This is a genomic window from Streptomyces lucensis JCM 4490, from assembly GCF_014650035.1.
Taxonomy (GTDB): Bacteria; Actinomycetota; Actinomycetes; order Streptomycetales; family Streptomycetaceae; genus Streptomyces; species Streptomyces lucensis.
Genome location: NZ_BMUE01000001.1, coordinates 56,002 through 113,672, shown reverse-complemented (window position 1 = coordinate 113,672; position 57,671 = coordinate 56,002). Strand labels below are relative to the sequence as shown.

Annotated in this window: 49 protein-coding genes and 1 tRNA gene (2 of these 50 only partly in view); 20 read left to right on the top strand and 30 right to left on the bottom strand. The window is 72.3% G+C overall.

The genetic code is table 11. From position 1 onward, the window contains the following. From IE177_RS00535 to rsmI, 10 genes are all read right to left on the bottom strand, one after another. On the bottom strand, positions 1–82 hold the start of the coding sequence (locus tag IE177_RS00535) for an outer membrane protein assembly factor BamB family protein (protein WP_190012662.1). It extends 1,898 nt beyond the left edge of the window; 82 of the gene's 1,980 nt are visible here — the first part of the coding sequence; its start codon is at positions 80–82; its stop codon lies beyond the left edge, outside the window. Positions 83–176: 94 nt separating this feature from the next. Continuing rightward, positions 177–2,018, bottom strand: coding sequence for an outer membrane protein assembly factor BamB family protein (locus IE177_RS00530; RefSeq protein WP_190012661.1), 1,842 nt, complete (start codon positions 2,016–2,018; stop codon positions 177–179). Positions 2,019–2,277: 259 nt separating this feature from the next. Further along, positions 2,278–4,086: an ABC-F family ATP-binding cassette domain-containing protein gene (locus tag IE177_RS00525; RefSeq protein WP_190012660.1), complete on the bottom strand. Its 1,809-nt coding sequence runs from the start codon at positions 4,084–4,086 to the stop codon at positions 2,278–2,280. Between the two features lie 47 nt (positions 4,087–4,133). Next, positions 4,134–5,390: an ankyrin repeat domain-containing protein gene (locus IE177_RS00520; RefSeq protein ID WP_190012659.1), complete on the bottom strand. Its 1,257-nt coding sequence runs from the start codon at positions 5,388–5,390 to the stop codon at positions 4,134–4,136. Positions 5,391–5,732: 342 nt separating this feature from the next. Further along, positions 5,733–6,629, bottom strand: coding sequence for a 4-(cytidine 5'-diphospho)-2-C-methyl-D-erythritol kinase (locus IE177_RS00515; protein WP_190012658.1), 897 nt, complete (start codon positions 6,627–6,629; stop codon positions 5,733–5,735). Beyond that, the gene (gene rsmA / locus IE177_RS00510) at positions 6,626–7,531 is read right to left on the bottom strand and encodes a 16S rRNA (adenine(1518)-N(6)/adenine(1519)-N(6))-dimethyltransferase RsmA (RefSeq protein ID WP_190012657.1); all 906 of its coding nucleotides are present in this window, start codon (positions 7,529–7,531) and stop codon (positions 6,626–6,628) included. The genes IE177_RS00515 and rsmA overlap by 4 nt, the downstream gene beginning before the upstream one ends. A 119-nt stretch (positions 7,532–7,650) precedes the next feature. Then, on the bottom strand, positions 7,651–9,060 hold the full coding sequence (locus tag IE177_RS00505) for a resuscitation-promoting factor (protein ID WP_190012656.1): 1,410 nt from the start codon (positions 9,058–9,060) through the stop codon (positions 7,651–7,653). A 158-nt stretch (positions 9,061–9,218) separates the two neighbouring features. Then, positions 9,219–10,121, bottom strand: a complete 903-nt coding sequence (locus IE177_RS00500; RefSeq protein ID WP_190012655.1) for a TatD family hydrolase — start codon at positions 10,119–10,121, stop codon at positions 9,219–9,221. Positions 10,122–10,189: 68 nt separating this feature from the next. Further along, entirely contained in the window at positions 10,190–10,594 is a 405-nt protein-coding gene (locus IE177_RS00495; RefSeq protein WP_190012654.1) for a hypothetical protein, read from the bottom strand. A 223-nt stretch (positions 10,595–10,817) separates the two neighbouring features. Further along, entirely contained in the window at positions 10,818–11,666 is an 849-nt protein-coding gene (gene rsmI, locus IE177_RS00490) for a 16S rRNA (cytidine(1402)-2'-O)-methyltransferase (protein WP_190012653.1), read from the bottom strand. A 105-nt stretch (positions 11,667–11,771) separates the two neighbouring features. Between rsmI and IE177_RS00485 the strand changes: the two genes are divergently transcribed. From IE177_RS00485 to IE177_RS00475, 3 genes are all read left to right on the top strand, one after another. Further along, the gene (locus IE177_RS00485; RefSeq protein ID WP_190012652.1) at positions 11,772–13,529 is read left to right on the top strand and encodes a dolichyl-phosphate-mannose--protein mannosyltransferase; all 1,758 of its coding nucleotides are present in this window, start codon (positions 11,772–11,774) and stop codon (positions 13,527–13,529) included. 156 nt (positions 13,530–13,685) lie between these two features. Beyond that, positions 13,686–15,035 carry a penicillin-binding transpeptidase domain-containing protein gene (locus IE177_RS00480; protein ID WP_229815838.1) on the top strand — a complete coding sequence of 450 codons (1,350 nt, stop codon included), beginning with the start codon at positions 13,686–13,688 and terminating at the stop codon, positions 15,033–15,035. A 97-nt stretch (positions 15,036–15,132) separates the two neighbouring features. Then, a complete protein-coding gene (locus IE177_RS00475) occupies positions 15,133–16,803 on the top strand; it encodes a penicillin-binding transpeptidase domain-containing protein (RefSeq protein ID WP_190012651.1) in 1,671 nt (556 codons plus the stop codon). Positions 16,804–16,855: 52 nt separating this feature from the next. On the opposite strand, the gene IE177_RS00470 is transcribed toward IE177_RS00475, so the two are convergent. Next, positions 16,856–17,209 carry an SsgA family sporulation/cell division regulator gene (locus IE177_RS00470; RefSeq protein ID WP_190012650.1) on the bottom strand — a complete coding sequence of 118 codons (354 nt, stop codon included), beginning with the start codon at positions 17,207–17,209 and terminating at the stop codon, positions 16,856–16,858. A gap of 149 nt (positions 17,210–17,358) precedes the next feature. On the opposite strand from IE177_RS00470, the gene IE177_RS00465 reads away from it, so the two are divergent. From IE177_RS00465 to IE177_RS00450, 4 genes are all read left to right on the top strand, one after another. Then, positions 17,359–18,411, top strand: a complete 1,053-nt coding sequence (locus tag IE177_RS00465; protein ID WP_190012649.1) for an energy-coupling factor ABC transporter permease — start codon at positions 17,359–17,361, stop codon at positions 18,409–18,411. Between the two features lies 1 nt (position 18,412). Next, positions 18,413–19,174 (top strand): cobalt ECF transporter T component CbiQ, encoded by a 762-nt coding sequence (cbiQ, locus tag IE177_RS00460; protein ID WP_190012648.1) that lies wholly within the window; start codon positions 18,413–18,415, stop codon positions 19,172–19,174. After that, positions 19,162–19,920 carry an energy-coupling factor ABC transporter ATP-binding protein gene (locus IE177_RS00455; RefSeq protein ID WP_190012647.1) on the top strand — a complete coding sequence of 253 codons (759 nt, stop codon included), beginning with the start codon at positions 19,162–19,164 and terminating at the stop codon, positions 19,918–19,920. The genes cbiQ and IE177_RS00455 overlap by 13 nt, the downstream gene beginning before the upstream one ends. Before the next feature lie 148 nt (positions 19,921–20,068). Beyond that, positions 20,069–21,229, top strand: a complete 1,161-nt coding sequence (locus IE177_RS00450; RefSeq protein WP_190012646.1) for a serine hydrolase domain-containing protein — start codon at positions 20,069–20,071, stop codon at positions 21,227–21,229. Between the two features lie 116 nt (positions 21,230–21,345). On the opposite strand, the gene IE177_RS00445 is transcribed toward IE177_RS00450, so the two are convergent. The 3 genes from IE177_RS00445 to IE177_RS00435 all read right to left on the bottom strand — a co-directional run bounded on the left by IE177_RS00445 (position 21,346) and on the right by IE177_RS00435 (position 23,193). Next, positions 21,346–21,621: a DUF1876 domain-containing protein gene (locus tag IE177_RS00445; RefSeq protein ID WP_190012645.1), complete on the bottom strand. Its 276-nt coding sequence runs from the start codon at positions 21,619–21,621 to the stop codon at positions 21,346–21,348. Between the two features lie 54 nt (positions 21,622–21,675). Continuing rightward, the gene (locus tag IE177_RS00440) at positions 21,676–22,572 is read right to left on the bottom strand and encodes an NAD(P)-dependent oxidoreductase (protein ID WP_190012644.1); all 897 of its coding nucleotides are present in this window, start codon (positions 22,570–22,572) and stop codon (positions 21,676–21,678) included. Positions 22,573–22,680: 108 nt separating this feature from the next. Beyond that, complete coding sequence (locus IE177_RS00435) at positions 22,681–23,193, bottom strand: YbaK/EbsC family protein (protein ID WP_190012643.1); 513 nt, start codon at positions 23,191–23,193, stop codon at positions 22,681–22,683. A 141-nt stretch (positions 23,194–23,334) separates the two neighbouring features. Here IE177_RS00435 and IE177_RS00430 point away from each other — a divergent pair, with 141 nt between their 5' ends. Genes IE177_RS00430 through IE177_RS00420 form a run of 3 tightly spaced genes read left to right on the top strand, consistent with a single transcriptional unit; the run spans position 23,335 to position 25,524 of the window. Continuing rightward, positions 23,335–23,880 carry a hypothetical protein gene (locus IE177_RS00430; RefSeq protein ID WP_190012642.1) on the top strand — a complete coding sequence of 182 codons (546 nt, stop codon included), beginning with the start codon at positions 23,335–23,337 and terminating at the stop codon, positions 23,878–23,880. Further along, positions 23,880–25,019, top strand: coding sequence for a hypothetical protein (locus tag IE177_RS00425; protein WP_190012641.1), 1,140 nt, complete (start codon positions 23,880–23,882; stop codon positions 25,017–25,019). The genes IE177_RS00430 and IE177_RS00425 overlap by 1 nt, the downstream gene beginning before the upstream one ends. A gap of 4 nt (positions 25,020–25,023) precedes the next feature. Continuing rightward, positions 25,024–25,524 carry a hypothetical protein gene (locus IE177_RS00420; protein WP_190012640.1) on the top strand — a complete coding sequence of 167 codons (501 nt, stop codon included), beginning with the start codon at positions 25,024–25,026 and terminating at the stop codon, positions 25,522–25,524. 80 nt (positions 25,525–25,604) lie between these two features. Here the strand turns inward: IE177_RS00420 and IE177_RS00415 are convergent, their stop codons facing one another. After that, the gene (locus IE177_RS00415; RefSeq protein ID WP_190012639.1) at positions 25,605–27,812 is read right to left on the bottom strand and encodes an MMPL family transporter; all 2,208 of its coding nucleotides are present in this window, start codon (positions 27,810–27,812) and stop codon (positions 25,605–25,607) included. A gap of 103 nt (positions 27,813–27,915) precedes the next feature. Further along, positions 27,916–28,521: a TetR/AcrR family transcriptional regulator gene (locus tag IE177_RS00410; protein WP_190012638.1), complete on the bottom strand. Its 606-nt coding sequence runs from the start codon at positions 28,519–28,521 to the stop codon at positions 27,916–27,918. 181 nt (positions 28,522–28,702) lie between these two features. Here IE177_RS00410 and IE177_RS00405 point away from each other — a divergent pair, with 181 nt between their 5' ends. Beyond that, a complete protein-coding gene (locus IE177_RS00405) occupies positions 28,703–32,152 on the top strand; it encodes a S41 family peptidase (RefSeq protein ID WP_190012637.1) in 3,450 nt (1,149 codons plus the stop codon). A gap of 208 nt (positions 32,153–32,360) precedes the next feature. Here the strand turns inward: IE177_RS00405 and IE177_RS00400 are convergent, their stop codons facing one another. The 4 genes from IE177_RS00400 to IE177_RS00385 form a co-directional block, all read right to left on the bottom strand. Then, on the bottom strand, positions 32,361–32,612 hold the full coding sequence (locus IE177_RS00400; protein WP_190012636.1) for a hypothetical protein: 252 nt from the start codon (positions 32,610–32,612) through the stop codon (positions 32,361–32,363). A gap of 86 nt (positions 32,613–32,698) precedes the next feature. Further along, entirely contained in the window at positions 32,699–33,583 is an 885-nt protein-coding gene (locus IE177_RS00395; RefSeq protein WP_190012635.1) for an SDR family oxidoreductase, read from the bottom strand. After that, a complete protein-coding gene (locus IE177_RS00390) occupies positions 33,580–34,521 on the bottom strand; it encodes an alpha/beta fold hydrolase (RefSeq protein WP_190012634.1) in 942 nt (313 codons plus the stop codon). Before IE177_RS00390 ends, IE177_RS00395 begins: the two co-directional genes overlap by 4 nt. Next, entirely contained in the window at positions 34,518–36,146 is a 1,629-nt protein-coding gene (locus tag IE177_RS00385; protein ID WP_190012633.1) for a flavin-containing monooxygenase, read from the bottom strand. The genes IE177_RS00390 and IE177_RS00385 overlap by 4 nt, the downstream gene beginning before the upstream one ends. A gap of 200 nt (positions 36,147–36,346) precedes the next feature. On the opposite strand from IE177_RS00385, the gene IE177_RS00380 reads away from it, so the two are divergent. Further along, positions 36,347–36,967 (top strand): MerR family transcriptional regulator, encoded by a 621-nt coding sequence (locus IE177_RS00380; protein WP_190013319.1) that lies wholly within the window; start codon positions 36,347–36,349, stop codon positions 36,965–36,967. A 9-nt stretch (positions 36,968–36,976) separates the two neighbouring features. Here IE177_RS00380 and IE177_RS00375 read toward each other — a convergent pair whose 3' ends face one another. Continuing rightward, positions 36,977–37,780 (bottom strand): exodeoxyribonuclease III, encoded by an 804-nt coding sequence (locus tag IE177_RS00375; RefSeq protein ID WP_190012632.1) that lies wholly within the window; start codon positions 37,778–37,780, stop codon positions 36,977–36,979. Between the two features lie 78 nt (positions 37,781–37,858). On the opposite strand from IE177_RS00375, the gene IE177_RS00370 reads away from it, so the two are divergent. Then, complete coding sequence (locus IE177_RS00370) at positions 37,859–38,335, top strand: GNAT family N-acetyltransferase (RefSeq protein ID WP_190012631.1); 477 nt, start codon at positions 37,859–37,861, stop codon at positions 38,333–38,335. Between the two features lie 49 nt (positions 38,336–38,384). Here the strand turns inward: IE177_RS00370 and IE177_RS00365 are convergent. The 7 genes from IE177_RS00365 to galU all read right to left on the bottom strand — a co-directional run bounded on the left by IE177_RS00365 (position 38,385) and on the right by galU (position 43,993). Continuing rightward, a tRNA-Ala gene (locus IE177_RS00365) sits at positions 38,385–38,458 on the bottom strand. Positions 38,459–38,550: 92 nt separating this feature from the next. Continuing rightward, positions 38,551–39,747, bottom strand: a complete 1,197-nt coding sequence (gene sepX, locus IE177_RS00360) for a divisome protein SepX/GlpR (protein WP_190012630.1) — start codon at positions 39,745–39,747, stop codon at positions 38,551–38,553. Positions 39,748–39,930: 183 nt separating this feature from the next. Next, positions 39,931–40,578: a GNAT family N-acetyltransferase gene (locus tag IE177_RS00355; protein ID WP_190012629.1), complete on the bottom strand. Its 648-nt coding sequence runs from the start codon at positions 40,576–40,578 to the stop codon at positions 39,931–39,933. A gap of 20 nt (positions 40,579–40,598) precedes the next feature. Continuing rightward, positions 40,599–41,126, bottom strand: coding sequence for a MogA/MoaB family molybdenum cofactor biosynthesis protein (locus IE177_RS00350; RefSeq protein ID WP_190012628.1), 528 nt, complete (start codon positions 41,124–41,126; stop codon positions 40,599–40,601). Beyond that, positions 41,123–41,635: a cyclic pyranopterin monophosphate synthase MoaC gene (gene moaC, locus IE177_RS00345; RefSeq protein WP_190012627.1), complete on the bottom strand. Its 513-nt coding sequence runs from the start codon at positions 41,633–41,635 to the stop codon at positions 41,123–41,125. Before moaC ends, IE177_RS00350 begins: the two co-directional genes overlap by 4 nt. 127 nt (positions 41,636–41,762) lie before the next feature. Then, the gene (gene glp / locus IE177_RS00340; RefSeq protein ID WP_190012626.1) at positions 41,763–43,085 is read right to left on the bottom strand and encodes a molybdotransferase-like divisome protein Glp; all 1,323 of its coding nucleotides are present in this window, start codon (positions 43,083–43,085) and stop codon (positions 41,763–41,765) included. Further along, positions 43,082–43,993 carry a UTP--glucose-1-phosphate uridylyltransferase GalU gene (gene galU, locus IE177_RS00335; protein WP_190012625.1) on the bottom strand — a complete coding sequence of 304 codons (912 nt, stop codon included), beginning with the start codon at positions 43,991–43,993 and terminating at the stop codon, positions 43,082–43,084. The genes glp and galU overlap by 4 nt, the downstream gene beginning before the upstream one ends. A 73-nt stretch (positions 43,994–44,066) precedes the next feature. On the opposite strand from galU, the gene IE177_RS00330 reads away from it, so the two are divergent. Beyond that, positions 44,067–44,717: a 5-formyltetrahydrofolate cyclo-ligase gene (locus IE177_RS00330; RefSeq protein ID WP_373304982.1), complete on the top strand. Its 651-nt coding sequence runs from the start codon at positions 44,067–44,069 to the stop codon at positions 44,715–44,717. Positions 44,718–44,799: 82 nt separating this feature from the next. Here IE177_RS00330 and IE177_RS00325 read toward each other — a convergent pair whose 3' ends face one another. Then, a complete protein-coding gene (locus IE177_RS00325; RefSeq protein ID WP_190012623.1) occupies positions 44,800–47,577 on the bottom strand; it encodes a penicillin acylase family protein in 2,778 nt (925 codons plus the stop codon). Between the two features lie 214 nt (positions 47,578–47,791). Between IE177_RS00325 and IE177_RS00320 the strand changes: the two genes are divergently transcribed. The 6 genes from IE177_RS00320 (at position 47,792) to IE177_RS00295 (ending at position 53,712) form a co-directional block, all read left to right on the top strand. Then, positions 47,792–49,351, top strand: coding sequence for a potassium/proton antiporter (locus tag IE177_RS00320; protein WP_190012622.1), 1,560 nt, complete (start codon positions 47,792–47,794; stop codon positions 49,349–49,351). A gap of 282 nt (positions 49,352–49,633) precedes the next feature. Then, positions 49,634–50,932, top strand: coding sequence for an MFS transporter (locus tag IE177_RS00315; protein WP_190012621.1), 1,299 nt, complete (start codon positions 49,634–49,636; stop codon positions 50,930–50,932). A gap of 67 nt (positions 50,933–50,999) precedes the next feature. Further along, positions 51,000–51,317 (top strand): FmdB family zinc ribbon protein, encoded by a 318-nt coding sequence (locus IE177_RS00310; RefSeq protein ID WP_190012620.1) that lies wholly within the window; start codon positions 51,000–51,002, stop codon positions 51,315–51,317. A 99-nt stretch (positions 51,318–51,416) separates the two neighbouring features. Then, positions 51,417–52,250 (top strand): S-methyl-5'-thioadenosine phosphorylase, encoded by an 834-nt coding sequence (locus tag IE177_RS00305; protein WP_190012619.1) that lies wholly within the window; start codon positions 51,417–51,419, stop codon positions 52,248–52,250. Positions 52,251–52,560: 310 nt separating this feature from the next. Next, positions 52,561–53,091, top strand: coding sequence for a CpaB family protein (locus IE177_RS00300; protein WP_190013318.1), 531 nt, complete (start codon positions 52,561–52,563; stop codon positions 53,089–53,091). A 189-nt stretch (positions 53,092–53,280) separates the two neighbouring features. Further along, entirely contained in the window at positions 53,281–53,712 is a 432-nt protein-coding gene (locus IE177_RS00295) for a large conductance mechanosensitive channel protein MscL (protein ID WP_373305013.1), read from the top strand. A 119-nt stretch (positions 53,713–53,831) separates the two neighbouring features. Here the strand turns inward: IE177_RS00295 and IE177_RS00290 are convergent, their stop codons facing one another. Beyond that, on the bottom strand, positions 53,832–57,671 hold the 3' portion of the coding sequence (locus IE177_RS00290) for an nSTAND1 domain-containing NTPase (protein WP_229815836.1). It continues 294 nt past the right edge of the window; the window shows 3,840 of its 4,134 coding nt (coding positions 295–4,134); its start codon lies off the right edge, out of view; it ends in the stop codon at positions 53,832–53,834.

Genomic DNA, 57,671 nt, shown 5'->3' with positions numbered 1-57,671 from the left:
GCGGCGGGGTCTGGGGGGCCGGGGGGCCGAACCCGCCCTGCTGCGGGGGCTGGTTGGGCGGCGGAGGGGGCGGCTGGGTCATGGGAGCGGATACCTCGGCAGAACTCTGAAGGCCGGACGGCGGAAGGGACGCGGGACTCGGTGCGAAGGCGAAGGCGAAGGGACGTGGGCCCGGCTCAGTCGCCGAAGGCCATCATCAGCTTCTCCTTGGAGTCGTCGTTGCCGGACAGCCGGCCGGAGGAGATGAAGAGCCGCCCGTCGACCCAGTCGACGGCACCGTCGTAGAAGGTGTTCTCCACGTCGGCGGCGCCCTGCGGGTTCTGCAGCAGCCGCGTGGTCTTGTGGGAGGAACCGGTGACCGGGATGGACACGACCTGGCCGCCCGCGTCGTACGACGGCTGCACGTAGGCGATGAGCTTGCCGCCCTCGACCTTCAGCGGGGCCATCGGCTCGTCCGCCGGGGACTTCACCCGCCACTTCGCCTTGCCGTCGGCGAGGCTGATCGCCACGATCTCGTTGGCGCTGGTGGTGGCGTCCGTGGGCAGGTAGAGCGTGTTGGCGTCGACCGCGACGCCCTGGCAGCCCTGGAGGTCCCGCTCGAGGATCGCCCAGCCGCAGCGGGGGGCGAACTTCTCGTCGACCTTGACCTCGGAACGGAACTTGCCCTTGTCGGTGAACGTGGAGATGTTCCAGGCCTTCTTGTCCCGGTTGGTCAGGTAGACCACGAGCGGGTCGACGGAGTAGGTCCGGCTCACCTCCCAGCCCTTCTTGACGGCCTGGGTCCACTTCACCTTGCCGGTGGCCGGGTCGAGTTCCTGGATCTCGTCGTGCTCGTTGCCCGTGCCGGCGCCGCAGGAGGCCACCTGGACGAGCCGGTTCGTGCCGCCCGCGTAGGCGGTCGGGAAGCAGGCGGCGCCGTACTTCTTCTTGTCGTACAGCTTCTTGCCGCTGTCGATGTCGTACGCGGTGCCGGACTGCGAACGGCTCACCAGCAGCGTCTTGCCGGTCACGGTGAGCTCGACGTTGAGCGCGCTGTCGAACAGTCCGCCGTCGGCGACCTCGCCGCTCCAGCCCTTCTCGCCGGTCTTCAGGTCGATCTGCTGCAGCTGGTTGCACTTCGCGCGGTCGCCGCCGCTGTTCATGTACGCCACGACGATCTTGCCGTCGGACGACGCGTTCGTGGTGCTCGCGCAGATCTTCTGCGGGAAGTCGATCGGCCCCCAGGCGGTGCTGCCGTCGGCGGCGCCATAGGCGAAGACCTGCTTGTACGCCGCCTTCACCGCCGTGCCGCCGCTGATCCACATGCCGGGCGCGTCGGCGCCGGAACCCGGGGCGTCCGGGGCGGGCTTGTACCAGAGCACCTTCGCGTCACCGGCCTGCCGGCCGTCGTTGAGGTGGTCCGGGTCCTCGCCGCCGCTGGACGCGCTGGGGGACGGGGAGGTGGAGTGCTTGGGGTCGTCGCTGTGCTGGGCGACGGGCTTCTTCCCGCCGCCACCGCCGTCGTCGCCACTGGTGACCGCGTACACCGTGCCGCCGATGACGAGCAGCGCGGCCGCGGCGGCGCCGATGATCAGCGCCGGCTTCTTCCTGGAGGCCGGCCTGTTGCCGTCCGGCGCGCCGGGTGCGCCCGGGTACGGCGGCTGCTGCGCGTAGCCGTAGCCGGGCTGCGGCGCCGACGCGTACGGGCCGGGCTGGGGCTGCGGCTGCTGCGGGTAACCGTAGGGGCCCGGGGCGGCGGGGGCGGTGGGAGCGCCGTAGGGGCCGGGCTGCTGCGGGTAGCCGTAGCCCGGCTGGGGCTGCGGGGGTCCGGCGGGCGGCTGCGACGGGGGCGGGGGCGGCGTCTGCGGGGCACCGAAACCACCCTGCGCCGGAGGTGTCTGCGGGGCGCCGAAGCCACCCGGCGCCGGGGGCGGCTGCGGGGCACCGAAGCCTCCGCCCTGCGGTGGCTGGTCCTGCGGCGGCTGGTCCTGCGGCGCTCCGAAACCACCCTGCGGCGGCTGGTTGGGCGGCTGAGTCATCAGCGCTCTCCCCCTCGTTCACTGATTTTTAGCCACGCCCCGAGGTTCGTGACGGACCCAAGGTCGTACTCAGACTGTTCTCAGAAGGCTCTTTCTATCACCCGGCACCGACGGTCCCCGGTTCCGGATCCGCCGCTGTTCCCAAGGGAGAACCGGCCCGTGATGCCGCCGTTACGCGCCTTCACTCCCCCTTCACGCGGCGCGCGCAACAACGGCGCGCGCCGCCTGAATCAAGCCGCGCGCGCCGGGTGCCTTCGTGTTACGCGTCCTCCGCCAGTTCCAGCCAGCGCAGCTCCAGTTCCTCGCGCTCCCCGGCGAGGTCACGCAACTGGGCGTCCAGCTCGGCCACCTTGGCGAAGTCGGTGGCGTTCTCGGCGATCTGGGCGTGCAGTCTGGACTCCTTCTCGGAGACCTTGTCCAACTGCCGCTCGATCTTCTGTAGTTCCTTCTTGGCGGCGCGCTGGTCGGCGGCGCTCTTCTCCTGGGTGACCGGCTTGGGCGCCGCGGAGGCGGCCCGGGCGGCGACCGCCTCCTCCATGTTCCGGCGCCGCTCCAGGTACTCGTCGATGCCGCGCGGCAGCATCCGCAGCGTGCCGTCGCCGAGGAGCGCGAACACCCGGTCGGTGGTGCGCTCGACGAAGAACCGGTCGTGGGAGATGACGATCATCGAGCCCGGCCAGCCGTCGAGCAGGTCCTCCAGCTGGGTCAGGGTCTCGATGTCGAGGTCGTTCGTCGGCTCGTCGAGGAAGAGGACGTTGGGCTCGTCCATGAGCAGGCGCAGGAGCTGGAGCCGCCTGCGCTCACCGCCCGACAGGTCCCCGACCGGCGTCCACTGCTTCTCCTTGCCGAAGCCGAAGGTCTCGCACAGCTGGCCGGCGGTCATCTCACGCCCCTTGCCGAGGTCCACGCGCTCGCGGACCTGCTGCACCGCCTCCAGCACCCGCAAGGCCGGGTCGAGTTCGGCCACCTCCTGGGAGAGGTAGGCGAGCTTGACGGTCCGGCCGACGGCGACGCGCCCGGCGGCGGGCTGGGCCTCCCCCTCGGTCGCGGCCGCGTCCGCCATGGCCCGCAGCAGCGAGGTCTTCCCGGCGCCGTTGACGCCGACGAGGCCGACGCGGTCGCCGGGCCCGAGCTGCCAGGTGACGTGCTCGAGCAGCACCTTGGGCCCGGCCTGCACGGTGACGTCCTCCAGGTCGAACACCGTCTTGCCCAGCCGCGAGGAGGCGAACTTCATCAGCTCGCTGCTGTCGCGGGGCGGCGGCACGTCCGCGATCAGCTCGTTGGCGGCCTCGACGCGGAAGCGGGGCTTGGAGGTGCGGGCGGGTGCGCCGCGCCGCAGCCAGGCCAGCTCCTTGCGGATCAGGTTCTGCCGCTTGGCCTCCTCGGTGGCCGCGATCCGCTCGCGTTCGGCCCGCGCGAAGACGTAGTCGGAGTAGCCGCCCTCGTACTCGTAGACGTCGCCGCGCTGCACGTCCCACATGCGGGTGCAGACCTGGTCCAGGAACCAGCGGTCGTGCGTCACGCACACCAGCGCCGAGCGGCGCGTTCTCAGGTGCTCGGCGAGCCAGGCGATGCCCTCGACGTCGAGGTGGTTGGTGGGCTCGTCGAGGACGAGCAGGTCCTGCTCCTCGATGAGCAGCTTGGCCAGCGCGATGCGGCGCCGCTCTCCGCCGGAGAGCGGCCCGATGACGGTGTCGAGCCCCTTGGGGAAGCCGGGCAGGTCCAGCCCGCCGAAGAGACCGGTCAGCACGTCCCTGACCTTGGCGTTGCCGGCCCACTCGTGGTCGGCCATGTCGCCGATGACCTCGTGGCGGACGGTGGCGGCCGGGTCGAGGGAGTCGTGCTGGGTGAGCACGCCGAGCCGCAGCCCGCCGGAGTGGGTGACGCGTCCGGTGTCGGCCTCCTCCAGTTTGGCGAGCATCCGGATGAGGGTGGTCTTGCCGTCGCCGTTGCGGCCGACGACCCCGATGCGGTCCCCTTCCGACACACCGAGCGAGACGCCGTCCAGCAGGGCACGGGTGCCGTAGACCTTGCTGACGTTCTCGACATTGACCAGGTTGACGGCCATTTCACTCCTGCCCCGGGGATGGATCGCCCGTCCAGGGTAGTCGGAGGTCAGCCTTCGCTTTCCTGCCGCTCCATGCGCCGCCGGTAGTGCCAGACCGCCGTCAGCGGCAGCCACTCGTCCACCGTGCCCGTCTCGACGGGTCCGATGTGACGCTCGGCCTCCAGACAGCGCGGGTCGTCGCGGGCGGCGAGGCCGGCGACGGCCCAGGCCCGGGTGTCCTGCCGCTCGTCCCGGGTCAGCGCGAGCAGCGCGTCCCCGATCTCCGGCTCGGGGCCGCGGTGGTGCGCCAGCCGGTGGCACGTCCGGTGGCGGACGTCGGCGTCCGGGTCCCGCAGGAGGGTGAGGACGGCGGCCAGGCTCTCCGGGCGGAGCGGGCGGACGTCGGTGTCCAGCAGGTCCGGCACCCAGCCACGGATGCGGGGGTCCGGGTGCGCGAGGTGCGACAGGCCGACGGCCTCGGCGCCCGGGCCGCCGGCCCACGTCAGCCCGTTGAGCAGGACGTCGAGCACGTCGGTGTCCCGCTCCCGGCGCGCCCAGGGGACGAGCTCGGCCGCCCGGTCCAGGTAGGGGGCGTGCCGGCCGGACGCGTCGGACACGAGCGTCATCAGCAGGACGTCGGCGCCGAACAGGCGGTTCAGCGGGTCGGGGTCGCGGCTCAGGGCGGTGGCCGCGTCCCAGGTGCCGTCGTCCAGCCGGTGGCCGAGCACGGACACCGACTCGCACCAGACCACGTGCTCCCGGTCCGGGTACGGCCGGGCGCGCGCGAGCAGCTCGTCGAAGGAGGCGCTCACTCCGAGATGCGCCTCGACGGCGGTGAGGATCGCCTGCTGTCCGTCGCACAGGGTGCTGTCGCCGAGGGCGAGCCGCTCGTACCGGCTGCCGGTCGCGTCCACGTGCCGCGTGCGCCGTATCGGATCCGGCGAACCGGTGCGGCGGCGCAGTTCGTCCTCCGCGGTCGTCCGCGCCCGGAGGCGGGCACGGTCCAGCAGTTCGTCGCGGGCGGGGCCGGGGCGGCGCACGATCTCGGGGAGGACCGCCCGCGTCAGCGGGAGCGAGCCGCTGTCGACGGCGCGCAGCAGCGGGGTGCTCCCGTCGGACAGCCTGCGCAGCGGATCGGCTCCGGCCTCCACCAGGGCCTCGGCCACCGTTTCGTCGTACGCGGAGATCGCCAGGCAGAGCACGGGTGCGCCCCCGTTCCCGTCGCACGTGTCCGGGTCGGCGCCGTCGTGCAACAGGTCGCGGACCTGCTCGGCGTCCCCTCGCCGGACGGCCACGACGAGCCGCCCGTCCTCGTCGGCCCCCATGCCCACGTCCCCCTTCGTCCCGTCGTCCCCCGTCGTGCCCGCGGACCGGGCACCGGTGACAGGTCCACCGCGGCACGAGGTTCGCGCCCGCCACGGTCCGCGCCGTCCGGCACGTGCTCCCACGTCCTTGCGCCCGCGTCGCACCGGCCCCGGCGTGGCCGCGCCCAGGTCGAGTCCGGCCGGCACGGCGGAACGGTCGCACCCGCCGCCTTCCGGCTTCTCCGGCTCCTCCGGCTTCTCCGGCTCCTCCGGCTCCTCCGGCTCCTCCGGCACAGGATCCCGTGCCCGAGCGTGCCCCGCGCTTCCCGCCCCCGGCGGGATCCGCGCCGGAGGCCGGTCCCGCTACGGCAGGACCGTCGCCCCCGGTACCGGTCCCGTCGCCGTCCGTACCGTGCGGCACGTGCCGGACGCGCGCAGGGTCTGCGCCACCTTCTCCGCCGACTCTGCGTCCCGCGCGAGGAAGGCGGTGGTGGGTCCGGAGCCGGAGACCAGCGCGGTCAGCGCGCCGCCCGCGCGCCCGGCCTCCAGTGTGTCCGCGAGTTCCGGGAAGAGGGAGAGGGCGGCCGGCTGGAGGTCGTTGGAAACGGCGGCGGCCAGCGCCTCGGCGTCCCCCGCGGCCAGCGCCTGGAGCAGTTCCCGCGAGGCCACCGGCTCGGGGATCCGTCGGCCCTCCGCGAGCCGGTCGAACTCCCGGAACACCGCCGGGGTCGACAGCCCGCGCTCGGCCATCGCGAAGACCCAGTGGAAGCCGCCGCCGGTCTCCAGGGCCGTCAGCCGCTCCCCGCGTCCCACACCGAGGGCCGCCCCGCCCACCAGGCTGAACGGCACGTCGCTGCCCAGCTCGGCGCAGACGGCGAGGAGTTCGGCCCGGGGGGCGCCCGTGGCCCACAGCGCGTCGCAGGCGAGGAGGGCGCCCGCGCCGTCCGCGCTGCCGCCCGCCATGCCCCCGGCGACGGGGATGTCCTTGGCGATGTGGATGTGCACGGCCGGTTCGATGCCCCGGCGCCGGGCGAGGGCGACGGCCGCGCGGGCGGCGAGGTTGGTGTGGTCCAGCGGGACCTGGCCGGCGTCCGGGCCCTCGCAGGTGACCCGGAGTTCCTCGGCCGGGGTCACCGTCACCTCGTCGTACAGGCCGACCGCGAGGAAGACGTTGGCGAGGTCGTGGAACCCGTCGGGGCGGGCGGCGCCGACCGCGAGCTGGACGTTGACCTTCGCGGGGACGCGGACCGTCACGCTCACTCGCCGGCCTCCTCGTCGGGGGTCGCCGGGGCCGCACCCCGTGACGGCGCGGCCTCGGCGATCCGCGCGAACTCCTCCACGGTCAGCGACTCCCCGCGCGCCTGCGGCGAGACGCCGGCCGCGACCAGGGCCGCCTCGGCCGCCGCCGCGGATCCGGCCCAGCCGGCCAGGGCCGCCCGCAGGGTCTTGCGGCGCTGCGCGAACGCCGCGTCGACGACCGCGAAGACCTCCGCCTTGGACGCCGTGGTGTTGATCGGCTCGGTCCGCCGGACCAGCGACACGAGCCCGCTGTCGACGTTCGGCGCGGGCCAGAAGACGTTGCGGCCGATGGCCCCGGCCCGCTTCACCTCGGCGTACCAGTTGGCCTTGACCGACGGCACGCCGTACACCTTTGAGCCGGGCGCGGCGGCGAGCCGGTCGGCGACCTCGGACTGCACCATCACCAGGGTCCGCTCGATGCCGGGGAAGGTGTCGAGCATGTGCAGCAGCACGGGCACGGCGACGTTGTAGGGGAGGTTCGCCACCAGGGCGGTCGGCTGCGGACCGGGCAGCTCGGCGACGTGCATCGCGTCGGAGTGGACCAGGGCGAACCGGTCGGCGCGCTCCGGCATGCGGGCCGCGATCGTGGCGGGCAGCGCGGCGGCCAGTACGTCGTCGATCTCGACCGCGGTGACCCGGTCGGCGGCCTCCAGCAGCGCGAGGGTGAGGGAGCCGAGCCCCGGGCCGACCTCGACGACCACGTCGTCGGGACGGACCCCGGCGGTGCGGACGATACGGCGGACCGTGTTGGCGTCGATCACGAAGTTCTGGCCGCGCTGCTTGGTGGGACGGACACCGAGCGCTGACGCGAGCTCACGGATGTCGGCCGGGCCGAGGAGGGCGTCGGGGGTGGGGCTGGTCACGGGACAAGGGTACGGGGGTGCGGATGCGGGGTCTGCCAGGTGCCCTGCGCGGCAGCACCCGAGAAGCGCGGGGAACCGCGCGACCGGCCACCCGTGACTACGCGACCGGCCACTCGGGACTAACGGTGCAGGCGCCCCCCGCAGTGCGGCCAGGGTCCGGTCCCCCGGCGCAGGTACAGCTGCTTCGCGCGGTAGGTCTGCTCGTCCGCCGGGGCGTCCTGCGGGCGTCCGCTGCCGCCCAGGCTGTGCCAGGTGCGGGTGTCGAACTGGTAGAGCCCGCCGTACGTCCCCGAGGAGTCGACCGCGTGCGGGCGGCCGCCGGACTCGCAGGCGGCGAGCGCCCGCCAGTTGAGGTGGTCGACGTCCCGCAGCGAGGGGGGCAGCGGCCTGCTGCCCACCCGCACCACCTCCTTGCGCGGCCGGCGCACCACTTCGGACGTCTCCCGGCGCGGTCTCTGCCGGACTCCGTTGACGGTGCGCAGGTAGTAGGTGGTCCGCCGCAGTCCGGGCCGGCCGGGTTCGGCGATGACCTCGGTGCCCTTGAAGAGGGTGGGGTCCGTGCGCCGCTCGGTCCGGAACGGGATCTGCTCCTCCCGGACCTGCCGGCTGCCGCTGACCCGCAGCACGGTCACGGTCTGTCCGTCGCGCGGGAAGCTGCCGGGCGGGACGGAGGTGGTGTCGTGGCCGCGCAGGGTGACTCCGGCCTCCTCGACCGCCTGGCGGGCGGTGGCCGCGTTGGTGCGCACGGTGCGGCTGCGGCCGTCGGCCATGATCGTGACGGCGCGCTCGGTGCGGACGTCGAGCGTGAGTCCGGCGCGTCCGATCGTTCTGGAACGCGAGGCGGAGAGGTGGGCGCCCTCCGCGCGCACGCCCATCTGGCGCAGCGCCCCGTCGACGGTGTGCGCGGTCGTCCACACCGTGCGCCGCCGGCCGTCCAGGGTGAGCCGTACGGGGCGTCCGTAACGCACGGCGACCGCGTCGCCGGTGGTGAGCGCGGTGTCGAGGGCGGGCGCGATCATGTCGTGCGCCCCCACGCGTACGCCCTCCTCGGCGAGGAGTTCACCGACGTGGTCGGCGAAGGTGTGCAGGGTGCGGGGTCTGCCGTCGACGCTCAGCTGGACCGCCTTGTCGGTGGCGACGAACGCGGTCGTGCCGCCGGCCAGGAAGGCGACGACCAGCGCCTGCGGCAGCAGACGGCGTACGGCGGACTCCGGGCGTTCGAGGAGGCGCGGCCTGCGCCGGCGGGCGCCACGGCCGCGTGCCGAGGTGGTGGCGGGGGGTTCCGGCTTCGGCGGTACCACCGGCTCGTCCACGCTCGTGTTTCCCGGCCCCGGCGGCGGCGCGGGCGCTTGCGTCTCGTACGCGGGCCGGTAGGTGTCGGCGTACGCCACACCGGCCGGCACCGTCTCGGCCTCGTGCAGGCCGGGCTCGGCGGGCGGGCACGCGCCGTCGCCCCCGCCGGGCGCCGTGCCGTGGGGGCCGTACGCCTCGAAGGTCGCCTCAAAGGTCTCGTTCTGCGGCTTGCTCACGCCGACACGCTCCAGAGGGCCACGCGGCCAGAGGGGTCCGGATCGGGCCCAGAACCTAGCGGAGTGGCGGTTACTCTCCAAAGCGGCGCGACTACGCAGGGTGGCGCTCGAACGCGCGCCCGAGCCGTGCGGGCGCTGTCGCCTCGTTCCGGTGTGGTCTACATCTCGTACCCGAAGGCGCGGGCGGTGTTGGCGCCCAGGGCCGTCGCCAGCGCGTCCTCGTCGATGCCCCGCACGGCCGCCATCGCGCGGACCGTGACCGGAACGAGGTACGGCGCGTTGGGCCGCCCGCGGTACGGCGCGGGGGTGAGGAAAGGTGCGTCGGTCTCCACGAGGACGAGTTCCAGCGGGGCGACGGCGAGCGCGTCCCGCAGGTTCTGGGCGTTCTTGAAGGTGACGTTGCCCGCGAAGGACATGTAGTAGCCCTCGCGGGCGCAGACCTGGGCCATCTCGGCGTCACCGGAGTAGCAGTGGAAGACGGTGCGCTCGGGGGCGCCCTCCTCCTTCAGGATGCGCAGGACGTCGGCGTGGGCGTCCCGGTCGTGGATGACGAGCGCCTTGCCGTGGCGCTTGGCGATCTCGATGTGGGCGCGGAAGGAGCGTTCCTGGGCGGCCTTGCCCTCGGGGCCGGTGCGGAAGTGGTCAAGGCCGGTCTCGCCGACGCCCTTCACCTGGGGCAGCGCGGCGAGCCGGTCGATCTCGGCCAGGGCCTCGTCCAGGGCCGCGTCGCCGCCGGCCGCCCGGGCGCCCTGCCGGGACCAGCCGTCGGGGTCGCCGTGGACGATGCGCGGGGCCTCGTTGGGGTGCAGGGCCACGGTGGCGTGGACGTTGTCGTACGCCGCGGCGGTCTCCGCGGCCCAGCGCGAACCCTTGATGTCGCAGCCGACCTGGACGACCGTCGTCACCCCGACCGACGCGGCCTTCTCGAGACCTTCCCCGACCGTGCCGGACTGCATGTCGAGGTGGGTGTGGGAGTCGGCGACGGGCACCTGCAGGGGTGCCGGGAGCGGCGGCGCCGCGTTCTTGTCGCCCTTGGAGCTGTGGCCGGCGTTCGAAGGCATGTCCCGATCCTACGAAAGGGGCATGCCCTCGACGGCCGGCGATGCGGTCGGGCCGGTCCCGCCCGGGCTCAGCCCACCCTGCGCTGGAAGGGGTGGAGGAGATCGGACAGGTGCCAGCGGTGCGGCTCGCCGGGGTGCGCGGTCCCGTCCGGCACCTCGACGGGGCCCGCCTGCGGCACCCGGTGGCGGTTGCCGTGCGCCGCGCCGAGCACCGACGAGACCTGCCCCGCGCGCATGATCCGCACGAGGTGGCCGTCGCAGTTCTGGCAGCTGGGCCGGCTCAGCGGCGACGGGACGACGAGGCCGTCGGCCACGTACCGCACGAACTGCTGTCCGTCGGCGTCCGTGTGGTGCTCTATCTCGTACGACTGTTCCCAGCCGTGCCCGCATCGCATGCAGGCGAACGCATACGACTCGTGAACGACGGCTGTGGCGGTGGCGCGCGGACCGGTCTGCCCGGTGGTCTCACTCATGCCGGCTCCTCTTGTCGAGGGAGGGGTGTGTCCCTTCGACCAGTGGACGCCTCCACCGGCGGATACGCAGCCGACCTGTCGAGTGTTGGAGGCGTTTTGGACGTTCCTTGCAGAAACCGCCCTCTCGCGCCCGCTCGGCTTTGCCTTCGGCGACAGCGCTTTGCCCCCTCATGGGGCGCGCGCTCAGCCGAGAACACCCCTGCTCAGAGGGCGTACACGCCGCTCACTCACCGGCGCGTTTCGCCGCGACGACGGCGTCGAAGACGACCCGCTTGGGCAGCCCCGCCTCCACCGCGACCGCCGCGATGGCCTCCTTGCGGCGCTCGCCGGCCTCCTCGCGCACCCGCACCCGGCGGACCAGCTCCCCGGCGTCGAGTTCCTCGGGCCCGGTCTCGGGGGCGCCCTCGACCACGACGGTGATCTCGCCGCGGACGCCCTCCGCCGCCCACCGCGCCAGCTCGGCCAGCGGGCCGCGCCGCACCTCCTCGTACGTCTTGGTCAGCTCGCGGCAGACCGCGGCCCGCCGCTCGGTCCCGAAGACCTCGGCCATGGCGGCGAGGGTGTCGTCGAGGCGGTGCGGGGCCTCGAAGTAGACGAGCGTGCGCCGCTCGTCCGCGACCTCCCGCAGCCGGGACAGCCGCTCGCCCGCCTTGCGCGGCAGGAAGCCCTCGAAGCAGAACCGGTCGACGGGCAGCCCGGACAGGGCGAGCGCGGTGAGCACGGCGGACGGCCCCGGCACGGCGGTGACCCGGACGTCCTTCGCCACGGCCGCGGCGACCAGCCGGTAACCCGGGTCGGAGACGGACGGCATCCCGGCGTCGGTCACCAGCAGCACGCGCGCGCCGCCGAGCAGTTCCTCGACCAGTTCCGGCGTGCGGGCGGACTCGTTGCCCTCGAAGTAGGACACCACGCGCCCCTTGGGCGTCACGCCCAGCGCCTGGGTGAGCCGGCGCAGCCGCCGGGTGTCCTCGGCGGCGATCACGTCGGCGCCGGCGAGCTCCTCGGCCAGCCGGGGAGGGGCGTCCGCGATGTCGCCGATGGGGGTGCCTGCGAGGACAAGGGTTCCAGTCACGCCCCCATCCTCCCAGGGCCCCGGGGGCCGCGGGAAAGCGACCGCTTCCCCGCCGGTACCGCACTTGCACGGGACTCGCACAGAACGGTTCCCTACGATGGCGCGGTGACCAGTACCGCGTCCTCCATGGACCTCCGGCAGGGCCAGACGCCGCACGACCAGCGGCCGTCGTGGCAGCAGCGGCTGCGGCGATTCGGATACGCACCGGCGAAGGACGTGCCGGAGGGCGACGTACGCGACCGGCTGGTTCCCCCGTACGCCGAGCCGAGCCCGCGCCTGTGGCAGGCGCTGGGCGTCCCGCCGGTGCTCGCGGGGCGGATCGCCCGCTGGTCGGGCTGGGGCGGCCCGCTGCTGGTGACGCTGCTGGCCGGCCTGACGCGGTTCTGGAACCTGGGCAGCCCGCGCGCGGTGATATTCGACGAGACGTACTACGCCAAGGACGCCTGGGCGCTCGTCCACCACGGCTTCGAGGTGAACTGGGACAAGTACGGCAAGAACGCCAACGAGCTCGTCCTGCAGACACACGGCCACCTGGCGGTCCCGACGGACCCGGCGTACGTCGTGCACCCGCCGGTGGGCAAGTACGTCATCGGCCTCGGTGAGCTGGTCTTCGGGTTCGACCCGTTCGGCTGGCGGTTCATGACGGCGCTGCTGGGGACGCTGAGCGTGCTGATGCTGTGCCGGATCGGGCGCCGGATGTTCCGCTCGACGTTCCTCGGCTGTCTGGCGGGCGCGCTGATGGCGGTGGACGGCCTGCACTTCGTGATGAGCCGGACGTCGCTGCTCGACGGCGTGCTGATGTTCTTCGTGCTGTCCGCGTTCGGCTGCCTGATCGTCGACCGGGACCGGGCGCGGGAGAAACTGGCCGCCGCGCTGCCGGCCGGCCCCGACGGCCGGGTGCGCCCGGACGCGGACACCGCCGACACCTTCCGCTTCGGCCTGCGCCCCTGGCGCTGGGCGGCCGGGGTGATGCTGGGCCTGGCCATCGGCACCAAGTGGAACGGCCTGTACGTCCTGGCCGCGTTCTGCGTGATGGCGGTGCTGTGGGATGTCGGCGCCCGCAAGGTGGCCGGCGCCCGCCACCCCTACCTAGCGGTGCTGAAGTACGACACCGGATTCGCCTTCCTGGCGACGGTCCCGGTGGCGCTCGTCGTCTACCTGGCCTCCTGGACCGGCTGGATCCTCTCCCCGGCCGACGGCAGCGGCGGCTACTACCGCAACTGGGCGGCCACCGACGGCAAGGGCGGTAACTGGACCTTCCTGCCGGACTGGCTGCGCAGCCTGTGGCACTACGAGCACGAGGTCTACAACTTCCACGTCCACCTGTCGTCACCGCACACGTACCAGTCCAACCCGTGGAGCTGGATCGTGCTGGGCCGCCCGGTGTCGTACTTCTACGAGTCCCCCTCCCCCGGCGTCGACGGCTGCCCCTCGGACGCCGGGGAGAAGTGCGCCCGCGAGGTCCTCGCGATCGGCACCCCGCTGCTGTGGTGGGCGGCCTGCTTCGCGCTCCTGTACGTGCTGTGGCGCTGGGCGTTCCGCCGCGACTGGCGGGCCGGCGCGATCGCCTGCGGAATCGCGGCCGGTTACCTCCCCTGGTTCCACTACCAGGAGCGCACGATCTTCCTCTTCTACGCGGTCGTCTTCCTGCCGTTCCTGTGCCTGGCGGTGGCCATGATGATCGGCGCGATCATCGGCCCACCCCGCTCCACCGACACCCGCCGGGTGATCGGCGCCTCGACGGCGGGCGTCCTGGTCCTGCTGATCGCGTGGAACTTCATCTACTTCTGGCCCCTGTACACGGGCCAGGCCATCCCGATCGACCAGTGGCGGTCACGGATGTGGCTGGACACCTGGGTCTAGCTGGACAGACGTACTGCGGGGCGCGGCGGAACGCCGCACCCCCGTCGCCGTTGCCGGCCGTCGGAGGCCGCAGGTGTTTGTACAACCTTCACCTACTGGCGCGCGTCTAGTTGTGCACGGCATGTACCACGCCGCACTGAACCCAGGAGCACCTCTATGTCCAGCAGAGCGCTGATGACCTTCAAGAGTCACATCGAAGGCAAGAACGCCGACGTCGCCATCTATCACGACCGGATCGAGTGGGCCAGGGGCGGCTACAAGGGCAGCCTGACCGTCGTGCGCGGCGAGACCTCGCACCGCCCGCTGGTGGACTGGCAGCCGTCCGTCGTCCATCCGCGGCTGGGCAAGGGGGACACACTCGTCACCGGCGCCTCCGCGGCTCCGCCGATCAAGGCCCTGGACCGCGACGGCCACGTGCTGACGAAGGAGGAGTACCCCTCCCTCGGCCCGGTCCTGGACGAGCTGCGCCGGCGGTACGGCGACCAGGCGGGCGGCAAGGGCGGCGTGGAGCTGGCCGTCCACCACGCGGACGCGAACGCGGACGGCACCGGACGGGCCGACACCCCCCTGCTCACCCTCGCCGAGGGCAGGCCGGGCAGGCTCCGTACGACGTTCAGCGCGAGGGCGCAGGCGGCGGCCGAGGCGGCCGTGCGCAAGTACACCGACGCCTCCGTCGTGGCCGTCAGGCCGAGCACCGGCGAGATCCTGGCCGTCGCCAACCACCGTTCCGACGGCTTCGACGCGGCCCTGAACGGCGAGCGCGCACCCGGCTCCACGATGAAGATCGTCAGCGCGGCGACCCTCATCGACAACGGCCTGACCACCGCGAACGGCGCGGCTCCCTGCCCGCCGTCCGCCGTCTCCCTGAGCCAGACGTTCCACAACCTCAAGGACCTGGAGCCGGACGAGCACGCCACCCTCTCCGACAGCTTCGCCCGCTCCTGCAACACGGCCTTCGTGAAGTTCGCCGACGAGGTGAAGCCGGACACCCTCACCAAGGAGGCCCAGGACCGGTTCGGGCTAGGACGGAACAACTGGCAGATCGGTGTGCCCTCCTTCGACGGCCGGGTGCCCGTCGCCGACGGCTCCGACAAGGCGGCCGCCCTCATCGGCCAGGGCAAGGTCCAGATGAGCCCCCTGAACATGGCCTCCGTGACGGCGACCGCGATGACCGGCACCTTCCGTCAGCCGGTGCTCGTGCCGCTCGCCCTGGACCACCGCGAACCCGCCCGCGCGCGCGGGCTGCCGGCGGGCACGGTCGCGCAGCTGCGCGGCATGATGAACCGCACCGCCCGCAGCGGCACCGCGGCCGGCGTGATGGCCGGCCTGCGCGGGGACATCGGCGCGAAGACCGGCTCCGCGGAGGTCGACGGGGAGGCGAGGTCCGACAGCTGGTTCACCGGCTACCGCGACGACACGGCGGCGGCCGCGATGGTCCAGGACGGCGGTCACGGCATCGACGCGGCCGGTCCGATTGTCGCAACCGTGCTACGGAACGCGGGCTGAGATCACCCGCGGAGGCGGGGACCTTACAGTGTTGGGGCGTCGTCGGGGAATGTGAGGGCTGCGGGGACCCTGGGGAAGGTGCGGAGGAACTGAGGCTGTGGGCAAGAGAAGGCGCGTCGCCGAGCGGCGGAGGACCCGGCCCGTCGTCCTGGGCGGGATGATCGCCGCGGTCGTCGGCGGCGCCGGCATCGGCGTCTACGCGCTGTACGGCTCCGGCGCCGCCGCCGACGAGAACTCGGCCGCGTCCGGGCATCGGACCGTGAAGACCGGGCCCCTCTCCCAGGCCGAGGTCCGCACGGCCTCGGCGCGTTTCCTCACCGCCTGGCGCAAGGGCCAGGTCTCCCGGGCGGCCGCCGCCACCGACGACCCGTCCGCGGCCGGCGCGCTGCTCACCGGCTACACCAAGGACGCCCACCTGAAGGGCGTCACGCTCACCACCGGGACGGCAGCCGGCGCCAAGGTGCCGTTCTCCGTGAAGGCGACCGTGTCGTACCGCGGCCAGAGCAAGCCGCTCACCTACGGCAGCTCGCTGACCGTCGTCCGGCGCAAGAGCGACGGCGAGCCGCTGGTCGACTGGCACTCCTCCGTGGTCCACCCGGACCTGAAGGACGGCGACACGCTCGTCACCGGCGAGTCCGGCACCCCGCCGGTGAAGGCGCTGGACCGCGACGGCGGCGAGCTGACGGCCGCCAGGTACCGCTCCCTGGGCACGGTGCTGGACGGCCTGCGCGAGAAGTACGGCAAGAAGGCGGGCGGCAAGGCGGGCGTGGAGTTGCGTGTGGTGCGCGGCAAGGCGTCGAAGGCCGCCAAGCTGTCCGACAAGACGCTCCTGGAGCTGAGCAAGGGGACTCCGGGCACGGTGCGCACGACGCTCAGCCCCGCGCTGCAGGCGGCGGCCGAGCGGCAGGTCGGCAAGCGGGCGCGCGCGTCGGTGGTGGTCCTGCGGCCGTCGACCGGGGAGATACTCGCGGTCGCCAACAGCGGCCACGGCTTCAACACCGCCTTCCAGGGCTCCATGGCGCCCGGCTCCACGATGAAGGTCATCACCTCGTCGCTGCTGATCGAGAAGGGCCTGGCGTCGGCGGACAAGACGCACCCCTGCCCCAAGACGGTCACCTACGGGGGCTGGAAGTTCCACAACGACGACGACTTCCAGATAAAGGGCGGCACGTTCAAGGCGAGCTTCGCCCGTTCCTGCAACACCGCCTTCATCAGCCAGGCGAAGAAGCTGAAGAACGGCGACCTGACCAAGCAGGCGCAGCAGGTCTTCGGCCTGTCCATGAACAACTGGGCGATCGGCGTGCCCACGTTCGACGGCTCGGTGCCGGTGCAGTCGGCGGCGCAGATGGCGGCCTCGCTGATCGGGCAGGGCGGGGTGCGCATGAACCCGCTGAACATGGCCTCCGTGGCGGCGACGGTGAAGTCGGGCACCTTCCACCAGCCGTACCTGGTGTCCCCGTCCGTCGACCACCGCACCCTGGCCACGGCGCAGCGCACCATGTCGGGTGCGACGCTGTCCCAGCTGCGTGAGCTGATGCGGTACACGGCCGCCTACGGCACGGCCGCCGAGGCGATGGCGGGGCTCGGCCCGGACTACGGCGCGAAGACCGGCTCGGCGGAGGTCGACGGGCAGAAGAAGCCGAACGGCTGGTTCACCGCCTACCGGGGCGACCTGGCCGCCGCGGGTGTGGTCCAGGCGGGCGGGCACGGCGGCGACACGGCGGGCCCGATCGTGGCGACGCTGCTGAAGCTCGGGGCCGGGGGCTGACCGGTTCCGAACCGGGGGTCCGTCCGAGCCTCGGGGCCGTGAGCCGGCCGGGTCAGGTCCGTACGGGCTCGACCGTGTACGTCCGGCGCAGGAACCTGACCAGGGCCTTCGACTCGAACTGCACGACCTCGACACCGTTGTCCGAGTGGAACTCCACGACGGCCTGGACGCGCCCGCACGGCCACACCCGCACCGCACCGCTCTCGGCCGGGGCGCGCAGGCCCCGCTCCAGCAACGCGCGTGAGAAGGTCCACTCGTGTGTACCGGGCAGACCGATCCGGACCGACCGGGGATCGCTGTCGGGGTCGTAGCGCAGGACCACGGGTATCGCGCCGGGGTCTATGGCCCCGGGGTCGTCCTCGTCCGTGACGACATGGGCGCGTGCGTACTGTTCGACTACGGACATCGGACCGCCCTCTCACGCTGGGTGACCTATGCGAAGGCCGTGCATCCGCTTCCTACCCAGAGTCGCACAGTTTCAGCCGTGCGCCCCGGCGAAAGACGAGACGCCGTCTTTCTTGCAAAGCGTTCGCAACAAGGCTCTAAACTTGAACGGTGCATGTACCTGACGGATTCATCGACGCCCCCACCTCGGCGGTCACCGGAGTGGTCGCCGCCGGCGCCCTCGCGGTGAGCCTGCGCGGCGCCCGCCGCGAACTCGACGAGCGGACGGCCCCGCTGGCCGGTCTCGTGGCGGCGTTCATCTTCGCCGTACAGATGCTCAACTTCCCCGTCGCGGCCGGAACAAGCGGCCATCTCCTCGGCGGAGCGCTCGCCGCGATCCTCGTCGGGCCCTTCACGGGTGTGCTGTGCGTGTCGGTCGTGCTGCTCATGCAGGGCGTGCTGTTCGCCGACGGCGGGCTGACCGCGCTCGGCGTGAACATCACCGACATGGCGATCGTCACCACGGTCGTCTCCTACGCCGTGTTCCGCGGGCTGCTCGCCGTGCTGCCCCGCAAGCGGCGCTCGGTCACGGTCGCCTCCTTCGTCGCCGCCCTGGTCTCGGTGCCGGCCGCGGCCGTGGCCTTCACGTTCGTCTACGCGGTCGGCGGCACCACGGACGTGGCCATCGGCAAGGTGGCGACCGCCATGATCGGCGTCCACGTGCTGATCGGCGTCGGCGAGGCGGTCATCACCGCGCTCACGGTCGGTGCCGTCATCGCCGTCCGCCCGGACCTGGTGCACGGGGCGCGCGGCCTGCGGCAGCGGCTGCGGTTGCGGGTGAACGGAGCGCTGGTGGACGCGCCCGCTCCCACGGCGCCCGTCGCGGCGCGCACCTCGCGGCGCACGCTGTGGGCGACCGGTCTCGTCGCCTCCCTCGTCCTCGCCGGCTTCGTCAGCTTCTACGCCTCCGCCGACCCGGACGGCCTGGAGAAGGTCGCGCACGACAAGGGGATCGACCGGAAGGAGGAGAAGCACGCGTCGTCCGGCTCCCCGCTCGCCGACTACGGCGTCAAGGACGTCTCCGACGCCCGGCTGTCCGGCGGTCTCGCGGGGGTGATCGGCGTCGGTGTCACCGTCGTGGCGGGCAGCACGGTGTTCTGGGCGGTGCGCCGGCGCCGCGGCGCGGACGTCTCCCCCGCCTCGACCGCGAGCACGGGCGCCTGACGTGGGGGCGGGACACGCGCACCGGCTCTACCGGCACGGGCACTCGCCCGTGCACGCCCTGCCGCCGCACACCAAGCTGGCCGCCGCGTTCCTGTTCGTGGTGGTCGTGGTGTCGACCCCGCGCGAGGCGATGTGGGCGTTCGCCGTGTACGCCGTCCTGCTCGCGTCCGTCGCGTACCACGCGCGCGTGCCCGCCGGCTTCCTGCTGAAACGGCTGCTGATCGAGGTGCCGTTCGTAGCGTTCGCGGTGCTCATGCCGTTCGTGGCGGAGGGCGAGCGGGTGCACGTCCTCGGGCTGTCGCTGAGCGAGAGCGGGCTGTGGGGCGCCTGGAACGTGCTCGCCAAGGGCACGCTCGGGGTCGCCGCCTCCGTGCTGCTCGCCGCCACCACCGAGCTGCGCGAACTGCTGCTCGGGCTGCAGCGGCTGAAGCTGCCGCCGCTGCTCGTGCAGATCGCCTCCTTCATGATCCGCTACGGCGACGTCATCACCGACGAGATGCGCCGGATGCGGATCGCCCGTGAGTCGCGCGGCTTCGAGGCCCGCGGCGTGCGCCACTGGGGCGTGCTCGCCAAGTCCGCCGGCGCGCTGTTCATCCGCTCCTACGAGCGCGGGGAGCGCGTGCACCTGGCCATGGTGAGCCGGGGGTACGCGGGCTCGATGCCGGTGATCGACGAGGTGACCGCGTCCCGGGCGCAGTGGTCGTACGCCCTCGCACTCCCCTGCGCCGCCCTCGTCGTCTGTCTGCTGGGATGGTTCCTGTGACACCTTCGCTGCACGTGGCCGGACTGGCCTTCGCCTACCCGGACGGCCACCAGGCCCTGTTCGGCGTCGACTTCTCCGTCGCGCGCGGCGAACGGGTCGCGCTGCTCGGCCCGAACGGCGCCGGGAAGACGACCCTGGTGCTGCATCTGAACGGCATCCTGGGCGGCGGCACCGGCACGGTGACCGTGGCCGGGCTGCCGGTCGGCAAGCGGCACATGGCCGAGATCCGGCAGAAGGTCGGCATCGTCTTCCAGGACCCGGACGACCAGCTGTTCATGCCGACGGTCCGGGAGGACGTGGCGTTCGGGCCGGCGGCTGCCGGGGTCAAGGGTGCCGCGCTGGAGGAGCGGGTGCGCGGCGCCCTGGAGCGGGTCGGCATGCAGGACTTCGCCGACCGGCCGCCGCACCACCTGTCCTTCGGCCAGCGCCGCCGGGTCGCCGTCGCGACCGTGCTCGCGATGGAGCCGGAGATCCTCGTGCTGGACGAGCCGTCCTCCAACCTCGACCCGGCCTCCCGGCGCGAGCTCGCCGACATCCTGCGCTCCCTGGATGTGACGGTCCTCATGGTCACCCACGACCTGCCCTACGCCCTGGAGCTGTGCCCGCGCTCGCTCGTCCTCAGCGACGGCGTGATCGCGGCCGACGGCCCCACCGGCGAGCTGCTCTGCGACGAGGAGCTGATGCGGGCGCACCGCCTGGAGCTGCCGTTCGGCTTCGACCCGAGGTCCGTGACCACGGGCGCGTGACGCGCCGGGGACCGTACCGCGGCGGCGCGCGCAGCACTCCTGATGTAACGATTCCGCCCGGCCGCCCCCACCGAGGAATCGCAGGCGCACGTGCGCCGTTGCACGCACTGTCGCAGGCGATCGGTCAAGGGAAGAGGGGACGGCGGACGTGGACGTGAACGGCACTGTGGCCGAGGGCTTCGAGCCGGTCAGGGAGGCGTTCGCAGCGAACTTCGCGCTGCTCGGCGAGCGCGGCGCCGCCGTCGCCGTGTACCGCGACGGCCACCGGGTCGTGGACCTGTGGGCCGGCGCCAGGGACATCGACGGGGACGCGCCCTGGGAGCGCGGCACCGCGCAGGTCGTGCGGTCCGCGACCAAGGGCGTCGCCGCCGCCGCGCTGCTGCTCCTGCACCAGCGCGGCGAACTGGACCTGGACGCCCCGGTCGGCGCGTACTGGCCGGAGTACAAGGCGGCCGGCAAGGAGCACACGCGCGTGAGGCACCTGCTCGCCCACCGCGCGGGCGTGCCCGTGCTGGACCGGCCGCTGACCCCGCGGGAGGCCGCCGATCCCGGCCTCGGCGCGGAGGCCGTCGCCGCGCAGGCACCGGTGTGGGAGCCGGGCACGGACCACGGCTACCACGCCCACACGTACGGCTGGCTCGTCGGCGAACTGGTCCGGCGCGTCACCGGCCGCCCGGTCGGCGAGTGGATCGCCGACGAGATCGCGGGGCCCGCCGGCGCGGACCTGTGGCTCGGCCTGCCGGCAACGGAGCACGCGCGCGTGGGGCGCGTCGGCCCCCTGGAGGCGCCGGAGGCCGTGGGCGGCCTGCGGGCCCGCCCCAAGCGCGCGGTGGCCGAGGCCTACGCCGACGAGAACTCCCTGACCCGCCGCGCGTTCGCGGCGATCACCCCGGCGGCCGACGAGAACGCGGACGCCTACCGTGCGGCCGTCCTGCCCGCGTCCAACGGCATCGCCACCGCGGACGGCCTGGCCCGCTTCTACGCCTCGCTCATCGGCGAGGTGGACGGCGGCAGGCGGCTCTTCACACCCCGGACCGCGGAACTGGCCCGCGCCGAGGAGTCCTCGGGCCCGGACCGGGTCCTGGTCGTCGGCACCCGCTTCGGCCTCGGCTACATGCTGCACGGCGGCGCGTCCCCGATGCTCTCCCCCGCCTCCTTCGGGCACCCCGGCCGGGGTGGCGCCCTGGCGTTCGCCGACCCCGGGACGGGCATCGCCTTCGGCTACGTCACCAACGGCTTCCGCAAGAGCGTGACGGCGGACCCCCGGGCCCAGGCCCTCGTACGGGCGCTGCGCACCGCGCTCGCCTAGGTCGCGTCCGCGAAGCCGCGTCGTTCGCCCGCGGGACGGGCGGCTTCGCGGACACGGCCTGGGAATCCGCGCCGGACGGCGGCGGGCACCCACCGCGCCGCGCCGCCGTCCGCACGTCACACGTGGATCGGGTGCGAGGTCCGTCCGGACACCGTGTCGATCTCCTCGTGCGCCTTGGTCAGCAGTTGCATCGCCAGCTCGTTGAGAGCGCGGGCGCCGGCGATCTCCTCGCCGACCCTGGGCTGGTTGGAGTCGACCTGGTGCCGGCTCGCGCGACCGTGCGCCCGCACCTCGGTGCCGTCTGCCAGACGCACCATGGCCACCGCGCGCGTGTGCTGATCGTCCTCCATGAACTCCAGCTCGACGTGCCATCCCACAGCGGTGTGCATCATGTGGACCACCTCCGAAAGCCGCTGCTTCCAGGGTGCGCCAGGGCACCCAGCCCGTCATGTCGGCGCCTGGCCGCCGTCCCCGAAGCTGGCGAAGTAGGCGGCGGCCATGTCCTCGTCCGCGTGACCCAGGGCGGCGGCGCGGGCGAACCGTTCGGCGGCCGCGGCGGCGACGTCGAGCCGCACTCCACTGCGTTCGCCCGCCCGGACGATGAGCCGGGCGTCCTTCTCGGCGGTGGCCACGGCGAACGACGCGGGCGACAGCTCGCCGTCGAGCACCAGCGCGGCCTTGGCCCGCAGGTACCCCATGTCGAGCGGTCCGCCCTCGATGAGCTCGAAGAACCGCCGCGGGTCGACGCCGAGGCCCTTGGCGAGGGCCAGGACCTCGCCGGTGGCGGCGGTGGCCGCGATCACCCAGCTGTTGGCGACCAGTTTGAGCCGGCTGGCGCTGCCCGCGCCGCCGTCGTCGCCGGTCCACACCGTCCGGGCGCCCACCGCGCCGAAGACCGGCTCCACCGTCCGGCGGCCCTCCTCGGGGCCCGCCGCCAGCACGGTCAGCTGACCGTCCTCGGCGGGCCGGCGGGTGCCGAGGACGGGGGCGTCGTAGAAGACCAGTCCGTGTTCGCGGGCGAACGCGGCCAGGTCGGGGACCAGTTCGGTCCCCGCCGTGGTGCACTGCGCCCACACGGTGCCGGGACGCAGGGCGGGGGCGGCCTCGCGCATCACGTCCAGGACGGTGTTGCCGTCGTAGAGCATGGTCAGGACGACGTCGGCGCCGTCCACCGCCTCGGCGGGCGTGCCGGTGACCCGGGCACCGTCGGCGGCCAGTGGCTCGGCCTTCTCGCGGGTGCGGTTCCAGACGCGCACGCCGAGTCCGGCACGGCACAGGTTGCGGGCCATGGCGGCACCCATGATGCCGGTGCCCAGGACGCTGACGGTCGGCTTGTCGGTCATTGACGGCTCCCTGTCGTCCGGTTGCTGCCTCGGGGTCCGAGACCATCGTCGTACGGCCGGCGCGGTGCCGCGCCGTTCCTCGCCCCGACGACTACCCCGCGTGCGGCGTCACGCGGTCCGCTCGCGGACGTCCACCAGGCCGGCGCCCGCGTGGGCGACGAGGTCCTTCGGCGCGATCGGGAAGACCGTGTGCGGTGTCCCGGCCGCCGCCCACACCACATCGTGCGCGAGCAGCGAGCGGTCGGCGAGGACGCGCGTGCGCGTGCGGTGCCCGAAGGGCGGTACGCCGCCGATGGCGTACCCGGTGGTCTCGCGCACGACACCGGCGTCGGCGCGGGTGACCTTCCCGGCACCCAGTTCCTCGCGCACCCGCTCCACGTCCACGCGGGAGGCGCCGTCCATCAGGACCAGCACCGGCACGCCGTCGGCGGCGAAGACCAGTGACTTGCAGATCTCGCTCAGTTCGCAGCCGATCGCGGCGGCGGCCTCCGCGGCGGTGCGGGTGGTGTCCGGGAAACGGCGGGTCCGGGCGAGCACGTCGTCGAGGCCCAGCGCGCGCAGGGCCTGCGCGAACCGGGGGTGGGCTCCGCGGTCCTCCGCGCCGGTGGCGGCTGTCGTCATGGTGTGCACGCTACGACATCGCCCGCATCGCGCTCACGGGGATTAACGCCCGCGAAGCCCGGTGTGATCTTCGGCCGTCGTCATGATTATCTTGCTGCTGCGCTCCATGACATCAGCGAGACGGGGGTCGGGGGATCTCTCATGAGCGAACACAAAGACGTACAAGGGGATGACAGGCTTCCGGAGCCGGGGCAGTCGAAACTGCCGTTGTCCCCGGACGAGATCGAACGGCACCACGTGCTCCCGGGCTGGGAGGGGCACTACACCGCTCCGTCCGCCGGCAGCACGGCCGATCCGCTGGACCGGCCGTCCCTGCAGCCCGACACGCCCGGGCTCATCAAGCCGCCGTCGCCCGGCCGGCCGGGCGACCGGCTGAAGATCGCGCCCGGCGTGCTCAAGAAGGCCGCCGGGCAGCTGGACGACATCTACGACGCGTTCTACAAGCCCGCCGCATCCCTGGAGGGCCCGGCGTCGAAGGCCGTGCGCGCCCTGGGGGTGTTCGAGTCCGCACTGGCGATCCAGCTCGCCCACCGGCAGTGGGAGCGGCAGGCCGGCACGGTGACGGCATGGCTGGCCCACATCGCCGAGAGCCTGCGGTCGAGCGACGGTACCTACACCAGAACCGACGTCGCCGTCGGGCAGACGGCGAACCAGGTGCGGATCCGCTCGGCGCTGGAGGACTACTGATGGCCGGCACCTTCTACCAGGACCTGCTGGCCGCGGACCTGTCGACGCTGGACGACCTGGCGGACCGCTGGGAGTCCATCCACAAGGACATCAAGGGGCTCGGCCAGCGTGTGCACGACGAGGCGCTCAGTCCGTTGCGCGACAAGGGCTACTGGGAGGGGGCCGCGGCCCCGTACGCCTGGAAGATGATCGACGACATCCAGCGTCAGCTGGAGGACGCCACGAAGGTGGCCGACGCGGTGCGCCGTGTCGTCGAGGACGCGGTGGTCGATCTCAAGGCCGCCCAGAAGGATCTCAAGGACGCCGTCCGGCGTGCCACGGCGCAGGGCGTCCACATCAACACGGACGGAACCCTGGCCCCCGACGTCGTCGGAGGCGCCTGCAAGGCCGAGCTCACCGACAAGGAGCAGAAGGCCATCGAGACGGCGGAGCGCGAGATCGCGCAGGCCCTCAAGCGCGGCGTCACGGCCGACCGCGACCTCGCCTACAGCCTGATGGCCGACATCGGCCTCGGCCAGTGGTTCAACGACGACCCGAAGTTCCGGGACATCGACTCGACGAAGAGGATCGGGGAGGACGAGTACAACGCGCTGAACCTCGCCATGCAGGGAAAGAACCCCTACCCGGGGCTCAGTTCGGACGACCCGTACTCCCTCGGCTGGGACTGGGTGACCGGGGACGGCGCCCGGCACCGCGAGTACCACAGCGGTGACGACATGACCGAGCTGATCCGGTCCAGTGAGAGCATGGACAAGCTCCGCGCGGACACGCTCGACAAGTTCCGCGGCGACGGCCAGCCCGAGGGCAACGTGTCGTACTCGATCTCGGAAAGCGGCAAGCTGGGCGCGCTGAAGAAGCTGGTCACCACGGATCTGCCCGCGATCGTCACCGGGGACGAGGACCATCTCGGCGAGGCGTTCACCGGCTCGTACAACCTGCACTACACGGTCAAGGGTCAGGAGCCCGACGGTTCGCTGGTCGTCGAGTACAAGCTGCACAACAACACGAGCAACGAGTCGTTCCTGCACTACGTCGGCTATTACGACTGGCTCGAGAAGTTCAATCGCGATGATGGCGTGTTCTCGTCCGTGGACCAGGAGATCGTCTGGACCGAGCGCATTCCGGCGAAGGGGAAGTGAACCCGTGTCCCGAGTCCTCCCGGCGGGCGGTCGTCCGCGCCTGGTGACGGCCGCCGCCGTGCTGGGGCTGCTGTCTCCCCTGGCCGGCTGCTCCTCCGCGGCCTCTTCCGTGGAGGCCTGCATGGGGAAGCAGGCGGTCTCCGCCACCTCCGGTGAACTGGCCGGCACCTATGTCGGGGAGGGCCACGCCAAGGGTGCGACGATCACCCTGAAGACGTCCGGCGGCAAGCCAGGCGGCACGGTCACCGTCCACGACTGGCCGACCGGGGACTGGTACCGGGGCGAACTCGGCGACACGTTCGACGGGAAGGGCACCTGGGACGTGGAGGGAGGGACCCGCTCCGGCGAGCACGCGCAGGTCCACCTCTTCATCACCGAGCCGAGGCTCTTCCTGCGCGGCTACACCCTCGACGCGCTGTCGATCGCCACGGACTCGAAGCGGACCCACCTCTACGAGGACGACGACCCGGACGTCTGCCCGGCGTTCCGCCTGCGGCTCACCTGACGCGGACGCGCGACGGCCGGTGAGGGTGCGGCCCCGTCCCCACGGGCACCCTCACCGGCCGTCACCGCAGGAGCGGTACGTCAGGCGCGTACCAGCTCCGGGTCGGCGTCGTTGCGCTCCCCTGCGGTGCGCAGGCCCTCGCCCTCGACGTCGACGTTGGGCAGCGCGCGGTCCAGCCACCTGGGCAGCCACCAGGCCCGCTTGCCGAGCAGCGCGAGCACCGCCGGCACGATGGCCATGCGCACGATGAACGCGTCGAAGAAGACGGCGACCGCGAGGCCGAAGCCGATCATCTTGATCATCGCCTCGCTGGAGCCGATGAAGCCGGAGAAGACGGCGATCATGATGACGGCGGCGGCCGTCACGACCCGGGCGCCGTGCCGGAAGCCCGTCACCACCGCCTGGCCGGGCTCCTCGCCGTGGACGTACGCCTCCCGCATCCGCGTCACGAGGAAGACCTCGTAGTCCATCGCGAGACCGAAGACGACACCCACCATGAAGATCGGCATCATCGACATGACGGGGCCGGTCTGTTCGACGTTCATCAGGCCGGACAGCCAGCCCCACTGGAAGACCGCGACCACCGCGCCGAGGGCCGCCAGCACGCTGAGCAGGAAGCCGAGGGCCGCCTTCAGCGGGACCAGGACCGAGCGGAAGACCACGATCAGCAGCAGGAAGGCCAGGCCGACGACCAGGGCGAGGTAGGGCAGCAGGGCGTCGTTCAGCTTCTGCGAGACGTCGATGTTCATCGCCGTCGAGCCGGTGACCAGGATCTCGGAGCCGGTCTCCCGCGTGATGTCCGCGCCCTTGTCACGGATGGCCTGCACCAGGTCCTCGGTCGTCGTCGAGGACGGCTTGGACTTGGGGACGACGGTGATCGTCGCGGTGTCGCCGGCCTTGTTGGGCGCGGCCGGGGTGACCGTGACGACGTCCTTCAGGCCCTTGATCTCGTCGCCGACCTCGGTGAAGGCCGCCTTGGGGTGGTCGCTGCCCTTGGCGTCGACCACGACCATCAGCGGGCCGTTGGAGCCGGGGCCGAAGCCCTCGGAGAGGAGGTCGTAGGCGCGACGCTGGGTGGTGGAGACCGGCTGCGAGCCGTCGTCGGGCAGGCCGAGTTCGAGGGAGGCGGCCGGGATCGCCGCCGCGCCGAGGCCGATCACGCCCAGCAGGAGGACGGCCACCGGACGGCGCACCACGAAGCTCGCCCAGCGGGTGCCCATGTTGGGGCGGCCCGGCTTCTTGGGCGTACGGCCACCGCCGAGCAGCTTGCTCTTCTCGCCGGCCGGCTTGACCTTGCGGCCCGCGTAGCCGAGCAGCGCCGGGATCAGGGTGAGGGCGATGAGGACCGCGATGGCGACCGTGCCCGCGGCCGCGACGCCCATCTTGGTGAGCATCGGGATGTTGACGACCGACAGGCCGACCAGGGCGATGACGACGGTCAGGCCCGCGAAGACGACCGCGGAGCCCGCCGTGCCGACGGCGCGGCCGACCGCCTCCTCGCGGTCGCGGCCCTCGGCGAGCTCGGCGCGGTAGCGGGAGACGATGAAGAGGGCGTAGTCGATGCCGACGGCGAGGCCGATCATCGAGGCCAGGGTGGAGGTGGTCGTGCCCAGGTCCAGGGTGCTGGCGAGCGCGGTGATCGTGGAGATGCCGATGCCGACGCCGATGACCGCGGTCAGCAGCGGGAACCCGGCCGCGAGCAGCGAGCCGAAGGTGATGACGAGGACGACCGCGGCGATCGCGAGACCGATGACCTCGCTGGAGCCGGTCTCGGGGGTCGCGGTCAGCGCGTCACCGCCGACCTCGACGGTGAGGCCCGCGTCCCGCGCGTCCTGCGCGGCCTCCTTCAACGCGTCGCGGGAGGAGTCCTCCAGCTCCATGCCGGAGACCTTGTACTTCACCGAGGCGTAGGCGATCGTGCCGTTCTTGCTCACGGCGTGACCGAGGTAGGGGTCGGCGACCGAGGCGACCTCGGAGTCGCGCCCCAGTTCCTTGACGGTCTTCTTGACGGTCGCCTTGTTGGCGGCGTCCGTCATCTTCTCGCCGCCGGGTGCCTTGAAGACGACCCGGGCGGTCGCGCCGTCGGCGCTCATGCCGGGGAAGCGCTGTTCCAGCAGGTCGAAGGCCTTCTGGGCCTCGGTGCCAGGGATGGAGAAGGAGGTGTTGCCGGCGGCGGGCGCGGAGGCCGCGCCCACCCCGGCGAGGGTGAGGAGCGCGACCCATATGAGGGCGACGAAGTGCCGTCGCCGAAAGGCGAGGCGTCCGAGTTTGTAGAGGAACGTGGCCACGGAGGCGTACTCCCGGTCAGGTCGTGGGATCTGGGCAGGGGCGATCAGCCCGACGACGCGAGCGGTGACGTCAGGTGGTGCGCTTGGTGGGGAAGAGAGGGGTTCAGCTGGTGGAAACGCCGAGGGCGGGGAGGACCACGGCGTCGACGTACGACAGGAGGAAGGCCTGGGTCGGCGGCTGTTCGTCGATCATCGTGCGGGCGGCGAACGCCCCGATCATCATGTGCATCACGAAGTCGATCGCGGGGTTGTCCGCACGGACCTCGCCCCGGTCGACCGCGCGCTGCAGCACACGACGGAACTCCGCCATCTCCGGCTGGATGAGGTGGTCCCGGAACGCCTCGAGCAGATCCGGGTTGGAGTGGGTCGCCATGGCCAGGCCCCGCATCAGTGCGGAGTTCTGCTCCATCTCGCAGTCGTCCGCACGCAAGGTGAGCGCGTGCAGATCGCCCTTGAGCGACCCGGTGTCGACCTCGTCGGCCGAGGAGGCCGGCTTGGTGTGCCGCACCGCCTTCGCCACCAGCTCGGCCTTGCCGCCCCACTGGCGGTAGAGCGTGGCCTTGCTGGAGCGGGTGCGGGCGGCGACGGCGTCCATGGTGAGGGCGTCGTAGCCGACCTCTCTGAGCAGGTCGAGCACGGCCTCGTACAGCTCGGCCTCGCGCTCGGGTGTGATCCGGCTGCGACGCGCCGTTGCCACGGCCTCGGTCATGCCAGTCACCTTCCTGCTCCGGAGTTCTCCGCTTCGTACGTCTACGAGAATAGCCCTCCCAGACTGCGAAACGAAACGGTTTCGTACGTGCGCTGGGTCACGCCTGTCGGGTTCCCGTAAAGAGCCGCCAACGAGTCGGCCACGAGTTGCTGGGGTCGTAGGCCCGGCGAAGCATGGGGAGGTGAGCTATCTGCGCCTTCCCCACCTCAACGGCGACCTGCTGTGCTTCGTGGCCGAGGACGACCTCTGGCTGGCCCCCCTCGACGCGCCCGGCCGGGCCTGGCGGCTCACGGCGGACCGCACGAAGGCCGGCGCGCCCCGCTTCTCGCCCGACGGCCGCTCGATCGCCTACACGTCCTGGCGCAGCCTCGTCCCCGAGATCCACCTCGTCGGCGTCGACGGCGGCCCGGCCCGGCAGCTGACGTACTGGGGCAGCGTCGACACGCAGGTGCGCGGCTGGACGCCCCCCGGCGGGGAAGGCGGCTGCGACATCCTGGCCGTCGCCTCCCACGGCGAGCCCTTCTCCTACTTCACCTGGGCCTACAAGGTGACCACGGACGGCGACCCCGGGCGCAAACTGCCCTGGGGCCCGGTCTCCGACATCCAGGTCGCCGACGTCGACGGCGCGCACAAGACCCTGCTGCTCACCGGCACCCCGCCGCACGAGCCCGCCTCCTGGAAGCGCTACCGCGGCGGTGCCACCGGCCGCCTCTGGCTGCACGGGCAACGCCTGCTGGCGGACGTCGACGGCCATCTGGCCTGTCCCATGTTCGTCGGCGGCCGGATCGCCTTCCTCTCCGACCACGAGGGCGTCGGCAACCTCTACTCCTGCGCCCACGACGGCACCGACCTGCGCCGGCACACCGACCACGACGCCTTCTACGCCCGGCACGCCTCCACCGACGGCACCCGCGTGGTCTACCAGTGCGCGGGCGACCTGTGGCTGGTGGACGACCTCTCCCCCGGCGGGACACCGCGCAGGCTCGACGTCCGGCTCGCCGGACCGGCCACCGGCCGGCGCAGGTACCAGGTGCCGGCCGCGCAGAACGTGGACGGCATCTCCGTCGACGAGACGGGCCGGGCGAGCGCGGTCGTCGTCCGCGGCAGCCTGTACTGGCTCACCCACCGCGACGGCCCGGCCCGCACGATCACCGACACGCCAGGCGTCCGGGTACGGCTGCCGGAGATGCTGGGCTCGACCGGGCAGGTCGCGTACGTGACGGACGCCGAGGGGGAGGACGCCGTCGAGATCGTCCGGCTGCCCCGCGCGACCGGAGAGCGCGCGACCCGCCGCCTGGCCTCCGGCCGCCTCGGCCGGGTCCTGGAAATGGTCTCCGACCCCCTGGGCGAACGCCTCGCCATCGCCTCGCACGACGGACGCCTGCTGCTGATCGACGTGACGGAGGGGGTGGACGGCGCGGAGGGCACGGGGCGAGCGGGGGAAGCGCCGGCGGACGTGGGCGGGGTGGAAGCGGGGGTCGCGGAGGCAGCCGAGACTACGCAGGCCACGGAGCCCGGAGCGACGACGCAGGCCGGGCAGGCCGGGGTCGGTGCGGACGCAGTGGAGGCCGAGGACGCCGCCGGGGCCGCGGCCCGGGAGGAAGCGGACGGTGACGCCGTCAGCGAGCTGGTCCGGTCCGGCAACGGGCCCGTCCGGGACCTCGCCTTCTCCCCCGACGGCTCCTGGCTCACCTGGTCCCACCCCGGCATCGGCCGCTCCCTGCGCCAGATCAAGCTGGCCCGGATCAAGGACCGGCACATCGTGGACGTGACCAACGGCCGCTTCGAGGACGAGAGCCCCGTCTTCACCCGCGACGGCCGCTACCTCGCGTTCCTCTCCTGGCGCGGCTTCGACCCGGTCTACGACGTCCACACCGGCGACCTGTCCTTCCCGCTCGGCTGCCGTCCCTACCTCGTCCCCCTCTCCTCGGCCACCCCGTCCCCCTTCGCCCTGAACCCCGAGGGCCGCCCGGCCGCCGGCGGGCTGGACCCGCTGGAGGACCAGGACACCGGCGAGACGGGCACGGTGACCGTCGAGGTGGAGGGCCTGGAGAACAGGGTCACGCCGTTCCCGGTCTTCGCCTCCAAGTACTCCTCGCTGCACCCGGTCGCGGGCGGCGGACTGGTCTGGCTGCGCTGGCCGATCTCCGGCGCGCTCGGCGAGACCTTCGCCAGCCCCGACGACACCACAGGCCGCCCGACGCTCGAGTACTTCAACATCAGCAAGGCCAAGAAGTCCGAACTCGTCGGCCACCTCGACTGGTTCGCGGTCAGCGGCGACGGCACCCGGCTGGTCGTCGTCGACGAGGGCGACCTGCGGGCAGCGCCCTCGACCGAGGCGGGCGACGGCGACACGACCGTGTGGATCGACCTGCGCCGCATCCTGCACCAGGCCGACCCGCCCGCCGAGTGGCGCCAGGCCTACGAGGAGGCCGGACGCCTCATCCGCGCCTACTTCTGGGACCCGGGCATGTGCGGCATCGACTGGGACGCGATGCTCGCCCAGTACCGGCCGCTGGTCGAACGGGTCGCCTCCCCCGACGAGTTCGCCGACCTGCTGCGCGAGGTCCTGGGCGAACTGGGCACCTCCCACGCCTACGTCACCGCCGCCCGCCGCAACGAGGGCCCGCCCCACTACCAGCGCTTCCAGGGCCTCCTCGGCGCCAACTTCGTCCACCGCGAAGGGGGCTGGACGGTCAAGCGGATCCTTCCCGGCGACTCCTCCGACTCCAAGGCCCGTTCACCGCTGGCCGGCACGGGCATCCGCGAGGGCGCCGTCCTGACCCACGTCGACGGCCGCCCGGTCGATCCGGTGACCGGCCCCTACCCCCTGCTCGCCGGTTCGGGCGGCACGACGACGGAGCTGACGTTCCGGCCCGCCGACGGCGAGGCCGGGCGCGCACGGCGGGTCGCCGTCGTCCCGCTCATCGACGAACGCCCGCTCCGCTACCAGGACTGGGTCGCCAAGCGCCGTGCGGTCGTGCGGGAGTTGAGCGACGGCAAGTGCGGCTATCTGCACATCCCCGACATGGGCGGCTCCGGCTGGGCCCAGTTCAACCGCGATCTGCGCATGGAGGTGTCCCGGCCGGCGCTGATCGTGGACGTGCGGGGCAACGCGGGCGGGCACATCAGCGAACTCGTCATCGAGAAGCTGACCCGTACGATCCTGGGCTGGGACCTGACCCGGGACGCGCAACCGGTGTCGTACACCTCCAACGCGCCCCGGGGCCCGGTGGTGGCGCTGGCGGACGAGGCGACGTCCTCCGACGGCGACATGATCACCGCCGCCTTCAAGGTGCTGAAGCTCGGCCCGGTCGTGGGCCAGCGCACCTGGGGCGGCGTGGTCGGCATGACCGGCCGGCACCGCCTGGGCGACGGCACGGTCATCACGGTGCCGATGAACGCCGCCTGGTTCGAGGCCTACGGCTGGTCGGTCGAGAACCACGGCGTCGCCCCCGACCTGGAGATCCTGCGCACCCCGCTGGACTGGGCGGAGGGCCGCCACGCCCAACTCGACGACGCGGTCCAACTGGCCCTGACCCTCCTGGAGACCAACCCCGCGGCCAACCCCCCCGACTACACCGACACCCCCAACCGCACCCGCCCCGAACTCCCCCCGAGACAGCCGTAGGCGCCCCGAAGGCTCTGCGCGCCGAAGGCCGCGCAACCAGGGGCGCGGGAACTGCGCGACCAGCCCACACGAACCCGCACGTCCAAGGGGCGCGGGGAACTGCGCGAGCAGCCCCCACGAGCCCGCACCCGAATCCCGACGCGGAGGAAGGGCACCCTCCCCGAAGGAAGGGCGCCCCACATCACCCGGCCAAGGCCGAGCGCAGCGCCTACGCGTCGTAGTCGCGGTCGAAGCGGTCGTCCATCTCCTGCTCCGTGTCCTCGATGTCGCGCATGTTCTGGCGACCCCGCTCGGACTGCGGCTGCTGGCCACCGCGGTTCGGCTGCTGGCCGCCCCGCTGCGACTGCTGGCCGCCCCGCTGCGAGTGCTGCTGGCCGCGCTCACGAGCCTGGCCGATCTTCTCCTTGCCCTGCTCGCGCATCTCGCCGGCCTTGTCCTGGAACTGGTCCTTCATACCCATGTGGGTTCACTCCTGTGGTGAGTGTCCGGGGCCCCTCGGTGGGGCCTCGACCAGATTCACACGGGCCAACACGCTGCGCATGTCGATCAGTTACGGTGCGTAGCACGCGCCGCCTCGTCCGCCTCCCCACCTGCGCCGACGAGCCCCGAACGCATCCCCTGCAGCCGCGGCGCGAACCGCTTCATCTCGCGCTGGCCCACCGTTCCGATGAGGGCCGGCAGATACCCGCGCACGCCCTGCATGCCGCGCAGCCACCACTGCCCGTAGACGTGCGCCGACCGCCGCTCGATCCCGGCGACGAGCCGGTCCACCGCCGGACCCAGCGGATACGTCTTGTTGGACGGCCACGGCAGCCGCTGCCGCAGTTCGCGCATCACCTCGTCCTGGTCGGCACCGCGCACCATGTCGGTGTCGGTCCAGGACAGGTACCCGACGCCGACCCGCACGCCCTGGTAGCCCACCTCGGCGCGCAGACTGTGCGCGTACGCCTCCACACCCGACTTGGAGGCGCAGTACGCCGTCATCATCGGCGCCGGCGTGATCGCGGCGAGCGAGGCGATCTGGAGCAGGTATCCGCGGCTCTCGACCAGCACCGGCAGGAACGCGCGGGCGGTCACCGCCGACCCGATCAGGTTCACCTCGATCACCCGCCGCCAGGCCTGCGGATCGGAGTCGACGAAGGGGCCGCCCGTCGCCACACCGGCGTTGGCGACCACGATGTCGACCTTCCCGAACCGCTCCTTCACCTCCTGCGCTACCCGGCTCATGGTCTCGTGGTCGGTGACGTCGGCGTACCAGTGGGCGCTCTCGCTGTGCAGCCGCCCGGAGACCTCCTTGAGCGCCTCCTCCTCCAGCCCGACGAGCGCGACCTTCGCGCCGCGTGCGGAGAGCTTGCGCGCCAGCAGCTCGCCGACGCCGCGCGCCGCTCCGGTGACGACCGCGACCTGCCCTTCGAGGCTGACCCTGCTCATGCGCCCTCCTTGATCTCGACGGGGGTGCCCCCCGCGACGTACGTGGTGACGAGTTCCCGGATCCGGCCGGTCACCGGTCCGGGTGCCTCGACGGGACTCATGTGACCGACGCCGGGCAGCTCGGTGAGCCCGACGCACTGGGGCAGAGCGGCGGCCAGCGCGTGGGCGTGCCCGGGGGGCGTGAGCCGGTCCGCCATGCCGTGCACGACCGCCGTCGGCACGCGCAACTCCCGTACTCCGTGGTCGAGGTCGAGCACCGCCAGCACGCGCGACCAGGCGTGGCGCACGGCGCGCGGGCAGGCGTGCACGATCCGCGCACACGCCTCGACCATGTGCGGGGCCGAACCGGCGCCCATGGTGCCGTACTTGAGGATGCGCAGCGCGAGGGGCGTGACCGGACCGAGGGGTGCGCGCGAGCCGAGGACGCGCCCGGTGACCCAGGTGCGGAGGCGGCCGGCGCGCAGGGGCACCACCAGCGACTCCGGGACCAGCCGCGAACTGCCCGTGCTGCACAGCAGGACGGCGGCGGCGTGCTCCCGGAAGCGGGGGCGCGTGGAGGCGGCCATGACCGTCATCCCGCCCATGGAGTGGCCGACGACCAGGGCCTTCTCACCGGGCGCGAGCGTCTCGGCCAGCACCGCCTCCAGGTCGTCCGCCAGCGCCTCGGTGCTGCACACGGGGCTCGCGGGGCTGCGTCCGTGCCCTCGCTGGTCGTACGCGATGACCCGGTGGCCGGGTGTCAGCTCCCGTATCTGCGCGGCCCAGAAGGCGGTCGAGCAGGTCCAGCCGTGGGCGAGGACGACGGCGGGCGCGTCGTCCGGCCCGTGCACCTCGACGTGCAGCCGCGCGCCGTCGGCGGACGCGACGGACAGGACCCGGGAGGGGGTGGGCGGCGCGTAGGGGCCGGAGAGGACGGAGCCGGCACGGCCGCGGCTCACGCCGTGGCCCCGCTCTGCTCCGCGGCGCCGCTCGGTTTCCCGGCCCCGCCTCCGTCACCGGCCCCGCTTCCTTCCCCCGCCCGGCTCCGTTCCCCGGCGCCGGCCGGGCCGGCGTCGCCCGCCGAGCCCGCGCGGATCACCGCGTACTCCCCGAGGTCCACCCGCCGGGTCGCGCGCCGGAACTCGGTCGTCGTACCCGGCCAGATGGTGGTGTTGCGGCCGCTCGCGTCCAGGTACCAGCTGGTGCAGCCGCCGGTGTTCCACACGGTCCGCTTCATGCGGTCCTGGACCCTGCGGTTCCAGTCCTCGACGGCCGCCGGCCGGGCATCGAGGGCCGCACGGCCTCCTCCGGTGCCTTGAGGGCCTGGGGGAACCCCCAGGACGTCCAGTTGGCGCAGGTAGTCGGCCATGTAGTTCAGCTGGGACTCGATCATGAGGATCATGGAGGAGTTCCCCAGCCCGGTGTTGGGCCCGATGATCGTCATCCAGTTCGGGAACCCGGCGGCCGAGGCGCCGCGCAGCGCCCGCATGCCGTTCTTCCAGGACTCCGCGAGCGTGATGCCCTCGGCGCCGACCACCCGCTCGGCTATGGGCATGTCCGTGACGTGGAAGCCCGTACCGAAGATGATCACGTCGACCTCGGCCTCGGAGCCGTCGGCCGCGACCACCGTGGACCCGCGGATCTCGCTGAGGCCGCTCGCGACCACGTCGACGTTGGGCCGGGCCAGTGCCGGGTAGTACTCGCTGGACAGCAGGATCCGCTTGCAGCCGATGCGGTAGTCCGGGGTCAGCTTGGCGCGCAGCTCCGGGTCCTTGACGGCGCGCGCCATGTTGCGCTTGGCGATCCGTTCGACGAGCCCGAGTTCGTCGGGGCGCTTGGTGAACGCCTGCACCTGCAGCTCCCGGATGCCCCACAGCAGCCCGCGCCGGGCCTGGGCGGTGACGGGCAGCCGGCGGTGCAGCCACCGCTCGGGCCCGCTGATGGCGCGGTCGATGCGCGGCATCACCCAGGGCGGGGTGCGCTGGAAGAGCGTGAGCCGGCCGGCCTGCGGCTGGATGGCGGGCACGATCTGGATGGCGGAGGCGCCGGTGCCGACCATGGCGACCCGCTTGCCGCGCAGGTCGTAGTCGTGGTCCCAGCGGGCGGAGTGGAACACCTTGCCCGGGAACGACTCCAGCCCCGGGAGGTCGGGGATCCTCGGATCGGACAGCGGCCCCGTGGCGGACACGACGACGTCGGCGGTCAGGGTGCCGCGCGTCGTCTCGATGTGCCAGCGCAGTCCTTCGCCGTCCCAGGTCATCAGCTTGACCTCGGAGTCGAAGCGGATGTGCGGACGCAGCCCGAAGAGGTCGGTGACGTGCTCCAGGTAGGCGCGGATGTGCCGCTGCCCGGAGAAGGTGCGCGGCCACTCCGGGTTGGGCGCGAAGGAGAAGGAGTACAGGTGGGAGGGCACGTCGCAGGCGCACCCGGGGTAGCTGTTGTCCCGCCAGGTGCCGCCGACGCTGTCGGCCCGCTCCAGGACGACGAAGTCGGTGATCCCCTCGCGGCGCAACCGTACGGCGGCCCCCAGGCCGCCGAACCCGGACCCGATCACCGCCACCCGTACATGCTCGTGCTCGGCCATCCCGAAGCCTCCACGCATCGCCTTGGACTCTGCCAGTGAACACTGGCGCAATGGGACTGTAGAGCAGCTCCGTACCGAGCGGTAGGGGTCGGGGGAAGGAAGTTACCGGCGGTACAACATAGGCTGCGGGCGTGGCAGAGGACGCGGAACACCCGGAGGCACAACCCGAGGCAGCCCCACAGGCCCGGCGCGAGTACCGCATGGAGGAGCTGGCCCGGCAGGCCGGCATCACCGTGCGCACGCTGCGCTTCTACCGCGAGCGCAAGCTGCTCCCACCACCCCGCCGCGAGGGCCGCATCGCCTGGTACGACGAGCACCACCTGGCCCGCCTGCGCACGATCGCCGCCCTGCTGGAGCGCGGTCACACCCTCAACGGCATCGCGGAGCTGGCCGAGGCCTTCGACCACGGCCGCGACGTCGCCGACCTCCTCGGCGTCGGCACCCCCACCGAGGAGGAGCCGGTCCGCCTCACCCCCGAGGAGCTCGCCGCCCGCTTCGAGGGCGAGGTCACGCCCGACAACCTGGCCGCCGCCATGGACCTCGGCTACCTCGGCACCGACGGCGACGAGATCGTCCACATCAGCCGCCGCCTGCTGGACGTCTCCTCCGCCCTGGTCCGCGAGGGCATCCCGCTCGCGGAGGTCCTGACGGCCGGCCGGCGCGTCCGCGAACACGCCGAGGCCCTGGCCGAACTCTTCACGGCCCTGATCCTCCGCCACGCCCCCGAGGAGGACCTCCACCGCCTGCGCCCCCTGGCCCGCAGCGTGGTGGAGGCGGAACTGTCCCTGGCCCTGGACCGGCGGATGAACAAGCGGGACTGAGCGGCGCTCTTACCGGTCGTACACGACCGTCACGGGGGCGTGGTCGCTCCACCGCTCGGCGTGCGTGGCGGCACGTTCCACGAAGCCCTTGACCGCCCTGGCGGCGAGACCCTGGGTGGCCGCGTGGAGGTCGATCCTCCAGCCCGAATCGTTGTCGAAGGCACGCCCCCGGTACGACCACCAGGTGTACGGACCCTCGACGCCGGGGTGCAGGGCCCGTACGACGTCCACGTAGCCGCCGTCCTCGGGGGCGAGCACGCGGCCGAGCCACTCCCGCTCCTCGGGCAGGAAGCCGGAGTTCTTGGTGTTGCCGCGCCAGTTCTTCAGGTCGGCCTGCTGGTGGGCGATGTTCCAGTCGCCGCAGACGACCACCTCGCGCCCGTCGGCGGCGGCCCGCTCGCGCAGTGCCTTCAGGTGGGTGAGGAACTCGCCCATGAAACGGTACTTCTCGTCCTGCCGTTCGGTGCCGACCTCGCCGGAGGGCAGGTAGAGGGAGGCCACCGTGACGCCGGGCAGGTCGGCCTCGACGTAGCGCCCGCTGCCGTCGAACTCGGCCGATCCGAAGCCGATCCGGACCCGGTCGGGTTCCCGCCGCGTATAGAGGGAGACGCCGGCGCGGCCCTTGGCGGCGGCGGGCGCGTGCACGACGTGCCAGCCGTCGGGCTGCCCCACCTGCTCGGGCAGCTGGTGCGGCTCGGCCCGCACCTCCTGCAGGCAGACGACGTCCGCGGAGGTCCGGGCGAGCCACTCGACGAAGCCCTTCCTGGCGGCGGCCCGCAGCCCGTTCACGTTCACCGAGGTCACAGTCAGCACCAGGGCACGATACCGGCACACTGGTCGGTGACCTCACAGCCAGAGGCCCGGCCATCGCATAGAAGTACGATACCCAGCATGATTATTCGCCCTGTTCGTTTCGATCACCCTGACGCCGTCAAGCTCAACGACGAGGTCCAGACGGAGTACGACCTGCGCTACGGCGACGGCGGCGACGCCACCGTCCTGGAGGCGACGGACTTCGACCCGCCCTGCGGCGTGTACCTGATCGCCTACGACGAGCACGACCGCCCCGTGGCCACCGGCGGCTGGCGCAGCCAGGACAGCAACGGCGAGGGCAACGAGGACGGTGACGCGGAGCTCAAGCGCATGTTCGTGATCGACGAGATGCGCGGCCGGGGCCTCGCCCGGCGCATGCTCGCCGCCCTGGAGGAGGACGCGCGCATGGCGGGCCGGGTCCGCATGGTCCTGGAGACGGGCACCAAGCAGCCGGAGGCCGTCGCGCTGTACACGTCCAGCGGCTACGAGCCCTGCACCAAGTTCGGCTACTACCGGCACTACCCGGAGAGCCTCTGCTTCGCGAAGCACCTGTGAAAGAGCTGAAGCCCCGGTCGGCTTTCACCGACCGGGGCTTCATGCTGCGTGGACCTGAGGGGATTTGAACCCCTGGCCCCCTCGATGCGAACGAGGTGCGCTACCGGACTGCGCCACAGGCCCTTGCAACGAGTGAAACTTTAGCATCCCCGACGGGGTGCTTGGAAATCCGTTCCCGGACTGGTCAGAGGCGGCTTCCGCGGGGGTGACGGTGATCACTCGTTGGCCGCGCGGGGGCGGTCGCCGTCCTCGTACTGGTCGAAGAGGGGCGTGCGTCCGCGCTCCCGCGCACGGCGCCCGGAGGACGCCCCGCGCGAGCGGCCGCGGGCGCGGGGCAGCATGTCGCCGCGGCCGTCCGCCGGCTTCTCCTCGAACGGCGGCTCCTGCGCCCCCGCCTCCGGTGCGTGGCCCTGCTCGGGGGCGACCGGGCTGCTGCGCGCGGAGCTCCACGTGTCCGGCGCGCCGAGGTCCACGTCGGAGCCGGCCCGGGGGGCCACCGGCGCGGTCACGTACGTCGGCAGCGGCACCGGCACCGGGTCCCAGCTGTCTCCCTGGCCGGGCCGCCGCTGCCGCTCGCGCTGCTGGTCGACCCACTCGGCGTGGTCGGTCTGCTCGACGAGGGCGCGCCGGTCGGCGGCGAGTGCGGAGGACCCGGTGTCCGTGCCGGTCACGGGACCCTCCTCCGGGTCGTCCACGCCGGGGCCCGGGTCCACGGGGATGCGCCGGCGGGGCTGACGCTCACGCAGGCGCTGTGCCGCGGCCTCGGCGTGGCGGCGGTCCATGTGGTAGGCGAAGCGGTGGCGCTCCTGGGAGCGGAGGTAGGCGATGTAGGCGCTCAGCAGTACGGCGGGCGCGGCGGGCGCCCACAGGAAGGCGAGGCCTCCGACGGCGGCGACGATCGCGCCGAGCGTGAAGGCGAGGAAGAGCATCACGGTGGTGCGCCGGCGGCGGGCGAGCACCTTCGTGCGCTGGGCCCGTGCCGCGGCCGCCTGTTCCGAGGCGGTGCGCGGCGCGGCCGGCCCGCGCTTCTGCGCGGGCACGGAGACCTGTCGGGGCGCCGGAGGATCGGCGTGGTCGGGTGCCGGTTCCGCGCCGGAGGGCGTCTCGGGGCCGGTCTGCGCACGGACCTGACGGCGGGTCGGAGGCATGGCGAAGGCCCGGACGTCCACCGTGTCGGTGACGGCGTCCGGGTCGCCGGCGCCCGGCTCCCCCTCCTGGGCGGAGCGCGCCCGCAGGTCCTTGGCGTACCGGCGCTCCATCCCCGCCCGTCCGGACAGCAGCCGGATGGCGGTGCTGAAGCGTTCCGTCGGACGGGCCTCGTTCAGCTCGTCCTGCCTACGGAGCCACATCGGCACCAAGTAGGCGGCCCAGGCCCCGACGATGACTGCGTAGATGAGGCCGCTGCTGCTCACGTCTCACACGGTAGAGGGGTTTGCACGGGGGCATCGGCCAATTGGGCCGGTGTGTCGCACGATCCGGCGGATATTTCCAGCTTTTTTTGCGTCCGATGCGATCAGCGGACCGTCGCAGCCGTGAATTGAATGCCCTGAGATGGTCGGAGGACGATGAACCGGCGCTCATTTTCGAACAAATATTCAATTCCGGGGACCGGGGGGATTCCCCGGGGTGTTCTCCCGCTCGGAGTGCCGCCGCTGCCGGGCGCGGCTCCGCTGCCAGCGCGCGAGCATTCCCTCGGGCACCTCTTCCGCGGTGAGCGCGAAGACCAGGTGGTCGCGCCAGGCTCCGTCGATGTGCAGATAACGCGGCCGGAGCCCCTCCTCGCGGAATCCGAGTTTCTCCACGACCCGGCGGCTAGGCCGGTTCTCGGGGCGAATGCAGACCTCGATGCGGTGCAGCCCGACGCTGCGGAAACAGTGGTCCACCACGAGTGCGACGGCCGTCGGCATCACCCCGCGCCCGGCCACCGACTCGTCCACCCAGTAGCCGATGTGCCCGGAGCACATCGACCCCCAGGTGATTCCGGCGACCGTCAACTGGCCGACGAGCTGCCCCTGGTACTCGATGACGAACGGCAGCATCCGGCCCGCGCCGGCCTCGGAGCGCAGGTGCCGGACCATCTGCCGGTAGGTCGGCCGGTGGGTGACCGGTCCGCTCGGGGTGGGCGGCGGGATGGTCGCCTCCCAGGGGCGCAGCCAGTCCCGGTTGCGCCGGTTCACCTCGCGCCAGACCCGCTGGTCGCGCATCTTTATCGGCCGGAGGACGACATCGCCGTCCGCCAGCACGACGGGCCAGGAAGCGCTGTTCAGCTCACACCTCCAGTGCCGGATGCCGGGTGGCCGCCCCCGGTGCCGGACCCCGGGTGGTCGCCGCCGCGGATCTGGTCGACGGCGTGGGCCAGCAGGGGCTCCAGCACGGCGAGGCCGTCCCGCACCCCGCCCGTGGAACCCGGCAGGTTGACGATCAGGGTCCGCCCCGCCACCCCGGCCAGCCCCCGGGACAGCGCCGCGGTCGGCACCTTCTGCCGTCCGAACGCCCGGATGGCCTCCGCGATGCCCGGCACCTCGTGGTCGAGCACCGCGCGGGTCGCCTCGGGCGTGCGGTCGGTGGGCGAGATGCCGGTGCCGCCGGTGGTCAAGATGGCGTCGTACCCGGCCGCCACGCCGTCGCGCAGCGCCGCCTCCACGGGATCGCCGTCGGGGACGACCCGGGGGCCGTCCACGGCGAAGCCGAGGCGCTTCAGGCCGTCGGCGACCAGCGGGCCGCCCCTGTCCTCGTAGACACCGGCGGCGGCCCTGTTGGAGGCGGTGACCACCAGAGCGCGGTAGGTCATGCCCGGCTCCAGTCGCCCGACTTGCCGCCCGTCTTCTCCTCCACCCGTACGTCCGTGATGACCGCTCCCTTGTCGACGGCCTTGACCATGTCGATCACGGTGAGCGCGGCGACCGTCACCGCGGTCAGGGCCTCCATCTCGACGCCCGTGCGGTCCGTCGTCTTCACGGTGGCCCGGATCTCCACGGCGTCGTCCGCGACCGACAAGTCCAGTTTCACACCGGACACCGACAACGGGTGGCACAGGGGGATCAGGTCGGGGGTGCGTTTGGCGCCCATGATGCCCGCGATCCGCGCGGTGGCCAGGGCGTCTCCCTTGGGCACTCCCTCTCCGCGCAGCAGCTCCACCACGCGGGGTGAGACGAGGACGCGCCCGCTGGCGCGGGCGGTGCGCGCGGTCACGTCCTTGCCGGACACGTCGACCATGCGGGCGGCGCCCGCGTCGTCGATGTGCGTCAGTCGGTCCTGCGCAGGGGCTCCGGGGGTCGTCCCCCGGGAAGGCTCGGTCATGCTGTGTGGCGCTCCCGGTCCGGGCCCGGCGCGGTGCGGTGCGCGGGCCTGCTGTGCGCGACACGGTACCGCCAAGCCGGCGCGCGCAGCGGACCAGGACCGGCCCGCGGACGGACGCGCGCGCGGGTCAGCCGAGCAGGACGACCTCGACCTCGGTCCCGGGCTCGACGGACTCCACGTCCTCGGGGACGACGATCAGCGCGTCGGCGTGCGCCAGCGCGGCGATCAGGTGGGAGCCGGCACCGCCCACCGGGCTCACCTCGCCCTCGGTGCAGGAGCCGCGCAGGAACTGGCGCCGTCCCTTGGGCGAGCGCAGCGCCTCGTCCGACTTCAGCACGGCCCGCACACGGGGCCGGTGGACGTCGGGCAGGCCCATCAGCGCGCGGATGGCGGGGCGGACGAACAGCTCGAAGGAGACGTACGACGACACGGGGTTGCCGGGCAGGGCCAGCAGGGGGGTGTGGTCGGGGCCGATGGAGCCGAAGCCCTGGGGCTTGCCCGGCTGCATGGCGAGCTTGCGGAAGTCGACGCCGGCGCCCGCCACGTCCTCGTCGCCGACGTCCGACAGCGCCTCCTTGACGACGTCGTACGCCCCGACGCTCACCCCGCCCGTGGTCACCAGCAGGTCGGCACGGACGAGCTGGTCCTCGATGGTGGTGCGGAGGATGTCGGCGTCGTCGGCGACGGCGCCCACCCGGTAGGCGATGGCACCGGCCTCGCGCGCGGCGGCCGTGAGGGCGAAGCTGTTGGAGTCGTAGATCTGGCCGGTGGTCAGTTCCTCGCCGGGCTGGACGAGTTCGCTGCCGGTGGACAGGACCACCACCCGGGGGCGCGGGCGCACCCGGACCCTGCCCCGGCCGATCGCCGCGAGCAGCGCGATCTGCGGCGGGCCGAGGATCGTGCCGGCCTCCAGGGCGAGGGCGCCGGCCCTGACGTCGCTGCCGCGGGCGCGCACGTGCGCGCCCGTTTCCGCGGGGCGGTGCACGCGCACCTGCCCCTCGGCGCCCTCCGGGGCCAGGCTGCGGGCCCGCATACCGCTCACCGGTCCCTCGCCGAGCCCGCCGTCGGTCCACTCGACGGGGACGACGGCCTCGGCGCCGGGCGGCAGCGGGGCGCCGGTCATGATGCGGGCGGCCTGTCCGGGGCCGACCCGCACCGGGTCTGCCGCGCCCGCCGCGACGTCCCCGACGACCTCCAGGACGGCCGGGAACTCCTCACCGGCGCCCGCGACGTCCGCGACGCGCACCGCGTACCCGTCCATGGAGCTGTTGTCGAACGGCGGCAGCGACACCGGCACCGTGACGTCGTCGACCAGGACGCAGCCCTGGGCGTCGAGGAGTTGCAGCTCGATGGGTTCGAGGGGGCGGACGGTCGAGAGGATGTCCTCCAGGTGCTCGTCCACCGACCACAGGTGGTCCGGGCCGGCGGGGCTGGTCGCGGCGCTGCTCAAGACTGCTGCATCTCCTCGGCTACGTATCTGCGGAGCCAGGCCCGGAACTCCGGGCCCAGGTCTTCACGTTCGCACGCGAGTCTGACAATGGCACGCAGGTAGTCGCCACGGTCACCGGTGTCGTAGCGGCGGCCCTTGAAGACGACGCCGTGCACCGGGCCGCCGACCTTCTCGTCCTGGGCGAGCTGCTGCAGGGCGTCGGTGAGCTGGATCTCGCCGCCGCGGCCGGGCTCGGTCTTGCGCAGTATGTCGAAGACGTGCGGGTCGAGGACGTAGCGGCCGATGATCGCGTAGTTCGACGGGGCGTCCGCCGGGTCCGGCTTCTCGACCAGGCCGGTCACCTTCACCACGTCGCCCTCGGCGGTGGCCTCCACGGCCGCGCAGCCGTAGAGGTGGACCTGCTCGGGCGCGACCTCCATGAGCGCGATCACGCTGCCGCCGTGCTGCTCCTGGATGTCGATCATCCGCTTGAGCAGCGGGTCGCGCGGGTCGATCAGGTCGTCGCCGAGGAGGACGGCGAAGGGTTCGCGGCCGACGTGCGGGGCGGCGCACAGCACGGCGTGGCCGAGGCCCCTGGGGTCGCCCTGGCGCACGTAGTGGAGGGTGGCCAGGTCGCTGGACTCCTGCACCTTCGCCAGGCGTTCGGCGTCGCCCTTCTTCTCGAGGGCCGATTCCAGCTCGTAGTTGCGGTCGAAGTGGTCCTCGAGGGGCCGCTTGTTGCGCCCGGTAATCATGAGCACGTCATCGAGTCCCGCCGACACGGCCTCCTCCACCACGTACTGGATCGCCGGCTTGTCGACGACCGGCAGCATCTCCTTGGGAGTGGCCTTGGTGGCCGGCAGGAACCGGGTGCCGAGACCCGCTGCGGGGATGACAGCCTTACTGATCCTGGCGTGCGACTGAGTCATGCCGGCCACCATATCCGGTGCCTTTGATGGTTATCTGTGGCTCCGGTTGGTTGTCCCTATGGATGACCCTTATATGAGGTCATGGGAAGGACGCGGGCGGCAAGTGGAGCACCTGGGACCCGAGATCGAGCCTGACAAGCGGACGTTGCGGCGGGAGTTCCTCGCGGTGAGGAACAGGTTGACGGACGATGACGTCCGCGAGACGGGCCGGGCGCTGGCGGGGCGTGCCCTGGAGCTGCCCGAACTGGCGGACGCGCGCACCGTGGCGGCGTACGTCTCGGTGGGCGGCGAGCCCGGCACGCCCGCACTGCTGGACGCACTGCGCGCGCGGGGCGTGCGCGTCCTGCTCCCCGCACTCCTGCCGGACAACGACCTGGACTGGGGCGAGTACACCGGCCCGGACTCCCTCGTGCGGATACGGCACGCCGGGAAGATGGCGCTTTTCGAGCCCTCCGGGGAGCGCCTGGGCCCGGACGCCGTGGCGGACGCGGACGTCGTCCTGCTGCCCGGGCTGGCGGTGGACGCGCGCGGGATGCGCCTGGGGCGCGGCGGCGGCTCCTACGACCGTGTGCTGGCCCGCCTGGAGCGGGCGGGCACCCACCCGCGGCTGGTGGTGCTGCTGTACGACACGGAGGTCGTCGCGCGGGTGCCTGCGGAGGCGCACGACAGGCCGGTGCACGCGGTGGTGACGCCGTCGGGCGTCCGCCGTTTCGCGGGTGCCTGACGGCCCGGCCGCCCTCGCGGACGGGTAACGGCCCCCCACGCGCGTGGGGGGCCGTTTCCATGGGCGGTGTGCCGTCAGCGGCTCACGGCTTGAGCACCAGGGTGTCGCTCGTGCTCTCGCCGACCCCCTTGGCCGAGAACGACCAGGGCAGCAGCTCGCCGTTGGCCCACTTGCCCGTCTGGTCCGTGTAGTGCGCGTTGAAGGCGTGCCCGGAGGCGCCGGTCAGGTTGATCCACCGGGACTTGTCGAAGTCCTTGAGGTTGACCACCATCCGCATGGACGGCACCCAGACGACGTTGTATCCGCCGGCGGCGTTCCAGCCGGACGCGTTGACCGTCGCCTCGCCGCCGCCGATCTTCCAGGGGCCGCGGTTGAGGAGGTACTGCAGGACCTTGGGGCCCTCGGTGCCGAGCGTCTGGTTCTTCAGGAACAGGCGGTGCAGCCGGCCCCAGCTCCAAGTGTCGATGTCCTTGCCGAGCTTGGCGGTCAGCTCCCAGCGGGCGTCGATCATGGCGCGCTCGAAGAGCTGGTCGCGGTTCTCGGCGCCCGGCCGGGTGCCCGACTTGGGCGTCTTCCACCAGTCGCTGTCCGGCTTGTCCATGAGGGTGCGCACGACCTCGAACCAGCGGTCGCCGCCGTCGGGCTGCGCCTGGTCGGCGTCACGCTGGCCGCACTCGCGGACCTTGCGGTCGTCGTCCACCGGGCCGGTGCTGTCGGTCTTGTCGACCCACAGGCACTGTCCCTTGACGCGCAGCTCCTTGGGCAGCTTGTTGCCGAAGGCGAGCTTGAGGACGTTGCGCCAGACGGCGTTGAAGTACGCGGCGGCCGCGGAGTCGGCTTCCTGGGTGTAGTCCCAGCCCTCCAGCAGCTTCTGCGCCTGCCGGACGTCGGGGTCGTCGAGGTTCAGCTTCAGCAGCCTGGGCACCAGGAGCTTGGCGATCTCGCTGCTGTTGTCCATCTGCATCTGCCGCATGTCCTCGGTGGAGATCCGGCCGCCGTCCTTGATCTTGGACTCGATCAGGTCGGCGATGCGCTGGCTGCGGGTGCCGTAGCCCCAGTCCGCGGTGAGCGTGTACGGGTACTTGTCCTTGTCGACCACGGCCTGGTTGGCGGTGACGATGTAGCCGCGCTCCGGGTTGTACTCGTAGGGCAGCTCGTCCTTCTTGATGAAGCCGGTCCACTTGTACTTCGAGTCCCAGCCCGGTGCCGGGACCGAGCCGTCGTCCGCGGAGGAGCGCGTGGGGATCCTGCCGGGCAGGGTGTAGCCGATGTTGTTCCCTGTGTCCGCGTAGATCAGGTTCTGCGAGGGCACGTCGAACAGGGCCGCCGCCTCGCGGAAGTCGCTCCAGTCCGCCGCCCGGTCGAGGGCGAACACGGCGTCCATGGAGGTGCCCGGGTCGAGGGCGGTCCACCTCAGGGCGATGCCGTAGCCGTCGCCCCGGTCGGGTGCGGCGGTGTTGACGCCGGCCTTCCTGCCGACCTGGACGAGTTCGTCGTCGCGGTCGGACAGCAGGGGCATCCCGTCCTGGGTCTGGCGCACGACGATCGTCTTGGACGTGCCGCCGGCGACCTTGATGGTCTCCTGGCGGGTCTTGAAGGGCCGGACCTTGCCGTCGTACAGGTAACCGTTGGCGGTCACCTTCTCCAGGTACAGGTCGGTGACGTCGGCGCCGGAGTTCGTCAGGCCCCAGGCGATCTTGGCGTTGTGACCGATGATCACACCGGGCATACCGGCAAAGGTGTAGCCGGTGACGTCGTACTGGCACTTGGCCGAGACGGACCGGCAGTGCAGGCCCATCTGGTACCAGACGGACGGCAGGGACGCCGACAGGTGCGGGTCGTTCGCGAGCAGGGGCTTGTTGGTGATGGTGTACTTCCCGGACACGACCCAGGAGTTCGAGCCGATGCCCTGGCCGTTCACGCCGACGGCCGTGGGGACGTCGTCGAGGACGTCGTAGAGCCCCGAGAGCTGGCTCGTGAGGGCCGATCCCGTCGTCCCCGAGGCGGTGGAGCCGCTCCTGCCCCCGGTGCCCTGGGCGGCGCTCGTGGCGCCACCCTGCTGGAAGCTCTTGGTCAGCTCGTCGTACTGGCCTTCCTGCACGATCGGCTTGTTGCGGCTGTACGGGTACCGCGGGTAGAGCTCGCGGATCTGCTGCGGGCCGAGGCGGCTGGTCATCAGCGCGCGGTCGATCTCGTCCTGCATGTTGCCCCGCAGGTCCCAGGCCATCGCCTTCAGCCAGGAGACGGAGTCGACCGGGGTCCACTTCTGCGGCTTGTAGTCGTTGGTGAGACCCAGGGCCGCGTACTCCAGGGAGATGTCCTCGCCGTCCTTGCCCTGGAGGTAGGCGTTGACGCCCTTGGCGTACGCGTCGAGGTACTTCTTCGTGGAGGCCGACAGCTTGGTGTCGTACTCCTTCTCGGCGATCCGGTCCCAGCCGAGGCTGCGCAGGAACTCGTCGTTCTTGACCTGGCTCTTGCCGAACATCTCCGACAGGCGCCCGGAGGTCATGTGGCGGCGCACGTCCATCTCGTAGAACCGGTCCTGCGCCTGGACGTAGCCCTGCGCCATGAACAGGTCCTCGTCGGAGGAGGCGTAGATCTGCGGGATGCCGTAACCGTCCCGCTTCACGTCCACCGGCCCCGACAGGCCGTCGAGCGTGAGTGAACCCGTGGTCTGGGGGAAGGAGGCGCGGACGGTGCTGATCGACCAGTACGCGCCGTAGGCGATGCCTCCGATGATGGCCAGGACCAGCACCAGCACGATCAGACGGGCTTTGCGCCCCTTTTTCCTGCCTGGCGTGGCGGGCGCGGCGACCGCGGTGGCGGTCTCACCCGTTGTGGCGGTGGTGTTGGGGGGCATCGCTGTCCTTGCTGTCCTAACGCGAGCGGCAGGTCGGGCTGTGACTTTGAATGAGCGCTGGAGCAACCATAGGCGCAGGGCCCCGTCCCACTTGACGCGGAGTCGAGAACCAGCGCGCACGGACGTTCGATCTTGCCAAGCGAGCGTCAAGAAATCGTCAAGAATTAGGTAAGGTAACGAAGTACTTGGATGCGGTGCGCCGCAGCCTCGGGTCTTGTGTACGCGTGCTCACGCGCCCTTTCGCGCGGGCCAAGGAAGGGAACCGCCGCTGACTGTCCACCACCTCAACCAGCTCCTGCTCGCCTGCTCCGTCGTCCTGCTCGTCGCCGTCGCGGCCGTCCGGGTCTCCTCCCGCAGCGGGCTCCCCAGCCTGCTCGTCTACCTGGGGATCGGCGTCCTCATGGGCCAGGACGGCATCGGGCACATCCAGTTCAACAGCGCCGAAGTGACCCAGGTCATGGGGTACGCGGCCCTGGTCGTGATCCTCACCGAGGGCGGCCTGGGCACGAAGTGGAAGGAGATCCGGCCGGTCCTGCCCTCCGCCTCCGTGCTGGCGACCGCGGGCGTGGCCGTCAGCGTGGGCGTCACCGCGGCGGGCGCGCACTACCTGGTCGGGCTGGAGTGGCGGCAGGCGCTGATCATCGGCGCGGTCGTGTCCTCGACGGACGCGGCGGCGGTCTTCTCGGTGCTGCGGAAGGTCCCGCTCCCCGCGCGCGTGACGGGCACGCTGGAGGCGGAGTCCGGTTTCAACGACGCCCCGGTGGTCATCCTGGTGGCCGCCTTCTCCACGGCCGGCCCCATCGAGCACTGGTACGTCCTGCTGGGCGAGATCACCCTGGAGCTGGCCATCGGCGCGGCCATCGGGCTGGCGGTGGGCCTGATCGGCGCCTGGGGGCTGAGGCACGTCGCCCTGCCCGCCTCCGGCCTCTACCCGATCGCCGTGATGGCCATCGCCGTCACCGCGTACGCCGCCGGCTCCCTCGCCCACGGCAGCGGCTTCCTGGCCGTCTACCTGGCCTCCGTGCTGCTGGGCAACGCCAAGCTGCCCCACTGGCCCGCCACCCGCGGCTTCGCCGAGGGGCTCGGCTGGATCGCGCAGATCGGCATGTTCGTCGTCCTCGGCCTGCTGGTCACCCCGCACGAACTGGGCGACGACATCTGGCCCGCCCTGGTCATCGGGCTGGTCCTGACCATGGTGGCCCGCCCGCTGAGCGTCGTGACCAGCCTGACGCCGTTCCGCACCCCGTGGCAGGAGCAGACGCTCATGTCGTGGGCGGGACTGCGCGGCGCCGTGCCCATCATCCTGGCGACCATCCCCATGGTGAACGGCGTCGCCGGCAGCCGCCGCGTCTTCAACATCGTCTTCGTCCTGGTCGTCGTCTACACCCTGCTCCAGGGGCCCACCCTGCCCTGGCTGGCCCGCAAGCTGCGCCTGGGCGAGCGGGGCGAGGCCGCCGACCTCGGCATCGAGTCGGCGCCCCTGGAGCGGCTGCGCGGGCACCTGCTGTCCATCACGGTCCCCGAGGGCTCGCGCATGCACGGCGTCGAGGTCAACGAACTCCGGTTGCCGCCGGGTGCCGCCGTGACGCTCGTCGTACGGGAAGGAAAATCGTTCGTCCCGCTGCCCACCACGGTGCTGCGGTGGGGCGACGAGCTGCTGGTCGTCGCCACCGACCCGGTCCGCGACGCGGCGGAGCGGCGCCTGCGCGCGGTGGCCCACGGCGGCAAGCTGGCCGGCTGGCTGGGTACCGACGGAGCCGGCAGTTCACGTTGAGGGGGTGTTTCGTCCGGTTCACACCCCGTGCATTCACAGGCGGCCCGGCGTCATGGTGCTCATTTTCACAGCCGTGCGAAACGATGATCCCTGTACGATGAAGGCGCACCCTGATCGAACCAACTCTGCCTGACGCAGAGCTGGCGCGACCGTATGGCGGCCGTGTCACCACCCACCCGCGGTGGACGCCGGTATCTACCGCAGTTTGCGCAAGAGGACAGCTCTCGGCGCGCCCGGACCCGCACGGGGCCCGCGCTACCAGGCGGCAGAAAGGCACGGGCCGTGGGATCCACGGTCACCACCACCGAGCCGGAGAAGGCCTCCCCGGCATCCTCCCGCCCCGGATACGGACAGCTGCTGCGCACCCGCGGCGCCTGGACCTTCCTGCTCCCCGGCTTCGCGGCGCGCCAGCCGTTCGCGATGCTCACGATCTCCATCGTGCTGCTCGTGCAGCACACCACCGGCTCGTACGGCGCCGCGGGCGCCACCGCGGCCGCCACCGGCGTCTCCATGGCCCTGTTCGCGCCGTACAGCGGCCGCCTCGCCGACCGCTACGGTCAGCGCGCCGTGCTGATCCCCGGCGTCCTGGTGCACACGCTGGCGGGCCTGTCCCTGACGGCGCTGGCCCTGGGTCACGCGCCCCTGTGGGCCCTGTTCCTGGCGGCCGTCCCGACCGGTGCCTCGGTGCCGCAGGTCGGCCCGATGGTGCGTGCGCGCTGGGGCGTGAAGCTGCAGGGCTCCCCCCTGATGGCCACCGCGGCGGCGTTCGAGTCCGTCACGGACGAGCTGACGTTCGTCGTCGGCCCTCTGCTGGCGACCGCGCTGTGCACCGCCGTGACGCCCGCGGCGGGCCTCGTCACCGAGGCCGCGCTGACCCTGGTCGGCGGCCTGCTGTTCGCCGCGCGGAAGGGCTCGCAGCCGCCGGTGAGCGGTGCGGGCGGGCACGCGCACGTGCGGCACGCCTCCGCCCTGCGCGTCCCGGGCGTGCGCGTGCTGGTCGTGACCTTCCTCGGCATCGGGTCGGTCTTCGGCGGCATGCAGGTGTCGCTGGCGGCCTTCACCGAGTCGATCGGCGAACCCGGCCTGAACGGCGTCCTGTACGGCGTCTTCGCCGCCGGCAACATGCTCTCCGGCGTCGCCTGCGGCGCGATCGCCTGGAAGACCGCCCCGCAGCGGCGCCTGGTCCTCGGCTACACGGCGCTGGCGCTCGCCGCGTCCGCGCTGTGGACGGCGCACTCGGTGCTGCTCCTCGCCGCGCTCGGCCTGCTGGTCGGCATGTGCATCGCACCGGCCCTGATCACCGGCTACACCCTGGTCGAGAGCCTGGTCCCGGCCGGCGCCCGCACCGAGGCCTTCACCTGGCTGACCGGCGCGGTCGCGCTCGGCCAGGCGGCCGCCGTCACCGTCGCCGGACAGCTGGAGGACCGGCTGTGGGACGGCGCCGGCTTCCTGGTGCCCATGGCCGGCACCGTGCTCGCGCTGGCCGTCCTCGCGGGCCTGCGCTCCCGGCTGGTCCCGCCGTCGAGGAACCGTGCCGTCGCGCGTGGCGTCGGTCACCGCGTGCCGGTGACGGTGGACTGATCCCGGGGAATGCGTCACTATGGACCGTCGTTAGCACTCATTGAGTGAGAGTGCCAGGAGGAAGACAGTGCCGACCTACCAGTACCAGTGCACCGAGTGCGGCGAGGGCCTCGAGGCGGTGCAGAAGTTCACCGACGACGCCCTGACCGAGTGCCCCAGCTGCAGTGGCCGCCTGAAGAAGGTGTTCTCCGCGGTCGGCATCGTCTTCAAGGGCTCCGGCTTCTACCGCAACGACTCGCGCGGCTCCACGTCGAGCAGCAGCCCGGCGTCGTCGAAGGCCGGCTCCTCGTCGTCCGACTCGAAGTCGTCCACGGCGTCCTCGTCGACGTCGTCCCCGGCCTCGACGCCGTCGTCCTCGTCGTCCTCGTCGAGCTCCGCCGCCTGAGACCTCGCACCCCGGACCCCGCCGTCACCGGACGGCGGGGTCCTCGGTACGTCCCGGGCCGGGTCCCCCGCCGTTTCGCGGCCAGCTAGTGTGCTGGGCATGGCGAACGCAGAGATCGGCGTAATCGGCGGCTCGGGCTTCTACTCGTTCCTCGACGACGTGACCGAGGTCCAGGTGGAGACCCCCTACGGGCCGCCCAGCGACTCCCTCTTCCTCGGCGAGGTCGCCGGCCGCCGGGTCGCCTTCCTGCCCCGGCACGGCCGCGGCCACCACCTGCCGCCGCACCGCATCAACTACCGCGCCAACCTGTGGGCGCTGCGCTCGGTCGGGGTCCGCCAGGTCCTCGGCCCGTGTGCGGTGGGCGGCCTGCGGCCCGAGTACGGTCCCGGCACGCTGCTGGTGCCCGACCAGATGGTCGACCGTACGAAGGCCAGGGCGCAGACGTACTTCGACGGACTTCCGCTGCCGGACGGCACCGTGCCGAACGTCGTGCACGTGTCCCTGGCCGACCCCTACTGCCCCGCCGGGCGGTCCGCCGCGCTGAAGGCCGCGCGTGGGCGGGACTGGGAGCCGGTGGACGGCGGCACGCTGGTCGTCGTCGAGGGGCCGCGCTTCTCGACCCGTGCCGAATCGTTGTGGCACCAGGCGCAGGGCTGGTCGGTCGTGGGCATGACCGGCCATCCGGAGGCCGCGCTCGCCCGGGAACTGGAGTTGTGCTACACGTCGCTGACCCTGGTCACCGACCTGGACGCGGGTGCCGAGAGCGGCGAGGGCGTCTCCCACGAGGAGGTGCTGCGCGTGTTCGCGGCCAACGTGGACCGGCTGCGCGGGGTGCTGTTCGACGCGGTGGCGGCGCTGCCCGCGGCCGGTGCGCGGGACTGCCTGTGCCAGAACGCCCTCGGCGGTATGGACCCGGGGTTCGAGCTGCCGTAGCGGCGCCTGGGGACGGCGGGCGGAACGCACCGTTCGGGTGGCCGGGTTGTCCACAACCGGTCCGCGATCCACCGGCTCCGGCGGGATCCGGCGCGAGGCCTCATCGTGGCATCGCAAGCCGAACTCCTCCTCGCAGGCGGTGATCACCGTGCCTTCGCCCCCGTCGTCCGCGACCCCGTTCCCCCTCTTCCCCCCGTCACCCCCTCCGTCCCCTCCGTCCCCGCCGTCCAGGACCCCGTTCCCCCTCTCCCACCCGTCGTCCCTCTCCCGTCCCGCTCACCCGCCCTCGCGTTCCCCCGTCCCGCCGCCTCTGCGTCTTCCGCGCCCGCTGGGCACGGACGCGCCCGCGACGTGCGAGGTCCCGCAGTTCGCCCCGGTCCGTGTGCGCGGCGGGCGGTACCGGCTGCAGCGGCTCGTGCGGCGGCGGGGGCGGGCCGTCGCGGCCGGCCTCGTGGTGACCGCCGCCGCGCTGGTGGCCGCGGGGCCGCGGACCACGTCGGAACCGCACCGGGCGGAGCCGACCCGCGGCCATCCGGCGGCACAGCCCGTACGCCGGTCACCGGCGGTGGACGTGGTGGCGGCGCCGGTGCGGATCGCCGACGCCGCCACGGTCCGGCTGCTCGGGGCCGGTGACCGGGTGGACGTGGTCGCCGCACAGGACCCGTCGGCAGGCGGCGGCGTCCAGGTGCTCGCCCGTGGTGTGCGGGTGCTGGAGGTGCCGGAGCCCGGCGAGGGGGCGGGAGAGAGCGGGGCCCTGGTGGTGCTGTCGGTGCCGCGCGCCACAGCGGTACGGCTGGTCGGCGCGAGCGCCTCGGCACGGCTAGCGGTGACACTGTGCTGAGGCGCCTCGTACGCTCCGTCGGCGCCGTGCTCACCGGCCTTCCCGTCCCGGAGTTGAGCTGGACACGACCGTCGCACCGTGCCGTAGGTTGTGGAGCGTTTCGTTCCACAACCTGTGCACACAAGGAGAGTCCGCAAGGTGAGCGCGAAGAGGGATCCGAACATCCTGGAGGGATTCAAGGCCTTCCTGATGCGCGGGAACGTGGTCGACCTCGCGGTCGCGGTGGTCATCGGTGCGGCCTTCACGAACATCGTCAACTCGGTGGTGAAGGGCGTCATCAACCCGGTGGTCGGGGCGATCGGCACGCAGAACCTGGACCACTACAGCTCGTGTCTGAAGGACCCGTGCAAGGTCGGCGCGGACGGCACGGTCAAGAGCGGCGTGCCGATCCTGTGGGGCTCCGTCCTCGGCGCGACGCTCACGTTCGTGATCACCGCGGCGGTCGTCTACTTCCTGATGGTCCTGCCGATGTCGAAGTACCTGGCCCGCCAGGCGGCCCGCAAGGCGGCGCGGGAGGGCACGAAGGAGATCATCGAGGTGACCGAGCTGGAGGTCCTCAAGGAGATCCGCGACGCCCTGCTCGCCCAGAACGGACAGGGCCGGGGACCGGCCAAGAGCTAGGCGACATGGCGGAGCCGTGGCGGCCGACGGCGACGCGGCGAGGCGTGGTGGCCGACGGCGGGGCGAGGCGTGGCGTGGCGGCCGGGCTCGGGAGCCCGGCCTGATCCAAACGAAAGACCCTAGGCCTGGGAGGGACAGACGGGATCCGCCGACCGGCCCGGGAGGTAGGCGGTCCGTTCCTGTTCGGTCAGGTCCCGGCCGGCGGCGCGGCAGATGGTCCGGATCGCCTCGGCCGGTTCCGGAAGGGCGACATGCCACAGGTGCACGGTCCGGTCGACGCTGCCCGAGGCGAGGACCCGGCCGTCCGGGCTGAACGCCACCGAGGTCACCTCGTCGGCGTGCTGCCCGATCAGGGTCATGCGGCTCTTGCCGTCGGTGACGTCCCACAGCCCCGTGGTCCAGCCGGAGTCGCCGGTGGCCAGGGTGCGGCCGTCAGGGCTGAACGCCACCGACGCCGCGACGTCGGCACGTCCGGCGAGGGTGATCCGGGTCGTGCGGGTGGTGACGTCCCACAACCGCACGGTGTAGTCGCCGACGGCGATGGCCAGCGTGTGACCGTCGGGGCTGAACGTCACACCGTGCACTTGGTCGGGGGTGGTGATGGTGTGGGCCCTGCCGGTGGCGACGTCCCACAGGCGCACGGTCTTGTCGGCGCTCCCGGTGGCGACGGTGCGCCCGTCGGGACTGAACGCCGCGGAGTAGACGACATCGGTGTGCCCGTCCAGGGATCTGCCCGGTTTGCCGGTGTCGGCATCCCACAATCGCACGGTGCCGTCGCGACCGCCGGTGACGAGGATGTGGCCGTCGGGGCTGAACGCCACCGAGTGAAGCGGGGTGGCCTCGCTCAGGGGCTTCAGGCGGGGTTTGCCCGTAGTGGTGTCCCACAGTCGCGCGGTGCCGTCCGCGCCGGCGGTGGCCACCGTGTGTCCGTGGGGGCTGAACGTGACTCCGAGTACCGCGTCCTCGTGCCCGTCCAGGCTGAGGCGTTTCCTGCCGGTGGCGGCGTTCCACAGGATTGCGGTCTTGTCGGCACTGGCGCTGGCTACAGTGCCGCCGTCGGGGCTGAACGCGACCGAGTAGACGATGTCGGTGTGCCCGACCAGGGACGCGTCTCCGCTCGCGGTGACCTTCCACAGGCGTGCGGTCGTGTCACCGCTTCCGGTGGCGAGCGTGCGGCCGTCGGGGCTGAACGCCACCGCGTTCACGGAGTCGGTGTGACCGATCAGGGACTTGCTCATCGCATGGGTGGCCACGTCCCACAGCCGCGTGACACGGTTGGTGCCTGCGATCGCGATGGTGCGGCCGTCGGGGCTGAACACCACCGAGAGCACCGAGCCGGTGAGCACGTCCACCTGGGGGCCTTGCTTGCCGCTGCCGGCGTCCCACAGCCGCATGGTGCCGTCGCCACCTCCCGTGGCGACGGTGCGTCCGTCGGGGCTGAACGCGGCCGAGAGCACCTGGGCCGTGTGCCCGGTGAGCTTGGTCCGGAGCCTGCCGGTGGTGGCGTCCCACAGTCGCGCGGTGCCGTCCGCACTGGCGGTGGCGACGGTGCTTCCGTCGGGGCTGAACACGGCGGAGTACACGATGTCGGTGTGCCCGGTGAGCTTGGTCCGGAGCCTGCCGGTGGTGGCGTCCCACAGTCGGGCGGTGCCGTCCGCACTGGCGGTGGCGACGGTGCTTCCGTCGGGGCTGAACACGGCGGAGAACACGGTGTTGGTGTGCCCGGTCAGAGGGGTGCGAGCCTTGCCGCTGGCGGCATCCCACAACCAGGCGCTGTAGGAGCTGCCGGTGGCGATGGTGCGGCCGTCGGGGCTGAACGCCACCGCGTTCACCTCGCCGGACAGACCGGTGAGCCTGGTACGGGTCTTACCGGTGGCGGTGTTCCAGACGCGCACGGTGCCGTCGGAACTTCCGGTGGCGAGGGTGTGGCCGTGGAACGCCACCGCGTTCACTGCCTTGGTGTGCCCGAGCAGACGCCGGCCCAGAGGCAGGTGCGCGTCGGTGCGCAGGCTCGAGAGGGCCTCGGTCGTGTGGCTCGTGCGGTATGCCTGGACGGCCAGCAGCGAGGAGAGTTCGGGATTGACGTTGATGAGCGTGCCGGACTCGACGGCGAGCTGCCGGGACAGGGCCGCCTCCCGTTCGGCCAGCGCCACACGCCACTGCCAGAACGCTTGCGCGCCGGCGAGCAGCGCGAGTACCAGCAACGCGGCCAGAACGGTGATGAGCCGTCTGCGCCGCCGGGCGATCGCCTCCTGACGCTGCCGGCTCGCGGTGAGGAAGTCCGCGATGTCCTTCGGGAGGCCACGTTTTTTCGACATTCTGTCGCTGTCGGCAAGGGCCGTACCCGCGAGCAGATCCCCCGGGTCCCGTTTCTCGGCCCAGCGCAGTTGCCGTTCACGCGTCCGCTCGAGCCATTCGTGGAAATCGTGCTGTTCGCTCACCCACTCCCGCAGCTTGGCCCAGTCGCGGATGAGCGCGTCATGGATCAGTTCCGCGACCGGCTCAGGCTGGGCATCGGGACGGTCACGGTCACGGAGGATCTGCGTGGTGGTGATGATGCGACGGCGGGCCAGAGTGGTGATGACGGCGTCCACGTCGTCGTCCGGCGCACTGTCGGCGCCGGCCGCGAGGCCGCGCAGCTCGTCGAGGGGAACCTGTGCGCGGACGGGCGGGATGCGGCGTTTGGTGTCCGCGGGGCGCACCAGGGAGGTGAGGACGTTCTTCGCGATGTCCTGCTGCTCGGGTGACAGTTCCTTCAGCGCCTTCTCGCACCATGCGGTCAGGCTCCCCCCGACACCTCCGATGCGCTGGTACGCCTCGTGAGTGAGGTAGCCGTCCTTCCGCTGCCGCCACAGCTCCGTGAGGGTCATCTCCAGCAACGGCAGCACGGTCACGGGCGCCTGGCGGCTGATCGACGTTTCGGGGTTGACATCCAGGACGTCGCTGATGATCTGCTCGGGCAGCCCCTGCTGGAAGCCGAGCCCCACGGTCCCCGCGGGGGCGACGATGATGTCGCGCAGGTCCTTCCAGCCCAGTGTGCCGGGCACATTGAGCAGACCGGGCGTCGCCGCTTCCAGCAACCCTCCTGCGCTCGCGGCGAGTCGGGAGTAGAAGTCGTCCCGCATGACGAGGATGACGCTGAGGTCGCTGTCCGAATCGGCGACCGTGGTGATCTCGTCGATGGCGGCGAGGAATTCCCGCAGCCGTCCGTCAGCGCCCTGGACCAGTAGCTCCTCGAACTGATCGATGACCAGCAGCACACGCCGGCGGTCGGGTTCGCTCGCCAGTCGGCGGTCCGCCGCCGCCATGAGCCCCTCGCGGCGCGCCCCCGGCAGCCCGGCACGCTCGATCTCCGTCAGCAGGTCCTGCCGGGGCCGCACCAGCACGGGCAGCCAGCCCGCACTGCCCCGTAGTAGCAGCCCCCGCGCCAAGGCGGGCAGCACCCCCGCCTGGATCAGGGAGGACTTGCCCGACCCGGACGGGCCGAGCAGCAGGGTCAGGCGGCGCTCCCAGGACAGGTTCGCGAGGACCTGCTCCACCGCCTTGTCCCGCCCCTTGAACCAGTCCGCGTGTGCCGCGGTGAACGGCTCCAGCCCCCGGTACGGACACACCTCGTGCTCGGCCAGGGCGGGCACGATCTCGCGCAGGACCTGCGTGGGCGTGGCGTACGCGATGCCCTGCCCCCGCTGGTACTTGTCGGGTGCCGTGATCTCGGTGAACATTCCGATGACCAGGCTCGTCTTCTCGTCCAGCACCGGCGCACCGCTGAACCCGGTGGTGAGGTCGTTGGCCGCGGTCAGCTGAAGACGCTCGCGCCCGACCGGCGAGGCCTTCAGCAGATCTGCCACCGTGGCCGTCCCGAGGTGTCCGCCCTGCGTCGCCTGGGCCGCGAAGCCGAACGACCGGACTTCGTGGCCGCTGCGCCCCTCGGCGGAGCCCAGCGGCAACACCCAGGTACC

Bases quoted from the DNA above. Each gene is read 5' to 3' on its own strand.
- IE177_RS00435 (WP_190012643.1), bottom strand. From the start codon at position 23,193: ATGACGACAGCCGCCACCGGCGCGGAGGACCGCGGAGCCCACCCCCGG.
- IE177_RS00410 (WP_190012638.1), bottom strand. From the start codon at position 28,521: ATGACCGAGGCCGTGGCAACGGCGCGTCGCAGCCGGATCACACCCGAG.
- IE177_RS00295 (WP_373305013.1), top strand. From the start codon at position 53,281: ATGCGCGGGAACGTGGTCGACCTCGCGGTCGCGGTGGTCATCGGTGCG.
- IE177_RS00380 (WP_190013319.1), top strand. From the start codon at position 36,347: ATGGAGGAGCTGGCCCGGCAGGCCGGCATCACCGTGCGCACGCTGCGC.
- IE177_RS00520 (WP_190012659.1), bottom strand. From the start codon at position 5,390: ATGGGGGCCGACGAGGACGGGCGGCTCGTCGTGGCCGTCCGGCGAGGG.
- IE177_RS00330 (WP_373304982.1), top strand. From the start codon at position 44,067: ATGAGGTCATGGGAAGGACGCGGGCGGCAAGTGGAGCACCTGGGACCC.
- IE177_RS00325 (WP_190012623.1), bottom strand. From the start codon at position 47,577: ATGCCCCCCAACACCACCGCCACAACGGGTGAGACCGCCACCGCGGTC.
- galU (WP_190012625.1), bottom strand. From the start codon at position 43,993: ATGACTCAGTCGCACGCCAGGATCAGTAAGGCTGTCATCCCCGCAGCG.
- IE177_RS00430 (WP_190012642.1), top strand. From the start codon at position 23,335: ATGAGCGAACACAAAGACGTACAAGGGGATGACAGGCTTCCGGAGCCG.
- IE177_RS00525 (WP_190012660.1), bottom strand. From the start codon at position 4,086: ATGGCCGTCAACCTGGTCAATGTCGAGAACGTCAGCAAGGTCTACGGC.
- IE177_RS00440 (WP_190012644.1), bottom strand. From the start codon at position 22,572: ATGACCGACAAGCCGACCGTCAGCGTCCTGGGCACCGGCATCATGGGT.
- IE177_RS00395 (WP_190012635.1), bottom strand. From the start codon at position 33,583: ATGAGCAGGGTCAGCCTCGAAGGGCAGGTCGCGGTCGTCACCGGAGCG.
- IE177_RS00425 (WP_190012641.1), top strand. From the start codon at position 23,880: ATGGCCGGCACCTTCTACCAGGACCTGCTGGCCGCGGACCTGTCGACG.
- IE177_RS00480 (WP_229815838.1), top strand. From the start codon at position 13,686: ATGTCCAGCAGAGCGCTGATGACCTTCAAGAGTCACATCGAAGGCAAG.
- IE177_RS00455 (WP_190012647.1), top strand. From the start codon at position 19,162: ATGGTTCCTGTGACACCTTCGCTGCACGTGGCCGGACTGGCCTTCGCC.
- IE177_RS00495 (WP_190012654.1), bottom strand. From the start codon at position 10,594: ATGAGTGAGACCACCGGGCAGACCGGTCCGCGCGCCACCGCCACAGCC.
- IE177_RS00445 (WP_190012645.1), bottom strand. From the start codon at position 21,621: ATGATGCACACCGCTGTGGGATGGCACGTCGAGCTGGAGTTCATGGAG.
- IE177_RS00350 (WP_190012628.1), bottom strand. From the start codon at position 41,126: ATGACCTACCGCGCTCTGGTGGTCACCGCCTCCAACAGGGCCGCCGCC.
- moaC (WP_190012627.1), bottom strand. From the start codon at position 41,635: ATGACCGAGCCTTCCCGGGGGACGACCCCCGGAGCCCCTGCGCAGGAC.
- IE177_RS00500 (WP_190012655.1), bottom strand. From the start codon at position 10,121: ATGCCTTCGAACGCCGGCCACAGCTCCAAGGGCGACAAGAACGCGGCG.
- IE177_RS00385 (WP_190012633.1), bottom strand. From the start codon at position 36,146: ATGGCCGAGCACGAGCATGTACGGGTGGCGGTGATCGGGTCCGGGTTC.
- IE177_RS00305 (WP_190012619.1), top strand. From the start codon at position 51,417: ATGGCGAACGCAGAGATCGGCGTAATCGGCGGCTCGGGCTTCTACTCG.
- IE177_RS00530 (WP_190012661.1), bottom strand. From the start codon at position 2,018: ATGACTCAGCCGCCCAACCAGCCGCCGCAGGGTGGTTTCGGAGCGCCG.
- IE177_RS00400 (WP_190012636.1), bottom strand. From the start codon at position 32,612: ATGGGTATGAAGGACCAGTTCCAGGACAAGGCCGGCGAGATGCGCGAG.
- IE177_RS00470 (WP_190012650.1), bottom strand. From the start codon at position 17,209: ATGTCCGTAGTCGAACAGTACGCACGCGCCCATGTCGTCACGGACGAG.
- IE177_RS00370 (WP_190012631.1), top strand. From the start codon at position 37,859: ATGATTATTCGCCCTGTTCGTTTCGATCACCCTGACGCCGTCAAGCTC.